This window comes from Paenibacillus glacialis (assembly GCF_001637205.1).
In the GTDB taxonomy this organism is placed as follows: domain Bacteria; phylum Bacillota; class Bacilli; order Paenibacillales; family Paenibacillaceae; genus Paenibacillus_AQ; species Paenibacillus_AQ glacialis.
This window is the reverse complement of the sequence record NZ_LVJH01000016.1, coordinates 1-57,671: the sequence shown is the minus strand read 5'-3', so window position 1 is coordinate 57,671 and position 57,671 is coordinate 1. Positions and strand designations below refer to the sequence as shown.

Sequence of the window (57,671 nt, the reverse complement as noted above, 5' to 3'; positions counted from 1 at the left end):
CAGCACTGTTAAGAGCTGAGAACTTGTTATCTGCTGTTGGAATAACGGTACTGATATATTCTTTAACAATTTCCGGATGCTCTCTAAGTGCCGTATCCATATCCATGAAGATAACACCTTGATCTTCAAGGTCCTTCTGCATGCTATGATAGACAACTTCCGATTCATACTGTGCAGATACTCCAGCTAGGAATTTCTGCTCAGCTTCAGGAATCCCAAGCTTATCAAAAGTTTCTTTGATTTCAGAAGGAACTTCCTCCCATGTTTTCCCTTGTTTGTCGGAAGCTCTAACGAAATATTGAATTTCATTGAAATCCAAATCATCCATATTCCCGCCGAAATTAGGCATAGGCATTTTCTCGAATGTTTCTAATGCCTTCAGACGGAAATCAAGCATCCATTCTGGTTCGTCCTTAATACGAGAAATTTCTCTAACGATCTCAGGAGTTAAACCTTTTCCTGTCTTAAAAATGGACTCATGTTCATCACGAAACCCATATTTATATTCTTCTATTTCTGGTGATTTCTTAGCCACGTTATTTCAACTCCCTATCATTATTTATTGAACTGTTCCTCATCAATCACTTTGCGTAGTGCATTCCAAGAGAGCGTTGCGCATTTAATGCGTGCAGGGAACTTATTCACTCCAGATAAGGCTTCAATATCTTCATAATCATCAAATTGAACGTCTTCACCCAACATCAGCTGTGAGAAGCGTGCAATCATATCTCTAGCTTCTTCCAAAGTCTTACCTTTAACCGCAGCTGTCATCATCGAAGCGGAGGACATACTTATAGAACATCCATCGCCGGTATATTTGGCATCTTCTACAACGCCATTATTCACCTTAAGCTGCAGTGTGATCTTATCGCCACATGTAGGGTTATTTAAATCGACCGTTATAGCGCCATCTTCAAACTTACCTTTGTTACGTGGGTTTTTGTAATGATCCATGATTACTTGCCGGTATAAATCATCAAGTTGCATCGCCGAAATACTCCTTTGTCTGGATTAAGGCACTTATAAGACGATCAACATCATCTTTGGTATTGTATAAATAAAAGCTAGCACGCACCGTCGAATTCACATTCAACCAACGCATAAGAGGCTGGCAACAATGATGTCCTGCTCGAACGGCTATACCACTTGCATCAAGAACTGTAGCTACATCATGAGGGTGAACATCACCCAGATTAAAGGTTACCAGTCCAACTTTACGTGTGCGAGGACCATACACTGTAATCCCTTTAAGCTCTGACAAGCGATTCATCGCATACGATGCTATTTCACTCTCGTGGCGTTCAATGTTATCCATACCGATGTCAGTAAGGAAATCAATAGCAGCACCTAGTCCCACAGCACCCGCAATGATAGGTGTTCCGCCTTCAAACTTCCACGGTAGCTCTTTCCATGTAGAATCGTAGAGACCTACTTCATCAATCATTTCTCCGCCGAATTCAATCGGCTCCATAGACTCCAGCAAGGCCTTTTTGCCGTAAAGTACACCAATTCCGGTTGGACCACACATTTTGTGAGAAGAGAAAGCATAGAAATCACTATCTAAATCTTGAACATCTACTTTCATATGTGGCGCGCTTTGAGCCCCATCTACCACAATAATAGCACCGTTACGATGAGCAATTTCAGCAATTTGTTTAACGGGATTCACGACTCCCATAACGTTGGATACATGTGCAATTGCCACGATTTTAGTCTGTGCTGTTACAACTTTTTCAACTTCAGCCAGATCTACCGATCCATCTGGTTGCAGAGTAATATATTTAAGCGTAGCACCGGTAGCTTTCGCTACCTGTTGCCACGGGATGAGATTACTGTGATGTTCCATGGGTGTTAATACAATTTCGTCACCTTCTCCACATACCGCACGTGCATATGATGAAGCAACCAAATTTAAAGCCGTTGTTGTCCCTCGAGTGAAGATAATCTCTTGTGTACTTTTGGCATTAATGAAACGAGCCACCTTTTCGCGAGCACCTTCATATGCATCTGTAGCACGGCTACCAAGAGTATGCACTCCACGATGCACGTTCGCATTGTCCCATTGATAATAATGCTGCAGTGCATCAATAACCACACGTGGCTTCTGAGAAGTAGCTGCGCTGTCCAAATATACTAATGGATGTCCATTGATCTCCTGCTGCAAAATAGGGAATTGCTCCCGCACGTCAAGATTCATCGTCCCAACTTCCTTTCAACTAGAGCCTGAAGTTGCGTACGCAAGCCTTCAAGTGGAATTTGAGATACCACTGGAGCCAAGAAACCGTAAATAATCAATGCTTCTGCCTCTGTACGGGAAATACCACGTGACATAAGGTAATAGACTTGTTCTGGATTCACTTGTCCAACAGATGCAGCATGTCCTGCAGTTACATCATCCTCATCAATAAGAAGAATTGGATTCGCGTCTCCACGTGCTTTCGGACTAAGCATTAACACTTTTTCCGTCTGCTGTCCGTCTGCTTTGGAAGCACCATGTTCAATCTTCGTAATACCATTGATAATCGCTGTAGATTGTTCACGTAATACAGCACGTGTAATCATTTGGCTAGGTGTGTTCTTGCCGAAATGCTGCGCTCTGGTTGTGTAATTAAGTTTCTGAGCGCCCGATCCAACAGCAATAACCTTAGCATCCGTAGATGAACCATTACCTTTGAGAATAGAACTTGTGTCGCTCATTGCATTCCCGTCGTTCATTTCACCAACGATCCACTCAATAGCACCATCGTTCTCCACGACAGCACGACGGTAACTTAAATCAGTTACTTCATTGCCAAATTGATGAACTGTAGCATAACGAACCTTAGCTCCAGCTTTTACAAATACTTCAACGGACCCATTATGGACCACGTTACCCTCAATCTCACCGGAAACATAATTATCAACATAAGTTACGGAGCTATTGGTATCCGCAATAATCAATATATGTGGAGCAAATGTCGCTGTCTCTTTATCAGTCAAGAAAATAGCTTGAAGAGGTAAAGTAACTTCCACGTTCTTAGGTACATATAGGAAAACTCCGCCATTCCATAGTGCAGCATGTAATGCAGTAATGGCGTTCTCGCCTTTCTCAATAGCTTTATGCAAGTAGCTCTTCACTAAATCTCCGTGTTCAGTAGCTGCTGTATGAAGATCCATGAAAATAACACCTTGTTTAGCTAATTCAGAAGAAAGATGAGTATAAACCACACCAGAATTGTGCTGAACAATTAGACTACCTTCTAAGTTTTCATCCTTAACCAGTCCTTGGACAGACATTGGAAGGTTCTCTAAAGAATCAATCACATTCGTTGCTTGATAAGCGCCGTAAGATTGCGTATTCCAGCGATCTAATCTTGTCTTTTCAAGACGAGGAAGTTCCAATTGGCCCGCCAATTCCAATGCTTCAAGGCGAAGTTCCGTTAACCAGGCTGGTTCATTATTTTGTAGCGATATTTCTTTTAAACTTTCGGTATTCACCGGAAGAATGGTTTGTGTTGTCATTTCTTTGTCCTCCTCCCGTTATATTTATTGACCTACTGTTTCGTCTTCAATACCCAATTCTTCTTTAACCCAGTCGTAACCTTCAGCTTCTAGACGATGAGCCAACTCAGGGCCACCGGATTTCACAATTCTACCTTGCATCATAACGTGAACAAAATCAGGCTTAATGTAGTCTAATAGACGTTGATAGTGAGTAATAATGAGGAATCCACGATCTTCACTTCTCATTGCATTGACGCCATTTGCTACAATTTTAAGTGCATCAATATCTAGTCCGGAATCTATTTCATCTAAAATAACAATTTTAGGATCTAACATCATCATTTGTAGAATTTCATTACGTTTCTTTTCTCCACCGGAGAAACCTTCATTTAGGTAACGGTGTAGAAACTCAGGGTTCATATCAAGATCTTTCATCTTAGCTTCCATTTGACGAATGAATCTAATCAGTGAAATTTCGCTTCCTTCTTCACGGCGTGCGTTAATTGCAGAACGAAGGAAATCTGAATTGGTAACCCCACTTATTTCACTTGGATACTGCATACCCAAGAATAGTCCTGCACGAGCACGTTCATCAACAGCCATTTCCAGTACTTCTTCATTATCCAACAATACTGAACCTGCAGTTACTTCATATTTAGGATGTCCCATCAAAGCAGAAGCCAAAGTACTCTTACCAGTTCCGTTTGGACCCATGATCGCGTGGATTTCTCCACCTTTCATCTCCAAGTTAATGCCTTTCAGTATTTCTTTTCCTTCGATTGATGCTTTAAGTCCTTCAATGACGAAATTTGTAGTCATGTTTATTATTCCCTCCGCTATTTTGATTATTTGCTTTAAACTCTATTTGAAATGGAGTCTCTCTCCAATTTCAAGCATGTGTAATGTTGTTTATACTTATTCTAAACTAATTCCGTTTGATTCTCAATGATTCTCACTAATTTTATACTAAAGTTTTTTTTAATCAAGCTTATTCACATTTTTAGCTGTGATTTTTATCACTGTATTTTTAAAAAAATAGATATAAGAAAAATAAGCTTGGCTAAGTATTTCAGCCAAGCCCATTTTTCTTTACGTTAAACCTGTCCGATTAACCCAGTAAAGAACGAAGCATCCACATATGTTTCTCGAAGTCACCTTTAATCGTAATCAAGATGTCTCCTGTAACATGGTCATGAGCATTTTCTGCTAGATCAATGCCTTCTTCAAGTTCTTCTGCCACTGTGGCCAAATCTTCGATCAGATTTTGTACCATCTTACTTGCATCCTCTTTACCATCTGCCTCTTGAATCGTTGTAATATCCAGAAATTCTTTCATTGTTGCAACTGGACTTCCCTTTAGTGTCAATAAGCGTTCAGCAACCTCGTCCATTTTCAACGTAATATCATTATATATTTCTTCAAATTTCTCATGTAATGTAAAGAACTTCTCTCCTCGTACATACCAATGATAATTATGTAGCTTCACATATAATACATTCAAATTCGCAACTTGTTGATTTAGTACCTGTTCTAATGTTGTGTTTTGAGTCGTTGAAGTTGTTTTTGCCATGATAAATCCCTTCCTTTTCTATTAATATGTGATATAAGACTTCTTGTATAAACGACAAGTGAGTGCCCTACATAAGGATGTTATTTGACATGTGAATCTTTTAGCATTTGTTACCCTCTTGCCTATTTATATTTTAACCATAATACCTATATGATGAAACATCAAAGGTCACGTTTCACTTAAAAAAGTGTACAAAATATGTCTAGTTTCCGTTATACTGAAATATACCCAGTTAAAGAGTAGGGATAACATTCTTTATATTTTACCGGAGGTGAACCCTTTGTCCACATATCATCCTTTTAATAATGAAGAAGCTATCGCTTATGTCAAAGAAATCCCTAACTTCTTCTCTCAAGAATCTAACCTCGTATGCCGTGAAATAGGGGACGGAAATCTCAATTTAGTGTTTCATATCTCAGACAGTAACACTTGTACGAGTATCATTGTCAAACAAGCCCTTCCTTATGCAAAAGTCGTAGGTGAATCTTGGCCCCTTTCCTTGGATAGAGCAAGAATAGAACGAGAAGCGCTTCAAATACAGTATCACCTCTCTCAAGGACTTGTCCCTAAAGTCTATGCTTATGATGAAGAGCTCGCACTCACCGTCATGGAAGACCTTAGTGATCATGTCATCATGCGACAAGGCTTAATCGCTGGAGAGAAATATCCATTGTTTGCTGAGCATATTGGGGATTTCTTAGCCAATACACTCTTCTATACATCCGATCTCGCTCTCAATCCACTGGACAAAAAGGCACAATCCAAAAAATTCATTAACCCCGATTTATGTAAAATTACAGAGGACCTTATCTTTGAGGATCCCTACCATATTTCAGACAATAACAACTATCCTGCTAGCATTGAGGATGAGGCGCAGAGTTTACGTGAGAATCTAGACCTCCATTTAGAAGTAGCTTTATTAAGAGAAAAGTTTCTAACCCAGTCTCAAGCACTGTTACATGGCGATTTACATACGGGGAGTATCTTTGTCACTCAGGCATCTACTAAAGTGATTGACCCTGAATTCGCATATTATGGCCCGATGGGGTTCGATATTGGAGCTATTATTGCTAACCTTATACTCAATTATGTAGCCCAGCCTGGTTGGAATGATACCGAATTCGCAGTCCAAGAGAAAGAGGCACACCTTCTACTCACGGTGGAGAATCTTTGGAAGCAATTTGAGTCTAGCTTCCGCACATTGTGGAACACAGATGTACAAGACCTGATGGCGCGTACACCTGGATATCAAGATCTGTACGTTGCACGTATCCTTCAAGATACTGTAGGATTTGCCGGTTGCAAAATCATCCGCCGCATTGTAGGCTTAGCTCACGTTGCCGACATTGATACGATCGTAAATGACGAATTGAAAGAGGCAGCACAGCGAAAGGCATTGGCAATCGGGAAACAACTTATTCTAAATCACCGTCAAATATCTTCTATTGAAGATTTGCTTCGTATCGTACAAAAGACAAATCCAACTTCTAGACAAGGAGCTACTTCATGACGACTACACAATCTATGAACGAACCATTATCCTCCCTTACATGGGGAGAAGACAGACTTATTCTTCTTGACCAACGATTGCTACCTGAATCTATTATTTTGCTAGATCTATATACCGCGGAAGAAGTCTGGGATGCCATTCATACCATGAAGGTTCGTGGTGCTCCGGCAATCGGGATCGCAGCTGCATATGGTGTGGTTCTCGGTGCTCGTCGTATTTCACACGATCAACTTGATAAAGATCACACCGACAACCAACAATGGTTGAATCAAGTCCTTGAAATCTGCAAATATCTAGCGACTTCAAGACCAACAGCTGTGAACCTCTTCTGGGCGTTAGATCGTATGAAGGATACGGCAACGTCACTTACCCAAGTAGGACATAACATTCTTGAACTTAATCAAGCGCTTCTTGCTGAAGCACAGGCTATTCAATTAGAAGATGAAGAAGTATGTCGTCTGATTGGTGAACATGCACTCCCATTATTCCATGATGGAATGGGCGTCCTTACACATTGTAATGCAGGTGGTCTTGCCACTGCGAAATATGGTACAGCTCTTGCTCCCATGTATCTCGCCCATGAACGGGGTATTCAACTAAAGGTTTTTGCTGATGAGACGCGACCGGTACTACAAGGTGCACGATTAACAGCATTTGAGCTCCAACAGGCTGGCATCGATGTTACTCTGATTTGTGATAATATGGCCGGTATGGTGATGTCCAAAGGATGGATCCAGGCTGTCATCGTCGGTACAGACCGAGTTGCTGCTAACGGAGATGTATGTAATAAGATTGGTACCTACAGTGTAGCTGTACTTGCCAAAGCGCATGGAATACCATTCTATGTTGCCTGCCCTCTCTCCACGATTGATTTAAACACCGAGACAGGTCAAGAAATTCCTATTGAAGAAAGACCAGCAGAAGAAATAACCGAAGGGTTCGGTAAACGAACTGCACCTCAGGATATCAAAGTATTTAACCCTGCCTTCGATGTCACTCCTAATGAATATGTAACGGCTATCATTACAGAAAAAGGAATCATTCAAGCTCCATTCAAGGAGAATTTAGCTGCTATTTTCTCAAAATAACTCATCTAAATGGATTGAACTAAGGTTTGGGCTCCAGGTTTAATTATTACTAAAGAAAGCCGGGGTTCGTCTTTAGTTCAATCCATTTAGTTACAACTAAAGTAAGAAGACCAATTCAACTACTACTCGAATTGGTCTTTTTGAATATCGCTTCGCTACAACATCTTTATCAACGCGTCTTTTCCTGTTATCCCTGGCGTTATACCGAGCTTCTCCGCCTCATAGGTAACGGATTCAAGCGGTGCATCCAGTAATTCTTGCAGCGTTCTGACACCCACTGCTCTTCCAGCAATGATCTGGCGATCCGACAGCCGTTCATTTAATAGACCAATATCCAGAGCACCACACATAATATAACCTTTAGAAGTATTAATGGTCAGGAGAGTCGTTTTGGGGAGTTTCACTTCGACCCCGGTGACGGATATACCCTCGATAACAATAGGCACAATATTAATCATGGCAGGACACCTCCTCACATCTGTCTCAACATTATGTGTATTCAATCTGAGGTTATTGGGTGTCTATAACAACAATGAAAATTTTGTCGAATATACAAAATAATCCGCTTGAGTCCTACGACATAAGGACTATTTTTCTTCCAATTATAATGGTATAGTTTATAACATAGCTAAGATTTTACTGACAAGCTGGGGGAATTATGAATAATAAACAAGACAAAGAGGACCGAGGATATTTATTCAAAGTCGATATATTAATCAAAAATGAGTCCAATGCTCGTGCACTTCAATCACTATTTGAAATGATGAACAATAATAAGCAGGTTATGGATTTTCGTGTTCAATCTGGAATAGAGTTAGGCGAAATGATAGATCATCTTCTTCAATCGAAGAAAATATCCACATTTGAATCAACTCCCCCTCATCTTTCCAAAACCACTATAGGTGGTAAAACTGGAAAGGAAATCGTGCAATCTAGATTAAAGAATTCACTTACGCAAGAACCAGTCTTACTCCCGAAAACCAATACTCCAGCATTAAATCATATTGAAGATCCTAGGACGTGGATTAAATCCTGTATTAAAGACAACCGTCTAGTACGCTTGACAGCAAATCGGAAGGGTCAATACATGGACATACCTTGCCGGATATTGAATTTTGATGAAGATCAACAATTTGTTAACGTTTACCATGTGGATGAGAAACAAGTATACTCATTTATGCTGAACGAAATCGATTCTTTTACAGATTAAAAAAAAGAGGACTCCCGAGTCCTCTTTTAATTCGTTATGAGACTTTTTTCGATCGTAAGAAAGCCGAAAGATAACATAACCATCCTGCAATGAACGCGACGCCACCAAGAGGTGTAATTGCGCCTAGTACTTTAACTCCCGTGATACTGAGCACATAAAGACTACCAGAGAACAATATAATTCCCGATACTAATAACCACCCTGCCCATTTAAGGCTTCTAGATACACCAATCTGACCTGCGGTTAAACCAATCAGTATAAGACCAAGTGCATGAATCATATGGTAATGAACTCCCGTTTCATATACGCCTAAAGCATCTGCACCTATTCTTGGCTCTAATAAGTGCGCTCCAAAAGCCCCGATTCCCACCGATAAGGCCATCAGGATCGTTCCCCATTTTGCAAATGTCCGTTGCAATTTGTCCACTCCTTTATCATAAATCTGATACTCTTACGTTATAATAACGCATAGCCTAATTCTTTACCACTTGCTCTTCGATCGAAGACGTTATAACAATCCTTGATTTTTCCATTCAAATATGGAAGAGTTATATTATCGTTAAATATTGTTAAGGAGAGATCAAGTATGGATTCAAATGAACCACAGCACCCCATCGTTGAAGAGGGCCCATTCATTAACTCCACCGCTTCAGCCAAACCCATTATTGTAAAGCATTCGGGACCCGGAATTGCATCTTTTGTTCTGTGTATGATCAGTTTATTAGGTTATATTGCATCTGTCGCCTTTATCGGTTCCCTGTTTACTTCTAGTCTTAATGAAAATCTTTCTTCACTTAGCGAAGAAACGATTGAAAAATTGGGAGTTGCAGGCTCTATCGTCATCTTATTTTTATTAATGAACTTGATTGGCGTAATTCTAGGAATTGTTGGGGTATCACTGAGAAACAGAAAGAAAATATTCGCAATCTTAGGTTTGATTATGAATGCCGCTATTTTGATAAGCTTGGCTATATTTTTTGTTATTGCCGTTGTATCCGCTACCACATAATTAAATCGAAATAAGGGAGATTACTACCACATGCCTACTATTAAAATATTTGCGGACAGTACTAGTGATCTGCCTAACTCATGGATTGAAGAATACGACATCGGCATTGTACCTTTATACGTAATATTCGGAGAGCAATCATTGCGAGATGGATTAGATATTACCCCAATTGATCTCTATCAGAGAGTCACTCAGGATGGAGATTTACCCAAGACAGCGGCACCCTCGCCTGCTGATTTCATGAGGGCCTTCACCCCATACATTGAACGAGGAGACCAGATTCTCTTTATTAGCCTTTCTTCAGAACTATCTTCTACTTATCAGAACGCTCTTATTGCAGCTGACGAATACCCAACAGATCAGATCGCAGTGTTTGATTCATTGAACTTATCGTCTGCCATTGGGCTCTTAGTTATGAAAGCCATCAAAGCTGCTAAAGCCGGCCGTTCCTTGAAAGAGATAGTTACCCTTTTGGAGGCTGTGCGGCCTGAGGTTGAAACCGAGTTTGTTGTGGATACATTGGAATATCTCTACAAAGGTGGACGCTGCTCCGGCATGCAGAACCTCATCGGAAGCCTCCTTAAGATTCGCCCAATTATTAAAGTAGCTGAGGGGAAGATGATACCGGCTACTCGTGTTCGCGGAAAACGTGAAAAAGCTGTAGAACAGTTATTACAAAATGTCCTTGATAAGAAAGATCTCATGGATCATGACCATATTATGGTCGTTCACTCTCTTGCAGAAGAAGATGCCCTACTCATGCAGGCTCGTCTACAAGAGCTCACCCAGGCTGAGGTAACCTTATCCAACGCAGGCTGTGTCATTTGCAGTCACTGCGGTCCACATACCATCGGCATTATGTATTCCAAAAAAACGAGTATAAGTTAATTTGAATACATAGCTTAAACAGATAAATCCATGACGAGAAGATATCGTCATGGATTTATCGATTCTTCGTTCATTTCCCCCAATGAAAATCTTCTTATTACTTATATCTCCTTCAAGGCCGCAATAATATTAGAATATATTAATCCGTTTCGGCTGTAGGGGATGTTAATATAAAATTTTTGAAGCCTCATGTGTAAACGGTATCAACTCCTCTACGCACCCATTGCGTATCTTATCTACCCAAGCTGGATCTACAAGTAAAGCGCGTCCCACCGCTACCAAATCGAATTCTTCCCGTTCGAGCCTCTCGATCAACCCATCGATATTAACATTTCGGGCTCCTTTTCCTTCTGCAAAAAAACGAATAAACTCTTCATCAAGACCGACAGACCCGACTGTTATCGTCGGTTTACCCGTCAATTTCTTTGTCCAACCTGCAAGATTGAGAGAGGAACCTTCGAATTCTGGTTCCCAAAAACGCCGAGTTGAGCAATGAAATACATCGACTCCAGCCTCTACTAATGGTAATAGAAATTGAGCTAACTGTTCCGGAGTTTCGACCAATTTTGCCGTGAATGGTCTTCTTTTCCATTGAGAAAAACGAAATACTATAGGAAAGTCAGGCCCTACGGCAAGCCGGCAAGCTTTGATGATTTCTACCGCAAAACGTGTACGGGCGATAAAATCTCCACCGTAATGGTCAGTCCGCCGATTCGTTTGCTCCCAGAAGAATTGATCTATTAAATAACCGTGCGCCCCATGCAGTTCTATGCCGTCAAAACCAAGTCGCTTAGCATCCGCTGCCGCTTGGGCATACGCCCCAACCACTACTTCAATTTCTTGTTCGGTCATAGGCTCGTTTACTTTAATGCCTTCTGCATTTACTCCCGATGGACCGATGGGTAAAGATTCGCGATTTGGAAGCTGACCGACAATGCGCTGAGTACCAACATGCCAAAGCTGCGGAATAATCCTACCTCCTGCTTCATGCACCGCATCAACAATCTTTGCCCAACCATTTAATGCTTTGTCTCCATGAAAATAGGGAACATTCGGATTTGCCGCTGCCGCTAGGTGATTAATCACAGTTCCCTCGGTCACGATCAATCCGACGCCTTTCTCCGCTCTACGCTTGTAGTATTCTAAGACATCCTTCCCTGGCACACCATCTGGTGAAAACGCTCGGGTCATCGGCGCCATAACAATACGGTTAGATAGTGTAATACTGCCTAATGTAAAAGGTTGAAATAATGATTGAACCGAATAATTCTTTTTCATACGACACCTCTTATTGGATTCATTATTGTCACATCCACATTGACAATATATTTAATTTAGTAAATAATTTATTATTACAGTAAAAGTTAATGGGGGTCTTATGTTTGATGAGCTCAGACAATAACAACTTGGATTTGAATAAAGATAACTTAACGAAAGAACTTGCTTTAATATTCGGACAATTGAAACGTGTAGGAAATGTATTCAGCCCCTCTAAAGATCTAAGACAAAGTGAATCGAACTTACTTGTTTATCTGACCTATCTATGTCCTCCGGGTTCAAATGGCATCAAAGTTTCAGAACTCAGTAAACAATTAAAAATTACCTCATCCGCTGTGACACACGTTATTCAATCGCTTGAACAAACCGGGTATATTACACGCACGATGGACCCCGGTGATCGACGCTCTATTCTCGTATCAGCCACAGATGAAGGACACCACTTTGTTGAAGAACGAGAGAAAGAACTGTTTGCACGTTTTCAGCAATTGCGTGAACATCTAGGTACTGATGATACGAAACAATTCATACGAATTTTAAATAAATCCGTAAGCTTTCTTAGCTCTTCTTACTAAATTATTGATGAGGCCGATCATGAACTACGCATTGGCCTCATACTTCAACCTTATAAGATCCTTTTTCAATCTCTTTGAGAATCGATCGCGCAGAGGTGCTCCATTGTAGTTGCTGCTCAGCTCTTAATCCAGATATCCTTTGATTAATACTGGCTCCCCAAGCCGCAGGTCCAATAGCTTTAACCGCGTCTTCATAGCTCCACGATTCAATTTTATCTATCCCTGCTATTTTCCCAACAGCTGTCATGAGCTCTTTCATCGTAATCATTTCCCTTGATGTTGCATTAAATAGCGAACCAGGTTGTGCCTGCGAATAAGCTCGGAGGTACAGGTGCGCCAAGTCATCAACATCAATGGTTGACCACGCGTTGTGCCCATCGTTTATATAGTAAGCAGATTGAGATAGCATCGCTCTTCTAATCGTTGCTTGAACTAATCCTCCCCCACGTCCATACACTAGCGTCGGACGAATTACGATCGTACGGATAAAGCGTTGAGAAGCTGCCAATACTTCTTTTTCCTGATTAACTTTCCATTTCAGAAATGGTAAGGGATTGGGATCCGAGTCTTCGTCAACGATATACTGAAAGGTATCGTTGTAGAGTAAGGTTCCACTTGTATAAATGAATGGTTTCCCACTACCTTCTAACCCATCTAACATTGATTTAACTGCCGATACGTCCAGCTCCTCCATGTCCGGAGTATGTGATATTGCCGTATGAATGACACCATCGACTTTCTTTACACTTTCCTCTAACAATGATAAATCCGCTAGATCACCTATGATCGGGACTATCCTCATCTTAAGTAATTGCTCAGCTTTCTCTTGTGACCTTACGAGTCCAGAAACCTGATACCCTTGGGTTAAGAAATATTGAGCTATTACTGATCCGACATACCCTGTAATTCCTGTAATGAATACTTTCATTACAATCCCCCTTTTTTTCATAATTAATTAATTTAGTAACTAATGTATTAATTACATTATTTAGTAACCTTTTTATTTTGTCAATCAGAATAATCTCAATTAGGGAAGAAGTGAACAACTCCTAAGCTTTCAGACTCGATATTATTTAGCATTCAACAAAAAACGCGACAAAGGTCGAAATCCTTTTGTCGCGTTCGTTTGAGAACATTTCCGTTATTCATTTGTATTGTTTATTTATGATTACTACTTTAATTCTTAAATTCGTTCCATGAAGTTACATCTTCGAGCGGTAAACGTACGCTTGGACGTGCCTCTGTTGCTGCTTTTCCCAATGCGATTAGCATCACCGTCGTATAACGCTCCGAAATATTGAACAATTCTTTGAACTGAACAGCATTATAGCCACCCATAGCTACCGTGTCATATCCTTTAGCTTTTGCAGCGAGCATAAGTTGCATCGAGACCAAACCACCATCAACCAGTGCAATCTCTTTACGTTTCTCAGCACCAACGTTTGGATACACCTTCATCGTGTTTGTCACCATCATATCTTTGATTTCAGGTGTCATCACGCCAGCATCTACTGCAATTCCGTGAATCTTCTCCACATTCTCATAAGCATCTAAATCACCAATCACTGCAATTACAGCGGAAGCATCAATGATCTGCTGTTGATTATTAGCAATAGGAAGCAATTGTTCCTTTAAACTTTGATCTTGAATAACGATAAATCTCCATGGCTGAAGGTTAGAGGAAGAAGGTGCCAGAATCGCATCAGACAAAATCTCATTGATTTCCTCTTGTGAAATCTTCCAAGATGGATCATACTTTCTTACTGAATGTCGTTCTCTAATCACCGCATTGAAATCCTTCTCTACTTGCAATACTGTATTTGTCATTATATTTCCTCCATATCCAATTGTAAGTTCTTTTTTTATAATTCTGTGTAATTATACACACAGTTAAATCCAAAAAAAAAATCTCCGCTGATCTGTATTGCCACAAGGTTCATCAGGTTCAATTTTGACCAACTGTTACTTTATATTGCACAGTATAAAACATAAAAATAACTCTTGTCAATACCCTTCTTTTTGCGCTAAATCTGCGATAGTATATTTCTCCAATGCATCTAGTATGCTTTGATCCACTTCACCCAATATTTTTGTGAAATCGGCTCTTATCTGCATACCAAGTTTATTCTCACAAGTCGTATGTAACATCGTCTTGAATTGCGCTTCTCCGACCTCAAGTGCTCTATAGACCTCTGCCAATGTAAGTAAGGCGGGATCTTTCTTCAGTATATAACCACCTTCTCTGCCCTCACGTGTCTCTAAAATATTCTCACGTACCAGATTAGCTAATATACGTCTTAGCAACGTTGCTTCTGAATGCAACGTCTCTGCAATATAACAACTAGGACAAGTATCTCCTTGATTATTCGCTAGTACTACTAATGCCTGTACAGCAAGACCAAATGATTTATACTCGGGCGATCCCGTCATGCGTTCTTTTACCATTGTTGATCTCACCTTTCAATTTCAGTCTTTGATGTATCATCATTCTAACAAATAGACTTACAGTTCGTCCACTTTGGTTCCTTGGGCTATAACCTTTCTATCTCTTAATGGAATCTCCGCTTAAGCTGTCCCTATTCAATAGTAGAGGCTCCTGTCTATTCTCCTTCAGCAATGAACCGCTGAAGCTGTTCATATATACCAATGATCTCATTCATCGGCATGCGGACAAGACCACTCGATGAAGGTGCAACAAACTCATAGATTTCATCCACAACGGATTCAGGTTGAAATCCCCAATCTACTTTAGATGTACAACTATACTCCGTGTAGACCCCTTTTCCTACAAAACAAGCGACTTTCGGCTGGTACTTGCACAATTTAGCATGAAGAATCTTTCGTCCCTCTGCATATTCTTCCCGTGTTATATCATCCATACCTCGTGTAGGCCGAGACACAATATTGGTGAATCCATACCCTAACTTGAGCAGATCCTGATCCTCATAAGCCTCATACAGACGTGGAGTTAACTCTGATCGTTGAAGAATTCTCCAGAAGTTATTACGAGGATTAGCATAATGATGACCGACTTCCCCAGAGCGTATGCTTGGGTTAAATCCGATAAATACGATGGATAGACCATAGTCTAGATGATCGGGTATCTCTAACATAAGCCTACCTCCAATTAGAATTTAATTGACTTTAATATCTATCGTATCAAATCGATTAGCTCCTGAACAGTAATTACAAGGCTTCTTCCGCTCATAGAGGAGTTGGGTATTCATTCATTACCAGCAACAACAAAACCACCGGCCTAAAGACAATGATGTCATTAGGTAGGTGGTTCTATTATTTCCAATTTTCAATTATATTACTTTCCGCTTCACGACAATAAATGGCGCTCGCTCATGACCTATTAACGTTCTCTCAGCTTTGATAATAACATCTTTGTCGATAATAGCATGTTCAATTGCGGCATTTTCATGGATCACACCATTTTGCATGATAATACTATTTTTCACAGATGCACCTTTACATATATGTACCCCGCGAAAAAGAATGGAGTTCGTAACGACCCCTTCAATCACACATCCATTTGCCACCATAGAGTTACTTGTATGACCGCCATCATGATGTCGAGTTGGAGGCTCATCCTTTATCTTCGTATATATAAGACCCGGCCTAAAGAATAACTCTCTCCAGACATTTGGATTCAGAAGATTCATACTGTGCCTGTAATAGCTATTCAGCGTATTAATAACGCCTAGATATCCTTGATACGCATATCCATATATGTTTAATCGACCCATATTTGTTCGGATCGCATCTTTCATGAGGCTATGATGACCTTTGGCCAACGAGGTTTCTATCAAATCTAGCAGTAGACTTTTCTTCAGAAAGAACATTTCCATCGACACTTTATCACCATGCGGTGACGCATTCGGTTCCCACATGGAGATCACTTTACCTTTATCATCCATTCCAATTCGTGTGGAGAATGAATCGATGTCATTTGTCTCTTTATATACCACAGTGATATCCGCTTTATTGCTATTATGAAATTCCTGTAATCCATTGAAGTCGATGTTACATACCATGTAGCTGCGTGTAATTAACACATACTCCTCACTACTTCGATGTAAATAATCCCTATGTGCATTTAAAGTGTGTAAATCTCCGTTGGTTGGATCCAATCCTTCTTTCATAGGAGGGAGGATAAATAGTCCGGACCTCTTACGATCTAAATCCCATTCTTTCCCCGATCCTAAATGATCCATTAATGAACGATATTTCGTGTGTGTGAATATACCGACATTTGTTATACCAGAATTAACCATACTAGATAATATAAAATCAATTAGACGGTACCGCCCTGCAAAAGGAACAGATCCGATATTTCGGTGATACGTAAGTTCTTCCAACTGATTGGGCTCATTTACCATGTTTATAATGCCCATCACATTCTTCATATCCCCATCTGCTCCTTTACCGACAAGAATTCGGAAGGAATAGATTCATGGTTACCTACTAGAGTTACTTCTTCACTGTCAGGTGAGCCAACGACACTTCCATCCCCAATGATGGAACCTTCACCAACGATTGCTTTGTAAATCGTAACATGATTTCCAATCTTAGCATTGGGCATAATAACAGAATCGATAATGACACTCCCTTTTCCAATCTCTACGCCATAAAATAATACCGAATGCTTCACTTCACCAAATACAATACACCCTTCATTTACAAGGGAATTAGAAATGACTGCGGAAGCTGCGATATACTGGGGCGGTTGATTCGGATTGAGCGTATAAATACGCCATTTGCGATCTTTGAGCTTCAATGTCGTCTCATCATCTAATAGGTCCATATTCGCTTCCCACAGACTATCAATGGTCCCAACATCCTTCCAGTACCCTTCGAAAGGGTACGCCGATAACTGTATACCATCATTCAACATCGCAGGTATAATATCTTTACCGAAGTCATGACTGGATTTCGATTGGGATGCATCATTCTCCAAATATTGTTTAAGCGTCTTCCACGTGTAAATATACACCCCCATGGAAGCAAGATTACTCGTCGTAATTTCTGGTTTTTCTATAAAATCAGTCACGCTATGGTTGTCATCAACACTTAGAATTCCGAAACGATTCACTTCTTTCCAACTCACTTCAATGACCGCAATCGTTGCATCTGCCTTCTGTTCTTTATGAAAATGTAACATGCGCTCGTAATCCATTTTATAAATGTGGTCTCCGGATATGATGAGGACATATTCAGGATTGTATTGTTCAATATAATCCATGTTCTGATAGATGGCATCCGCTGTCCCCTTGTACCAGTCACCACCCTTTCGCTTGATAAATGGAGGTAGAATCGACACGCCGCCTTCCTTCCGATCTAAATCCCATGGTTTTCCAATACCAATATAATGATTCAATACTTGAGGATGATATTGTGTGAGTACACCAACGGTATCTATACCAGAATTCGTGCAATTACTAAGTGTGAAATCGATAATCCGATACTTACCACCAAAAAACACGGCAGGTTTAGCTATCTTCTTGGTAAGCTTTCCTAAGCGTTTACCCTCGCCTCCAGCTAATAGCATGGCTATACATTCTTTATTCTTCAAGACATGTCCCTCCCTCTCAAGAAATGGATCCCTTCTTAATAGATTGAACTGAAGTTACTCGGCTTTAGTTCAATATATATATGAAAAATTGGACAAGAATATGTCTGGCAGCATTGTTCTCCTGCCAGACATTATTTATTGTTACATCTTATTTTGAAAAGTCTAAGAATATCGATCTATGATTCACTTTGGGGATGATTGACTTGTCGTTTCAACATTTTTGATCTCACAAGCATCGCTGATCCAATCAATGCCAATCCATTTATAATGAATATCCACCGAATAGGTAACCAAGCCCCTAACAATCCACCAATAATTGGCCCTGCCATCGTAGCCATCTGAGATACCGATTGATTTAGACTAAAGGCCCTGCCACGAAAGCTCGAATCTGTTACATTTACTATCATTGCATTGATCGTGGGGTAGACAGCAGCAAAGAATAAACCATATCCAAATCGAAGCACACCAAACCCAATATAACCTGTCACAAAAAATTGTAGTACATTCCCCAATCCTCCGCCGATTAGGCCAAGAAATAACACTTTACCATATCCAATCCGTCTACCAATTTTCGCCCACTGTGGAGCCATAATAATCGTTGCAATCCCAACCGCTGAGAAAATAATGCCTGAGGTAATTGAAGCATTGGCCTTCGTAACCCCCATCTCCATGACATAGACCGTAATGAGAGGTTCTAAGATCATGATCGAGAACGTTGTGATGAACACGAGCCCCATCAATGTCATAAATGGGCTATTCTTTGCAGCCATCTTAAGATCATCCCTTACATGTGAACGGACTGCAGTACGATTGAAATTATGTTCTTTGGCAAAAAAGGTTGCAATGAGTGCAGAGACTAACACAATGATACTTGAGAATAGAAAGGCATTCCTGTTCCCGTAATAATGACTTACAAAGCCGCCAATAAGGGGACCAATAATACTACCGGTCGCTCCAGAAGTAGACATAATCCCAAGTGCATATCCTGTCTTATCTTCTGGCGTATTCGTTGCTACCAAAGCAATAGCAGCAGGGACGAATCCAGCTAGTAATCCTTGTAGAATTCTCACGACTAAGAACCAATAAGGATCCGTAACGAAATAATTCAATAAGTATAAGGCTGCTAGACTAAACCCCGAGCGAATTAACATTGGCTTACGACCATATTTATCTGCTAGCGACCCCCAGAATGGAGAAATTAAAGCACTAGCTAGAAATGTAATGCCGAAAGCTAATCCCGACCAAATCTCTATATTGGTATCCACACCAAGCTCTGTATTCAGAAATATGGGAAGAAAGGGGATCGAGATCGAATACGCTGTACTACAAAAAAAGACACCTATCCAGAGTACAACTAAATTCCGTTTCCAAGAATATTGCACGCTCACACTTCCTTTCATATCATCCTTATGTACCTTGCTGCTCTTAAGTTATATGAAAGAGTCTCTTCACGGTTGGTAACATTAGGTACTATTCTACTCCTATTCCGATACAATCTCTATCCTATTGCTACCCCTTCGATTTCAGTGTTGTCTCCAGATAATTTAAATGAAGTAAGAATCCCATAAAGATTCCGACACTCTTCATACACATGTATTAATTTTCCAATAAAAATAAACTAACTATTAGGAAAATTTTGTCCGATATTATTTGAGTAGCTAGATAAATAGACCTATATAGGGAGAGCAAATTATGCAAACACTTGTCAAGAAGCTAAAGACTTATCAACAGAGTCTAAAAATCACCCAACAACTCATCATAATGTTAGTCTTAATCATGTTAGTAAGTGCTGGAGCAGCAGTCACCATTATTACTCAAAACCATGGAGTTGCCAGGGAAATCAAGTCTTTAGAAGCCGCATCTAAACAAGAAAAAGACTATCTAGTCATATCTGATAAGCTACAACGAGATTTATTATGGATGATCGATGCATTAGAGACAGGAAATAAAGATCTTCTAAAACGTCTGAACGATGATGTTCTAGCCCTTCCGAACGATTTGGCGACACTAAATGTACAATTTAAAGCTTTCGACGAATCTTTGAATCTGGAAGATGTTAAGTTTCTAAATTATATTAAAATTCTGGATATGGTCTATGCCACATTGGCAGAGGTTCATCCTCAGATCACATTAGACCAACCCGATGTGATGAAGAGTATATTGAAGCAAAAATTGTTGAATACTTACTCTTCGGTGCTCTTAGAGAGCAGATCCATGTTGAATACTAAATTCGAAGATGTAATACAAGCGAACCAAAAAGCTCTAACCAAAAATGTATCCAAAGCCAATACAGCCATGTATATTAGCAGCATCCTCTTACTCGTTCTCCCCTTCTTAATCATTATGAACTTTATTACTAAAGTCCGTACGGGATTAGCAGGGATTATGAAGCGAATTACTTCCTATCAGAGCAATGACTTCACCTATGATGGCTCTTTAAATCGTGGGGATGAGTTCGGTATGATTGACCAGACACTATCCATCATGGGAGATAACCTTCGCAATACCATTCAATCCACGATCGATGTGAGCAAGAATGTATTGGAACTATCCCAACGCATGGAGAATATTGCCCAGGATAATAAAAATGCTTCCCTTTCAGTGAAGAAAGAGATTGAAAGCAGTATGCCAGTACTTTCTTCTCAACTTGACGAGACAACATCGATATCCGCCGTCACGGAGCAAGTATCTGCTAGTACGCAGCAAATCACGGCATCCAGTGAGTATATTAATAGCAACATGCAAACCATGAAGGTTTCTTCGCAAATTGGATTAGGACGTATGACGGAAGTAGTGAAGTTAGTGGATCGGACAGGAAAAGAGTTCGAACAATTAATGACAGTATTTGATACGATGACTGAGAGATACAAACATATTGAACATACCCTTACCGGTATTCAAGATATGAATACACAGACGAGTCTATTGTCCCTGAATGCTTCTATTGAAGCAGCTAGAGCTGGTGAGCATGGTAGAGGTTTTGCCGTCGTCGCTGATGAAATTCGTAAGCTATCGGAGAATACTAAATCACTATCTGAGGAAATTAATAAAGACTTAGTACTTATACATTCGAATATGAAATCATGTGGTCAAAGTCTAGAAACCTTCTCAAGTGTCATTCAGGAGACGAAGGACATTTCCGAAGAATCTAGCACCACATTCCACGAACTGGAGTCCCAAAGTTCCACTTTAGCTGGTCAAGTTAGTGAAATTACCGTAGCGATTGTTGAGATATCTAGCAGCATGAGTCATATCGTCACTTCAGTAGAGTTATTATCTACTTCTTCCTCTGAAGTCAACACGCGTATGGAACATGTAAGTGACATTTCTCAAGATCAGAATCGAATTTCTGAGCAGTTGGTTGAAGTAACTCAGACATTAAAAGATGCCTCAACTCATTTAAAAGAAAATACAGCCGCTTTTACGGTGTAACTAAATAAGAAACCGGCCTCAAACGCAAGTTAGCTGCGTGTGAGGCCGGTTCTTATTATACTTACTTCTGTTATTATGCTTCTACTTTCCGGTCAATAAGTTTCACCATAATGTACAAGAAAGCTACAGAGCATACCAACTCAAAGATGAACGAACCTATCATTTCTCCTGTATGAGATGACGGTATGAAATTCACATTTGAAACTATACCATTCATTGTAGAATTAGAGCTTCCTTCTGAGATTACTCCGAAGGATCCCCAATCAGACCCTCCAAAAAGTAAATTTTCTATCCAAGATAGCCCATTCACGATAATGAAAAAGATCACAATCCCGATCCAAAAGCTACCTTTTATTCGAATACTAGCTGCAATTGTGATCGCTAAAAAGATTATAATTAGAATATGAATGATCAGCCAAATCACATTAATTAGAGCAATAATAGTATCTACAGGATACATTTTAATGATATCTAATATTCGTGAATTTTCATAAACCGTAAGGTATACATAGCCGTGAATGAGCGCAATAAGGCCCAATATCAACAAACATATACAACCCATCGCAATAGGTGAAAAAATAGACTTCAACGTATGCAAAGGTAATAGTTTTCGGTGATAGGCTTTGAGATTATAACTATAGGTGCGGATCGGCGTTATAAACAGAATCACTCCAGCGATCATATAAGCAAGCATTGTGAGCACTACTAATAACGTATTGTTACTAATGAACAGCATCATCGATATCTGGGCAAGAATGAGTACAACAGCAACTCCTAATATCTTCGCACTATTTCGTTTAAAGTCATATTTCAATAATTTCATCATTCTGCATACACCTCTTTAAACATGTCATCTACGCTTTTTCCATATTTAATCCGTATATTCTCTACTTCTTCTTGCATGACAATCTCTCCTTCGCGGATGAAGATCACTTCATCAAAGATCCGCTCAATATCACGAACAAGGTGAGTCGAGATAATAATGCTACTATCTTCATTGTAGTACTCTACAATCGCATCTAATATTTTGCCTCGGGCGACCGGATCTACTCCACCAATCGGCTCATCAAGTAAATATAACTTCGCATCACGTGATAATGCCAACGTGAGCTGTAAGCGTTCATTCATCCCCTTCGACAATACGTTAACACGATCACTTTCATTTAACTTCATGAATTGAAGCATTTCACGAGCCTTTGCAATATCGAAATCATCATAGAAATCTTGAAAAAAGACAATGGCATCTCGCACCTTCATCCATGATTCTGTCAAAGGTCGATCAGGCATGAAAGATACTAGCCCTTTACTCTTCAATCCTACGGGTATCCCCGCAACAGTTAGTGTTCCTCTGGTTGGTTGTACCAACCCAGAGACCATCTTCATGAGCGTACTCTTCCCGCTTCCATTACTCCCAAGTAGCCCTACGATCTTCCCCGGTCCAATCTCAAGAGATACGTCATTTAATGCATGCTTGGAACCGTAAGATTTAGTTATGTCATTCATTTGCAATAGGCTACTCACGATGATTCACTCCTCTGTCTTGATCTGGTTCAGGGACTTCCGTTACCGCCTCAGCAACAATAGATACGATGTCTTGCTCTGCAAATCCAAGTTCCTGCATACCGTTTATAAATCGATCTAACAACTCGCCTGCCATTTCCTTCTTAATCCCCATAATTTTAGATTCCTCACTTGTCACGTATCTTCCGAGACCACGTCTCGTCTCAACAATCTCTTCTCGCTCTAGTTCCTGAAAGGTGCGCTGAATCGTATTCGGATTAATCTGTAATTCAGCTGCCAATTCACGAACCGACAATATTTTGTCTCCAGACTTCAGTGTGCCTGTTACGATCTGTCTCTTGATGTAATTCATGATCTGTAAATAGATCGGCAGATTATTATCAAATTCAATACTCACAATTGGCATATCTCCTTCCACAGTGTTACTGTCATAGCTAAATAGTACACTATGATTGTGGTGTTGTAAAGTGATTTTTGCCCATTATCCAAAAAAAAATTTTTAAAACAAATTTTTACTTGCACAATAGCCCATCCAAGTTACAAGTTAATGAACTACACATGAACTGAATGATCACCTACGTGCTATGTATTCCGTTTTATATTTCTCTCATGATATAATGTCTCTGTATTTAGGGAAAAATGTTCCATATTATCCGACATGATATCATCCTAGGGGAGAAGATACGACTTGGAAATAAAGCTTGAACAACCGACTTACGAAGTCATTGGTGTATGCCTCTTAGCTGGTAAAATTATGCTTAGAAGTGGCGCAGAAACATATCGAGTAGAGGATACTATGGCACGTATTGCATCCTCATTTGGATTTACCAATTCAAACAGCTACGTGACACCTACAGGTATTATTTTCCAACTAGATAAGGCTGGATCTGCCCAATTGATCCAAATTGTGACACGAACAACGGATCTTCGAAAGGTGGTAGCTGTAAATAGCATTTCAAGGCAGCTAAGTACTGGAGAAATATCTGTTCAAGAAGCATACACCCTACTCCATCAGGTGGATATTGAGGCTCATGCGTTCTCCATATGGCTTCAAATTATTGCGGCTTCAATTGCAAGTGGTTGTTTTACGATTATGTTTCAAGGCAAATGGCTTGATTTCATACCGGGTATGATCTGTGGAGGATTAGGTTATTGCGCATTAATTTACTTTCATCATTTAGTAAGGGTCAAATTTTTCGCCGAGTTGATGGCTTCCTTTCTCATTGGAATCGTCTCATTCTTACTCACCTCTGCAGGAATTGGACAATCATTAGATAAAATTATCATTGGTTCCGTCATGCCACTAGTGCCTGGTTTACTCATCACGAATGCAGTACGTGATTTAATGGCGGGGCATCTCGTATCTGGGTTATCCAGGGGAGCTGAGGCATTCCTAACAGCTTTTGCAATTGGAACTGGAATTGCGGTTGTATTTATCATTTTTTAAATTGAAAGAGGTCAACCAATCATGATTGCACAATTAGTCACGTGTTTCATTGCTACCGCAGCCTTTGCTATACTCTTTAACGCGCCCAAGAGATCCCTTATCCAGTGCGGCCTAGTAGGTATGATCAGTTGGATGGCTTATATTCTGCTTCTTGAATACGACGTTGACTCTATACTAGCTACGCTTGCGGCCACTTTCCTCGTTGGGGTGATCAGCCAAACATTTGCGAAATATTATAAGATGCCGGTTATTATCTTTAGCGTGTCTGGTATCATTCCATTGGTTCCTGGTGGACTAGCGTATAATGCGATGCGTAGATTCGTACAGAATGATTACAACGAAGCCGTTCACTTCGCCGTTCAAGCCTTTATGCTTTCTGGATCCATTGCCTTAGGACTCATCCTATCAGAGGTATTAAATCAAACCATACGTAAGAAGAATCCTCTCCCTTAACATAAAACAAGCTGACGTCTACTCTAGATGTCTGCTTGTTTGTTATGATTGTTCGTTTGGCCAAAATCCAAATAAGACGTATAATAGGAGAGAAGTTCAATTCTAAGGAGGAACACGAATATGTCATTAAGCAAAGCAAAGAAACAAAGACAAAAACTCGAACAACAAGGTAAGGTTAATCCAGAGTTACTACGAGGATCATGGCTAGGTATTAATCCCATCATGAAAACAACGCCAACACTACAACAGAAACGTACACAACTCCATAATAAATATAAAAGGAATCCAGCCCACGACAGCAGCGATTCCTTTTTCTATGTTCATTTTATTTAAATCTGACTAATCTCTTCGTAAGCATCCACGATATAATGCGGGACATGTTCCGATTCCGGTTCGATATATGGCCAACCAACGTGTTCTCTTATTCGCCTAACCTGAATTATTGTTGTCCCTCTTCTGTATTTCATGCACACCCATGACAACGGCTACTAGTTCATAACTATCTAATTTCTTAGAATCATTCAGCAAACGAAAGGCACCTGTTTGTAACCAACTACTTGTTCTTGCAAAAGACGCTATAGTCTCACCGTTACTACTCTGTATACTATATTCTTTCGAAAATACGGGCGATGTAATCTCATAGACTCCCCTATTTCCTGCATCATATTCGTACTTTTTCGTAAGAAAACTCATTCGTCTTCGTAACTCACCAAGCTGCTTATCTCTTCCATCGGAAATGATCCATCTGTTTAAGAGTAATCGGAACTTTCCCGTACACACGATCTGCCCTTGATGACCAAATACGTCTAGAGAAGAACCAAAGGCGGATTTCAAGTCCATACTGCCTACTACTTCTCCATCATGATTCATAATATCTGAGATTCCTGAATTGAAGAATTTATCTTTAAAATATAATTCCATGGTTATCTCTCCCTTTTTGATAAACCAACCAAAGAACCTACACAACAATATATGTAGGCTCTTTCCATGTGTAATGAAATTAAGGGTTCTTGCCTACTTCGATGAGTCAACAAGTTTGAAATCATCATAGTGAAAAGCTGGAGCAACAACGCAAGTAACAAAACCAGGCTCGTCTCCTACTGCTACCGAAGTCTGCCATACATTTGCAGGTACTAACGCCTGTGGAACTTGGCCATTCTCAATATCCATCCCAAGAATGATCTTCTCACCTGCTTCAGGATTCTCAGCTGTTCCACCTAAGGTCAGTTCGATCGGACCTCCAGAATGGTACAACCACAATTCATCAGATAGTACGACATGCCATGCAGAGACTTCACCTGGATGTAGCAAGAAATAGATCGAGCTAGCGGCAGCACGAGCACCAGAATATTCTGGACCTAATACGGCTTTAGGTATTTCATACGATGCTTTCCATATTTCCTTGCACCAACCACCTTCAACATGTGGTTCTAAGTTCAATAATTCAACTAATGGAGACTGCTGTTGTGTCATAAGTTTCTCTCCCATTTCAATTGTATTATGATTGGATGAGTGCCTTGCCTTATCGTATGTAGATATATTGAACTAAAGTTTACACTTACTAGTTCAATCTATGTAGATGTGGCAATTCGTCATATATACACCATGGTATTCATTTTACTACAGAGTCTCCCACCTTGCCCATAATTCCTTCGGATTTAATTCATAAATCTCATTATCCCTATACATCAATTGATGCATAATAAATTCTCTGCGAATCGTTGCGAAGTCTTCGTGAATGGGTTTAATGAAGTTATTAATTTCTTTCTCCGTGTACTTTCTCCCGTTCTCCAACTGACTGACTAGATGTTGCAAAACAATCAACTTCTTCTTAAGTTGAGCAGGTATCTGCTTTAATTTCCCTTCTGCTGTAAAGAAATTATTAATTACGGATACTTGTAATTTCTTATGAGACTCTTCCATAACGTCTTCCTCTCCCTTTGTTCTAACATTTCTATAAATCAGCTCTACGATAGCCGTCGCATTATTGTGGATGAAATAATCATTTAAAGAAAAATAAATCGTATTCTTATCTCTACGCTCGTTAATCAGACTAGCTTCACGTAACTTTGTAGCATGGTGAGTAATGGTAGCTGGCGTAACATGAAGCTTCTCAGCTAATACTTGACCATTACGCTCTCCCTCGGCCAGAATGATCAGAATCTTTATTCTTGTCGGATCTGCAAGTGCTTTATGATAGTTGACGATCTTATCTAGCTGCATGAATTAAACACCTCTCCCTCTAATTTAATGATTATCTAATTATATACTCGTTAAATTACATAATAGTGACATCGTTTAAGATTGTCAACAGAAATAACCATAAGACATATTTTGTCATCTGGTTATTTAAAGTTCTACATTTCTCAATTCAAACAATGATCGTCCGATAGCCGTATGCTCTATCTAACTTCGCCGTCAATGCTGTATAACAAATTCGTCCAACTTCTCGCCAGACACATCATATGCCTGAAAGGTCAAGGTGTCCGCTTCAATCTTCACGCCAGCAAACATCTGCTTCTCATTTTGAAAATGTACCTGATGATAGAATTGATCAACTTTCTTCTCATTGAATTTCTGCCCTGCTGTATTTGTAACCACATATACAGTGCCTTCACGATTGTTCACAATGTTTCCCCTATCACCGACAACCTTGCCAGCTCGTAGAGGATAAGAACGCGAATATTCATGATTATGGCCTTGTAATACAAGATCTACGCTGAATTTGTCAAAGACAGAAACCCAAGCATCTACTTTATTGTTTTTTTTACCGCCATATGCTCCTCTATGCATGGCAACAATTTTCCATGGCTTATCCGTTCCTGCAAGATCTTTCTCTAACCATTCGGTCTGCTCTTTAATGTTAGACTCTGTGTTTAACATGACAATGTGGGCAGAACCGTAATCGAACGAATAGGTTGTTCCATCTATAGAATTTTCCGCGCCATTATCCGGTAAGTTGAAATGTGATATATACCGATCTGCCACACCATCCACTTCATCATGATTACCAGTGACAGGCATGAATGGCACTTGCGTGAGCCACTTTGTCGCTTTACCAAAGAAATGATCCCAAGCGACTTCATCCTCTGGCTCCTCTGTTAGATCACCATTATGGACGATAAATTGAGCCGTTGGAAATTGTTCGAACGCTTTATTCAACGTATTACCCCAAAGGTCAAAATCGGCTTCTACTACGCCCTGCGAATCCGTCACATTAATGAACGTGAAGTCATCCACCTCCTTGGATTCTGTCATGAATGCTCCTGGTATACTCCACTCCTTGTCCTTCCCACTCCCCACACGATACGAATACGTAGTTCCAGGTTCAAGTCCAGTTGCTTCGGCTTTGTGGGCACCTTGTTCATGATTGTTTCCTACATCCACCGAGGACGTAGATCCCGTAATCGTAATCACATCTTGTCCATAGAAGTTCATATCCGCGCCCTTAACCAACTGTAATATTGAAGCAGCATTAGGACTTTCCGTATACCATGTAAAAGCCCGACTTGTTTGTGCAGAGTGCTTCAGCGTAGTCACCAAAGACTTCGGCTTCTCAGATTGACCTACCTTCAACCATTCTATCCCGACTACGATCATTAAGATGACTGAGACAATCAATGTTAACCATATGAACTCTTTTCGCAAAACCATCTTCACTCCCTCCGAACTTCTCTAATACGATACCGTCCAATGGCACTGATAGTCAATTTCTCCTATTATCATATCCGGTTGACCTCCGTCATGTTACGCCACACCGCGTGCAAGGAGCTACGTGCGATGCGAAACAGCTTTGTTAACGCAGTGTAAAAATTTTCAGCTCGCATTCAGTTTACGCTCAGAGAAAAATCAGATTAGCAAGCTACAATGAGTTCAAACGCAACGAAGAAATGAGGTGGAATTAATACGATGAATCTTAAATATCGTCATGAACTCAAGTATTTCATTAATCAACACCAGTACCAAATCATTCGTCAGAGATTGAAAAACCTAGTTAAACAAGATAAGCATGTTGGACCTACTGGAGAATACGCTATTCGGAGCTTGTACTTTGATGATATTAATAACAAGGCCCTTCATGAGAAATTAGGTGGAATCAGGGACCGCGCCAAGTACCGAATCCGAATTTACAATAATGATGACAGGATTATTCACTTCGAGAAGAAAATCAAATTTAGAGATTATATCGCTAAATTGAAAGAACCACTGACTAGGGAAATAGCAGAGAAACTCATATCAGGAAATTATGAAGTGTTACGACACTCAGACAAGCCCTTACTCATTGAACTGCATGAAGAGATGAAGAACAACTTACTACGAGCTAAGGTTATTGTGGACTATGTACGGGAGCCTTTTGTTTGTGAGAATGGAAATGTTCGCATTACGTTTGACAAAGACCTTCGAACGGGGCTTAACGAAGTGGATATGTTCGACGCAAATTTACATTGTGTACGTGCGATTGATGACAATCTCATTATTCTTGAAGTGAAATACGACGAATACATTCCCGAATATATCAGACTTGCACTACAACTTGAAGGATTAAATAGACAATCCGCTTCTAAATACGTGATGTGTCGTAAGTTTCTAAAAACCAACTCTTGGGAGGATTATTAATAATGAGCGCAACAGCAACTGATACTACAACTAATTTTACAGATATCCTAAAAAAATCGGTAACAGAGAACTTTGTATCTGATATTAGTATTTCCAAAATAATCATTACTATGGCAATTTCATTTATTATCGGGTTCTTTATCTACCTTCTTTATAAACGTGTATTTAGTGGTATTTTATATTCTAAAAGCTTCAACGTCTCTCTTATCGGAATGACGATGGTAACCTCGATGGTCATCATTGCTATAAATTCTAACCTAGTACTATCACTAGGTATGGTCGGCGCACTCTCTATTGTACGTTTCAGAACCCCTATTAAAGATCCTACAGATCTAATTTTCTTGTTCTGGGCTGCAGCAGCTGGTATCGTATCTGGTGCTGGATTCTTCACCCTAGCAGCTATTGGTTCAATTATAGTTGGTCTAGTTATGTTCTTCTTTATCAAAAGAACTTCTATTGAAGCCCCTTATCTACTTGTCGTGAGCTGTGACGGAGATACAAGCGAAATAGCTGTTCACAAACAACTTAACACATCCGTTAAACGATTTAATGTGAAACAAAAGACCGTGACAAATGGCAACATTGAAATCACTTTGGAAATCCGCCTTAACGACAAAGAAGGAAGCTTTATTAATCAGCTTTCTGGCATTAGCGGAGTCAAGAATGCCGTGCTTATTAGCTACAGCGGCGACTATGTATCTTAAGATGGGATGGTGTTGAAAAGATGAAAGCACAAATGATGAAGCATCTTCTATGCATCTGTTCCATCATCACCGTAATAGCCATGGTAGGATGTGAGACAACTAAATCTACCACTAGCATAGAAAACTCCAAAGTCTCAAGCACAATCGATACCGCTAAGGCTGATGACAATATATCTACGAAAGTATTCCCTAAGGACAAAGTCGTAGATGTTAAAATCACAATTGATAAAGATGATTTTCAGAGTATGAAGGACAACGCTTCTGCAGAAGAGATTAAAACCGCCTCTGTCGATTACAATGGTATGCATTACGATAATGTAGGCGTTCGTACGAAAGGAAATCTAAGCTTGCGAAGTGTAGTCAGTATGGATGATTCAGATCGATATAGTCTGAAGCTTTCATTTGATGAGTATTTATCCAGTCAGACGCTCTTTGGTATCAGTAAAATAAATCTGAACAACGGCTACAGTGACGCCAGTTATATGAGAGAGTATCTGACCTACGAACTTGCGGAACAAATGGGACTCCCTACACCTGGATATTCATTTGTGAATGTTTATGTGAATGATGAGTTATATGGATTCTATTTAGCTGTACAGCAAGTAGATGAACAGTATCTTGAATCGAACTTCGGGAACTCATATGGAGCGTTATACAAAGGACAAATGACCGGAACAGGGAGCGACCTTCTCTGGATTGATGATAAGATCTCATCTTATACCGGACTTGCTCAGAAATCCAAGTCTTCCAATGATGATATTCTTATTGATATGTTGGACGAATTGAATAACGGTACAGATTATGCGAAGTATTTAGATGTTGAAGAAGCCCTGAAATACATTGCTCTTAACGTATTAACGAACAACACAGACAGTTACATCGGAGGAAACAAGCAGAACTATTATTTATACGAAGATGACGGTGTCTTCTCCGTTCTTCCATGGGACTATAACATGGCATTTGGAGGATTGGGGAGCTCAAATCTTCTGATCGACGAACCTACTCAAGGTAACTTGGCTGATAGACCTCTCGTAGCCAAACTTCTTGCTGTTGATGAGTACAAAGAAATGTATCATAACATCATTAAAGACGTTACTGAGGGTTACTTGTCTTCCGCTACATTTAAGGAACGAGTCGAGGAAGTCTCTGCCATGATCTCGTCCTACGTGAAGGAAGATCCAAGTTCCTTCTACACTTACGAAGAGTATCAAAGTGCAGTACCCAAGCTCATATCCATTAATGACACGCAAGTCAGTAATATTGATCAACAACTTGCTGGAACGATTGCGTCCTCAGGGGATGGATCAGGAAGTGGCGGTGGTATGGGTGGAGGAGGCATGAGAGGTGGCGGCGGACGTGATATGCCAGCCATGGCAGGTAACAATGCACAATCCACTCCAGCTGAAGTAAATACCCAAGCTGGACAATCGACTCCTGTTAATGGACAAAATACTCAGGGAATGCCACCTTCCCCTCCCGATGGACAGCAGGCTCAAGGCAACCAGACCATTCCTACCGAGGGACGGAATTTCCAAAATGGTGGCTTTCCTGGAGGCGGTATGGGCGGTGGTCGAGATGGAATGGGTGGAGGCATGGGCGGTTTTGGAGAGCAAAGCGCTCAACCACAAGGTTCTATGAAAGAAGCCATCACCGTCGGTATCACACTCATTCTCCTTCTCCTTTCTGGTATATTCATTACCTTCTATAAACGTAAGAGACTCTAAGTTATACACATAACAAAAAATAAGCACACCCGCTTCTTCTTTCCAAGAATCGGGTGTGCTTATTTTTTGTTACTTCCCATCCCACCAAACTAACCTTCTTCATTCATCCATGTATCCATAATATGGTTAAACAGCGAAGGATTTGCTAATGAGATTCCATGTCCAATATTGGGAATAACCTGTCTTTCACAATATTCACTGCTACTAACAATAACATCAGAAGACTTCAATATCGGTTTCTTTTCCTTAGCTCCTACGAGAACTAAGACCTTTGCTTTACCTTGATTGAACCCCTTGGGTATGTAATACGACATATTTTCATCAAGAACATTAAGGAGAGCATTCATGCTTATCAGCGAGGAATCCTGATAATATAATTCCAGATATTCTTCTCCTACATATAATACCTTAGCTTGTAACTTAGAAAACAACCTATTCTTCGTTAAAGGCATGGATATGCGAACTAACGGTTTCGTGATCGAACGAGTGAACTTCATAGGTGTAACAAGTCCGCTTATAATGATAGCACGATCAATACGGACGCCACTTATACTTAACACCTCTAGAGCAATTTGCGCACCTAAAGAAAACCCAATAATTGTAATGTGCTGTCCATGATCTCTTTCAAGTATTAATTCAACGATATCTTGGGCTGCATCATGGATCGTTGTAAATTCCTTGGCTCGACTTTTACCGTGACTGGGTAGATCAGGCACTACTATATAGTATTGTTCTTGAAAACACTCCACCTGCTTATCCCACATCCAACCACTCACTCCGCCACCATGTATAAATACAAGCATTGGACCGCTCTTGTCCCCAAATTCACTCACAAATAGGGTCATCCCTAACTCCTATCCTTAAATGTATGGTTAATGAGCTGAACAAAATTTACATCACTAAGACTATTCGCTCTATGAAACACAGAATCGAATTCCATGAAGCTAGTCATTTCGTTCGGAGTGACCACACAATGCATTCCGGCAGCAGCGGCGGCCCTTGCTCCATGCAGTGAATCCTCTATCGCAATCGCTTCATCCGCGTTCACTTGAAGACATTCTAAGGTCTGTAAATACAATTCAGGATCAGGCTTTACATGTGTTACATGCTCAGACGTCCGAATACACTCGAAATAATGCCGAATATTCAATTGATCTAAATATTTCCCTACCCACTTCATGGGAGAGCTTGATGCCAATCCGATTCTAAGTCCAGCATCCTTAGCTGCTTCAAGATACTCTATTACACCCGGACGAATATTCTCAAGGTCCATAAGCTCCTTATGACGGAGATGAATAGAACTTCTAAAAACCTCTCGGTCAATGGGAAGTTTCTTCTCTGTTATCAAATACTCATATGGATCGAACCTATTTAAATCTGTTCCAACACACTGGGAATACAATTCCTGTGTCAGCTCAACGCCATATTCATTGTATGCTTCTCGAAAAGCTACGTACCACGGTGTTTCTGTATCAATAATAGTACCGTCAAAATCAAAGATTAGTGCTTTGATCATAGATAGAATCTCTCCTTCTTGATTTCACTTCGAATATCCACATCTTAACATATCACACCTATAGAGAGCCCTACTATTCAAAAAGAGACCATCCTATGAATGGTCCCACGTGTAATCGATAGACTATTTATATTCTTACTGTCATTCTTGATAGATATTTGTTCGGTTCCTTCCTTCTTTCTTCGATTGATATAGAGCTTGATCTGCGAACTCTATCACCTTTTCAGGTCCACCTGACAAGGTATCAGATAAAGCTACTCCAATCGATATCGTAATTCCCTGGCCTTCGATAGGACATTCCGATTCAGCTATCTTTTTGCGTAAAAGTTCTGCCATATCAAGCACGGAATGTCTTTCAGCGAATTTGACTAAGATTCCGAATTCCTCTCCTCCATAACGAAAACATACATCGCCCGGAGTAGCCACAAGTCGTAGTTCAGAAGCAACAAACTTTAAAACCTCATCCCCTCTAGCATGACCATAAGTATCATTAATTTGTTTGAAATGGTCCATATCCACCAAAATCAGAGCAAACGGTATTTTCTCTTCATACCATTCTTGTATGTTTAAGTCGAATGTTTTCCGATTGGCTAGACCCGTCAAACCATCCATTTGAATTTCTTCGTTTAATAAATTTAAATATTTCCCCATGCTTTTGTGGAGCTGATTCACATCATAAATAATTGAGGATATCTTCGGTAACGAAGGTGGATTCGCTTTTTTAGAGTCAAACGCCTCTTCTGAGAACTGTGCCAGTCTGTATAGTGGTGTGGAGATATAATAAGAAACGCGCACTGCAATAATTAATATAATAAGAAAAAGGGGAATGTCCTTCATTAATAAGCTGAATAACATATCTCGTAATGGTTTATCCAAGATAGCAGTAGGTGTTTGTGACACGATTACCCATTCACTAATAGGCTCATACGCAAATCCGGCAAAAAATGATTTCTCCTCTGAGTTAACGACCCTTTGAGAACCACTTTGTCCCGACAATCCTCTTTCAATCACTTTATTATTCTTTACAATCTCATTAACACGTTCAATTACAGGATGATATATGAGCCGTCCTTGCTGATCTGCCACATACACATAGGATCCATTCCCGTAGAAATGTTCCATTAACAACTTGCTTAGTGCGTTATCCTCTTGCAGGTATAATGTCCCCCCAGCAAACCCTATGTAGGTTCCACTATCATTAAATATAGGAGCAGAGACCATGAGGATAAGACGTCCCGATACGGCTATATAGGGCTCGGAAATCATCGGTTTTCTAAGTAAAGAGGCTTGAAGAGATGCATCCGATGTTAAAAGCGTTCCAACATTAACTCCCGTATCTCCCGGATTCACAAACCGTACCTCACGATTTGAATTCGATATAACGATAGAATTGAAATACTGATCATTACCCCTATATACAATATCTAGATCCTTCTGTGAGAAAGACTCTTGTCCTGCAATCTCAGCAATAAATGATATATTTTTCTGCATCTTGTCCAATAAGTCGCTAGTATTGGAAGATAACTTCTGAGCGTAGTGATAGTTGTTATCTAAATAACTCGAAGATAAGGATTTCATGTTATTTATATATGCCAAATAACCTCCCGCAATAGCGGTTATTAATACAGATCCTATCACTAACATGCCAAGAATAGTACGAAGCTTAATCCCTTTATGTTTGCTCACGGTGTGACCTCTTTCATTGACTTAAGTAGAACTTATATACTATATGATATCTTTGTTAAAACAAGTAGACTTTACTCCTAATCGAGTTAGCCCTTTAATTGCGCATCATAAAGGCTGTTATAGAAGCCGTCTCTTACAAGGAGTTCCTCATGCGTCCCTTTTTCAAGAAGATTCCCATCCTTTAATACGAGTATTTGATCAGCCTTACGAATCGTGTTTAATCGATGTGCAATAACAAAGCTAGTTCTCCCCTTCATTAACCGCTGAAGACCCTCTTGTATCTTAATCTCCGTCACCGTATCAATACTACTCGTTGCTTCATCCAGAATTAGAATCGAAGGATTCGCGAGAATAGCTCTAGCAATAGCAAGAAGTTGCTTCTGCCCTTGGCTAATACCAGCGCCGCCCTGCTTAAGCAACTTATCATAACCACCACGCATCCGTTCGATAAATGAATGTGCATTAGCCATTCTTGCAGCCTTCTCGACCTCTTCATCCGTTACATCAAGCTTACCATAGCGGATATTATCACGTATCGTCCCTTCGAATAAGAAGGAATCCTGTAGCACAAACGCCATATGAGAACGCAAATTCCCGCGCTGAATTGTTCGAATATCATGGCCGTCAATCATGATAGTCCCACGGTCCAACTCATAGAATCGCGAAAGTAATTGAATTAGAGACGTCTTACCTGCTCCTGTAGGCCCAACTAGAGCGATCATCTCTCCCGGTGCAGCCTCAAAGCTAATATCAGTCAACGTCTCTCTTCCTTGATCGTAAGCAAACGACACGTGTGAAAAAGTTACTGTTCCGTTTACAACCTCTAGTGTGATGGCCTCTTTCTCGTCGTTAGCCTCTACTTCTTCGTCAAGAATTTCGAACACGCGCTCTGCCCCCGCAATCGCAGACAACATCGTGTTCCATTGGTTCGCCAAGTCATTCAGAGGTCTTGTGAACTGTCTTGCATACTCCACAAATATAACGATAACTCCGATAGATATCTTCCCACGGATGGCTAGTAATCCCCCCACGCCAGCTATGAGAGCAAAGCTCAAGTTATTGAGTGCATTCATCAACTTCGGAATAAAGCCTGATATCGTTTGAGCCCAGAACCCCGAATGCCTAATCATTTCATTACGTGTTCTGAATTCGTTAATAACTCTTTGTTCTTGAGAGAAAGCTTTAATAATACGTTGACCTGATAAGGTCTCTTCAACGAATCCATTTAATTCACCCATATTACGCTGTTGCTGCTTAAATAATGGACCCGTACGCCATGTAATCCAACGCATCCCTAATACCATTAATGGAACAACTAGAAATGTCAGTAAAGTCAGTAAGGGACTGAGCCATAACATAACGATGATCGTTCCTACAAGCGTAAGCACACTGGAGAACACTTGAATAACTGAGCTATTTAAAGTGGAACTAACGTTATCTATATCATTAGTAACCCTGCTCATCAACTCTCCTTGTTGACGTTTCCCGAAGAATGGGATCGATAATCGGTGTAAATGTTGGAACAGGTCTACCCTCATACGATATACCGTCTCCTGTGCAATTCCGATCATCCAAATATTTTGCAACCATAACGTAAGCGAGTGTAATCCATAGACAAGCCCAAGTCCGCCCAGAAAATAGAGCCATGTTCGGTCTGCTGGACCTTCTATAAATGAATCTATAGCTGTCCCAATCATAAATGGTCCAAGTAAAGCCAAAGTTGAACTTAGGAATACCATAACTAGCACAAGTAAGAGTCGACTTTTACGATGAGATAAATAAATCCATAATTTTCTCAGTGTTCCCGACAAATCCTTTGCTTTGCGTTTAGCTCGCTTTCCCGAAGCGGAAGAGTCCATTCCATTAGATTTCTTGATCGCCTGTGGTCGCGGATAGTGGAACGGTTCACTTAACTCCTTCCACATGACGTATACCCCCTACTCTCGAATTGAGATTCGTAGATTCGCTGATAAAGAACACAATCTTCTAGCAGTTCATCGTGACTTCCCTGAGCAAGCATGGAACCCTCGTCCAATAACAGAATTAGATCTGCCCGAAGCGTAGAACTGATCTTCTGTGTAATAAGAAATGTGGTACATGAGACGTTCCTCAATGCCTCTAGTAATGAGGCTTCCGTTCGTACATCTAGTGCGCTAGTGCTATCGTCAAGCAACAATATCCCCGGTTTTCGAACCAACGCTCTGGCAATCGTCACTCGCTGTTTCTGTCCACCTGAGAGATTGACTCCCTTTTGCCCTAAGATCGTGTCATACCCCTGCGGGAAATTTAGGATCGTATCATGAATTTGTGCTAACTTCGCAGCTTCAATGATCTCATCGAGAGTCGCATCGTGTTTACCCCAAGCGATATTCTCGCGAATGGTACCTGTAAAGAGGATAATCTCCTGAGGCACATAACCGATTGCATCACGTAAATACGCTGTGTTCAGGGTACGAATATCCTTCCCATCGATCCTAATTACTCCTGCATTCTGCTCATACAGTCTTGGAATAAGGCCTACAAGCGAAGATTTCCCTGCTCCCGTTGCTCCCATGATAGCAACAGTAACTCCAGGTTTTGCCTCAAATGAAATATCATTCAGTACAACCACTTCCGTATCTGGATACTGGAATGTCACATGTTCAAACGTTACAACTCCGTTAGAAGCATAAGTAGTATCGCTACCGTCCGTCACACCTGTAAGGTTACTCTGTGTCTCGAGTGCATCAGCAATACGTTGGCCTGAGGCCCGAGCTCTTGAGAAGTTAACAACAATCATGGAAAAGACGGATAAAGCACCTGTAGTTCGGAGCGAATAGTTAACAACCGCTACCACCTCTCCCATTGTAGCGTCTCCAGTATTGATCTTTAATTGTCCAAACCATAACACTGCCAAAATTCCAGCATTCATAATCACTAGAATGATCGGCATCGTTAGTTCTGTTAATCGTAGCGCGGAAATTGTACGTTCCATAAGATCCTTACTAGCACGCGCGAAACGTTCCGTTTCATATTTCATACGTCCAAAAACTCGAATCAATCTCATACCGATTAGATTTTCTTGAATAACTCCATTAACTGCGTCCAGTTTTACCTGAACCATTCGAAATAAATTCCCGGCGCTCTTAACGACCCCGAACAAGAAAATAAGTAATACCGGAACCGTTAACGTCAACAATAAAGCGAGTTCTGTATGTACAACAAATGCCATCACTACGCTACCTATGACAAGCAAAGGTGCTCTCATCATAATTCGGAGCCCCATAAATACGGTATTCTGTAGTTGCGTAACATCATTAGTCAATCGGGTAATTAAAGATGAGGCAGCGAAGCGGTCAAATACAGCTAATGAATAAGATTGTACTTTGTCATATAACTGTTCCCTCAGATCATATGCAAATCCTTGGCTTACGTGTGAAGCAAAAAAAGAACTAAAAATTCCAGATACAAAAGCTATTAAAGAACAAACAGCCAAGAAACCACCCCACTGTAGCACAATGGAAAGATCACCATTTCTAATTCCACCATCAATCATTTTGGAAATAATTAAAGGTTGAATTAATTCAACTGACAGCTCAATTAACATCATTAATATGGCTGCAAAGGTAGAAATTCGATATTTTTTCAAAAAAAATAAACACGCAACCATCAAAAAACCTCCGAATTTCTAACTTATGTACTCAACTAATCCAACTCAAATATGACTTATTATAACAAACTAAACACTTTAGTGCTTGGGTATGCTATTCGAATGAAGGACGGAATAGAGCCATAAATGTAAGTAACTAGCGTATTCTCCGTAAAACAACGGTTGTCAAATGTGTCGATTAGAGTAACTTTTGTGAATTGATGAACATTCTATGAACACGCCCTAAATAGCGTCATTACAGTGATCTAAGTCATATCAACCTCCCCTTGTAACAATTTCATCACAATTTGTTAAACATTTCGACATTATTTAACAATAAATTGGCAAAATTGCAACGTTTTGGCTTTTGCTTTATCTGCAAGGTATTCCTAATATAGAACTATATGATTGTTTATCAAGTTCATCCGTATTCAGTTTAAATGCAGTTTATAAAGGAAGGAGTTCATCATGAAAAAAAGAGGATCATTATTAGTATTATTCATGAGCCTTGTCTTGCTCTTATCTGGATGTAGTTCAATCGCGGTATTGGATCCTAAAGGTCCTGCTGCTAGAACATTGTCCGATACGATTCTTTTCTCTATTGCCATGATGGCAGGCGTATTACTTGTTGTTTACGTATTATTTGTTGTTTTCCTGGTGAAGTACAGAGGATCGAAGACGAAAGATGACTACATGCCTCCACATGAGGAAGGTAATAAATGGCTTGAAGCCCTTTGGATTGCTGTTCCTATTGTTATTGTAACTGTTCTTTCCGTAGTAACAGTAGAATCAACAGTCGCAGTGGAGAAGGTTCCTGCAGGTTATGAGGATCAAAAACCTCTGGTTGTTTATGCAGCTTCATCTGACTGGAAATGGCATTTCAGCTATCCTGAGGAAGGAATTGAGACGGTAAATTACCTGAACATTCCTACGCATCGTCCAATTGAATTGCGATTGTATTCATTTGGTCCGATCACAAGTCTTTGGATACCTCAGTTAGCCGGACAGAAATATGCCATGAGTGACATGGTTAATACCTTGAATCTAGTTGCCGATGAACAAGGCTCTTACTTAGGTAGAAACTCTAACTTCAGTGGTAAGGGTACGGCACATATGGAATTTGAGACACTTGCCATGAGTCCCAAAGCATATACCGAATGGGTAGAAGAAGTTAAGACGACAGCCACTAAATTAGAGGAAGCGGAATTTAAGAGCTTACTTGCCACCTCTTACGTAGGACGTAAAACATTCTCAAGTACACATCTATCATTTAGTCCAGCACCAGGAGATCACTCTGATCATATGAAACACAAAGATATGGAGAATGGAAATAAGGAACATCAAGATAACAAAGAAGAACATCCTGTTCCTGCTACTCCAGAACAATCCAAGTTCGATATTGTGCCTAATATAGATCCGAACGAACCGCTACCTCAATCACCAGCAGAGGACAGCACCTCAGATATTGATCATACAAGTCACGAAGGGAAATAAGACCTTTTATTTTCATTCATTATACAACCTGAAAGGAGTCAATTCCTAATGAAATGGGACGAATTTTTCGTTACCGGTGAACCGATGATTTACGGCGCTATGGCTAGTATTGTTCTTGCTACTATTGCGATTATCGTCGGTCTGACCTACTTTAAAAAATGGGGTTACCTATGGCGTGAATGGCTAACCACTGTAGACCACAAACGCATCGGGGTTATGTACATCCTTTCCGCTCTAATCATGTTGTTCCGTGGTGGAGTCGATGCCATTATGATGCGGCTTCAGACAGCCGTTCCAGAGAATAAATTTCTGGATTCACAACATTACAATGAGATCTTTACAACTCATGGTCTGATTATGATTCTATTTATGGCTATGCCATTTATCATTGGAATTATGAACGTCGTTGTACCGCTCCAAATTGGTGCAAGAGACGTTGCATTCCCACGATTGAATGCCATTAGTTTCTGGTTATTCTTCGCAGGAGCCATGTTGTTAAATCTTTCGTTTGTTATCGGAGGATCTCCAGATGCAGGTTGGTCAGCTTACTTCCCACTTGCAAGTATAGAGTTCAGTCCTACGGTAGGAAATAACTATTATTCTCTAGCACTGCAGATTTCAGGTATTGGTACATTGTTGACAGGGATTAACTTCATTGTAACCATTCTTAAGATGCGTGCACCTGGCATGAAGCTTATGCGTATGCCAATGTTTACATGGTCTTCTCTGATCACAAGTGTTATCATTGCGTTTGCTTTCCCAGTACTTACTGTAGCACTTGCTCTTATGATGTTTGATCGACTCTTCGGATCTCAATTCTTCACGATGGCCAATGGTGGGATGGATATGCTATGGGCCAACCTATTCTGGGTATGGGGACATCCTGAAGTATATATCGTAGTCCTTCCTGCATTCGGGATATTCAGTGAAATTATCTCAACATTCTCGAAGAAGAACTTGTATGGTTACACGTCCATGGTTGTAAGTATGGTCGTTATATCACTCTTGTCCTTCTTAGTATGGGCGCATCACTTCTACACGATGGGTCAAGGCGCGATGGTTAATGGATTCTTCTCCATTACAACAATGGCGATATCCGTTCCTACGGGAGTCAAGATCTTTAACTGGCTGTTCACTATGCGAAAGGGTAAGATTACCTTTACGACGCCTATGTTGTACTCACTAGCTTTTATACCAATCTTTACAATCGGTGGTGTTACGGGTGTCATGTTGGCTATGGCCAGTGCCGATTATCAGTATCATAATACAATGTTCTTAGTTGCCCATTTCCATTACGTTCTAATTCCGGGTACCGTCTTTGCTGTTATTGCGGGCTTCCATTATTGGTTCCCGAAAGTATTCGGCTTCAAGCTTAATGAACGTCTTGGGAAACACGCCTTCTGGTGGATCGCTGTTTCGTTTAACGTAACATTCTTCCCACTATTCTTCTTAGGTTTACAAGGTATGACACGTCGGATGTATACCTATTCGGAAGAAACAGGCTTTGGTCCACTCAACTTACTATCATTTGCCGGTGCATTAGGCCTTGCATTCGGATTTGTCATTCTGGTATATAATATTTATTACAGTATTCGTTATAGCCCACGTGAAACCAATGGAGATCCATGGGATGCACGTACGCTCGAATGGGCAACAAGCAGCCCGATTCCTGCATACAACTTCGCTATAACACCAAATGTTAAAGCTAGAGATGCATTATGGTCTGCTAAGTATGATAACCTTCCGATTTTTGAAGGTAAAATTGAACCAATCCACTTACCAAGTAATAGTGGGAAACCAGTTATTCTTGGTGCTATATTCTTTGCCTTTGGATTCGCATTGGTATTTAGCTGGTGGATTCCAGCGATTATATCTGGAATTGGTATTCTGATCATTTTAGCTTCGATGTCATTCGATAGAGATCATGGAATTACCGTATCAGTCAAAGAAATTATGGAAACAGAAAAGAAATTGCGGGGTGAAACGCTATGAAAATAGATGCCACTAAACCGCTTGAATATGGGTCAGAAGAAAACAGTAATAAAATCTTCGGATTTTGGATCTTTTTAGGAGCAGAAATTGCTTTATTCTCCACCCTATTCACCGTTTATTTCGTTTTAGTGAATCGTTATGCAACGGGTCCAAATGGTTCAGAAATTTTTGAACTAACAGGCGTTTTGGTTGAAACTTTCTTGTTACTTACAAGTAGCTTCACCATAGGTCTTGCAATTCACAGTATGCGACTTGGTTTGAAGAAACCGATGATGATTTTCTTCACTCTTACGTTACTCATGGGTCTAGGCTTCCTTGGAATAGAAATCATGGAGTTCTTCACCTATGTACATGAAGGTGCGTCATTATCAACAAGTGCCTTTACATCCAGCTTGTTCATATTACTGGGAACGCATGGTGCTCACGTAGCCTTTGGTCTATTGTGGGGAACGTCGATCTTAATTCAAGTTAAGAGACAGGGATTTACACTGGCTACTGCCAATAAATCCTTTATATTCTCTCTTTACTGGCATTTCCTTGATGTTGTATGGATATTTATCTTTAGCTTCGTTTACCTGAAAGGACTGATGTGACATGATGAAACAGTTATTTCCAATTCGCCATGTAATGGGCTATCTATCCTCCCTCATCCTTTCGGCCCTTGCAGTAACTGCTTTACTTGATATTCCCTTTGCTGCTAAGATGGCGATCTTAACAGTCACGGCCATCATTCAGGCTTCCTTACAGCTGTTTGTATTCATGCACATTAGTGAAACGGCCGATACCAAAAAAGAACTTTATCTCAATATTGCTTATGCACTATTCGTTGGTCTGGTTACAATCTTCGGATCGATGTACATCTTCGTGTGGGGCTGGTATAGTTAATTAAATAAGTATTATAATGAAAAATGCAGCTTCTCCTACAATGTAGGCAAGCTGCATTTTTCATTACATATTAGAATTGTGAGGATGGATACAAATGGAATTTACAACAGATCAAGTCGCTGAATGGATGCTTAAGCAATTAAAAGACTCCGGCAGATTAGTACAACCAGATGCTGTTAAGCATATTTTAGAGCACTTTGGAGAACCCTTTATTTATGTTAATGACAATGGGAATCAATCGATATCAAAAGAAGTAAAAAAAGCTTTTAAAAAGTTACATGCTGGACGAGCAGCTTGGGATCGTGATGGCTTCTTCTGGTATTGGACTTAATAAACGTAAACTTTATATAGCTTAAGACAAGGGTCTATAATAAGTCCAGCACCCATTCTTAAGCAATCGCTACAAATAACGCTTATGCTGAGCCCACGTCAATAGCTGCCAAGATCATCTCGGCAGCTATTTTAGCTGTTCATCTTTTCTTGTACATCAGGGAATGTTTGATTAATTTACTGCAATAGCCATAATGCCGGTACATTTGCCGGCTCCCACCCTTGAAGTGAGGTATGGCCTTGTCTGCAAGAATAAGTTGCGCCCCCATAAGTTACTAATTTGCCTACTGTATAGCTCACATTTGCTGCCCAAGGCACAGGGCCATTGGGATTATTATCTGTCGTTGATTGGATGGATGTACCCGCAGATACATTTCCAGCCGCGTCTTTAGACGTTACGGTAAATGTGTATGCTGTACCCGCGGATAGGCCTGTAATGGTAGCTGTTGGCGTTGTGACATTCACACTGCTTGAACCCCAAGTTACTGTATATCCAGCAACACTAACGTTGTCCGTTGACGCTGTCCAGCTTAAGCTTACACTAGAGTTAGTCTTACCAGTCACCTGTAGGTTACTTGGAACCGTAGGGGCCGTTGTATCGCCACTCGAAGCATTCGTTACCGTAACCGCGTTACTTAGCGCAGATTGGTTCCCTGCTGCGTCTTTCGCTTTCACGGTAAACGTATAGGCCGTATTAGCGGATAGGCCATTTATAGTTATGCTTGTTCCTGCTACGTTCACACTGGTTGTTCCATACATTACTGTATAGCCCGTAACACCTACATTGTCTGAAGAGGCGTTCCACGCCAAGCTCACGCTGCTGGATGTTTTACCTGTAGACGTGAGGTTACCTGGTATGGACGGAGGAATAGTATCCTGACCCCCTCCTGTTTCGAATTGGTTCAAATAAGTGCGGTGATTGCTAGAAAACTCGAAATTATTAAATTTATCCCAGTTGATCGACCAAGTCATCAGACCTCTCATACCGGGATGTGCTCCATTACGAAGTTGGTAGCCTCCTCCGTACGAAACACCCTTCATTAGATAGTTCAACCCTTTATGCACTTCCGCTACAGACGTGAATCCTCCTCCAGAATTTACGTTAGCCGGAAGTCCTATGACGATCTGGTCGGGACGTAATGCTGGGAATGGATGGTTAACATTTTTTCCTACTGGGAAGCCCGTTAGCATCATATCCGCCATAGCAACATGGAAATCAGCACTGCCCATGGAATAGTATTGACCATCAAGCGCAGTGATTGGACCAGAATTGTAATGCTGTACCTGTAGCCAATCGAGAATATCCCGCAGTCCATAGATGACAGGCAGATATGAACCAGCCCTATTGTCGCATGAAATGCAGCTTCCTCCATAGAAGGAATACCCTAACTGTACGAAGAACGTTTCTGGTGCCATCGTGAGCATAAAGCTTTCACCATAGAAATCATGTAGCTCCCTTACCGCAGAGATCAGATTAGTAATGACCGGTGTAGTAGGATTACGGAAATCACTATCGCCAGCATTGAAATACAGTGAATGCCCTTCGAAATCAATATCAAAGCCGTTAAATCCGTATTTTGTAATGATCCCTTTCATCGTAGAAACGAAATTGTTACGAGCCTGCGTATTGATTAGCTGTACCTGCCCGTTGGCTCCTCCAATTGAGATAATGACCTTCTTCCCTTGACTTTGTAAATATTGAACATCTGCAATGAAATCAGCTTCCGTTGTGTTATAAGGAACGAAGCCAATCGATCCGCCCTGCACCCCATTGCTAGGCTCAGCAAACGAAACGTTGATAACGTCAAAGTTAGGCGATACGTCCCGAAGTCTTATATAGCCTGAACCGTTATCGAAGTTGTGCCAATATCCAACGATCAACTTCTTGTTTGCTGGAATGGAAGCATACGCTTGTGGTGCATACCATTGGTACCCTGTGAACAGAAAAGCAATTATTAAAGTGAACAGAATTGCACGTGGAAATGGACGAGTCATTCTTAGGTTTTCCTTCATTGCTATTTGTCCCCCCTTTTTATTGAACTTTCCATAATGCTGGCACATTGCTAGGCTCCCAGCCTCCAAGAGAGGTATGTGGCTGGATACAACTATAGGTCTTGCCTCCATGCGTCACGATATCATTGACTTTGTAGCTGACATTCGTCGCCCATGCGTTCGGGCCACCCGTCGTATCCGTTGTCACATTGATGGATGTCCCAGCTGAAATATTACCCGCTGCATCACGTGCTGTTACTGTGAACGTATAGTTCGTGCTTGCCGATAGACCGCTTACTGCAGCCGTTGTTCCTGTCATATTCACGCTCGTTGTTCCGTACGATACCGTATACCCCGCTACACCCACATTATCCGTGGAAGCATTCCATGACAGACTAACGCTGGATGAAGATTTCCCTGTCGTTTGTAGATTTTCTGGAGCTGTTGGTGGTGTCGTATCTACGACGATAGCTTCTGTCGTCACTTGAAGTGGCATGCTTTCTTCCGAGCTATTCCCTGCCGCATCCCTTGCTTTTACAGTAAATGTATAAGCTGTGCTTGCGGACAATCCACTAATCGTTGTCGATGTACCTGCTACGTTTACTGAGTTACTACCATATGACACCGTGTATCCTGTCACTCCAACATTGTCAGTAGATGCATCCCATGCTAGGTTCACAGTATTTGATGTTTTGGATGGAGAACTCAAATTTCCCGGCACAGTAGGGGCTTGATTATCAACGACGATTGATCCTTGTAAATCACTAACTAACTTATTCAGCAATAATTTATTACGATCACTGCTGAGATCCCAGATCATTGCTCCGCCCAACCCATTAGACTTAATGAAATTTGTCTTATGACCAAAAGATTCTACATCATCATAACTGATGAAGTTACCAATAGTTGGATTAAATAAGTACGGTACTTTTGCAACATCATTCCAATAACGTGTATATCCATTTTTATTGATGTAATTATTTTGGAGATCCGTGAAATCATACCTACCTATCTCCCATGTTCCGGTGTTTGGGGCACTACAATTCTGATATTGCCCATTACTTACATTTTTGCATTTACTCCAACCAATTCCATAGAATGGGGTACCCAAAACAATTTTGTTTGCCGGTACACCTGCATTTATATAATTTTGAACACTTGCTTGAATATTAAATGCTGCAGCATTCTCTACACCTGCTGCTACTGCAGCTGGATCCTTATATAAAGGCGCATTATGAGCGCTGAGCGTTTGCCAATCACCGTTATAGTCATATGTCATGATATTTATCCAATCCACAGTATTAGCAATATTAGCCATCTGATTATTCGATACATAATTAGGACCTGCCCCTGAAGCGATCGTTAGCAAATATTTTTTCCCGTCTACAATTTCCGCAGCGTTCAGTTTAGCCCTAACCGCTTGCAGCAGTAGTACATGGTTTTGTTTGTCTGCTGGACGATAGCTATTACCATCTAGACCGCCACTAACCGGATATTCCCAGTCCAGATCTATCCCATCAAATTGATATTTACGTAGAAAATCAACAGCAGAGTTCGCGAAAACTTCACGAGTCGCTGCGGTGGCTGCCACGTCGGAGAAACGATTAGACCAAGTCCATCCACCAACCGAAATAATCGTTTTAAGATTCGGATTCGCTTGCTTCTGATTGATCAACTGCCCAAAGTTCCCCTTAATGAGTTTATCCGGAGTATCACCCGTCATGCTCGTCAGAACATCAATCTCCGGATCACCAATGACGATCGTTCCATTAGGTACATTGATCGTTCCACTTTCATCCTGACAAGTCCATGTTACTGGATTCGGACCTGTTGGATCTGGGTTACCATGCCTACCGTTCCAACATATATCTGCAAACGCAAAATTTATATGAGTTACTTTTGATGCATCTATATCACTAACAAAATAATTTTGATCATATGGAGCCCAAGACGGGAAATACCCCACAACTTTATATCCTTCTGCAGCTTGAACTTTCTCAATACTCACAAATTGAAAAAAAGATAAAATCAATGCAGAAATTAAAATCATAATCGTAGATTTTCGAAATAACTTCACTTGCTTGTTCATTTCTCAAAGCCTCCTTGTTTTCAAATAATAGAATGATAGCGTTTACAATAATAAAAACAACTTTCTCCTTTCATGAATTTTTATTTCATCCTTGCATGACAGAAATATAGACTCCATTCACAACAAGAAAAGAAATCGCAAATTAATAGTAAATCTAACTTTATATTGCATTTTATATAAACTATACGCAGATCAATCAAAACAATATGACAGTATTTGGATATAATTAATTCCATTCCTTAAAAAGATACGGAAGACTTCTACTTGTAATCACAACAGACAAGACCCATGTTGTTTGGATACACAAAAAAGCCGTTAGCATATCGCTAACGGCTACTATAACGTGATTCAGAATATATCACATCTAATCATCAAATATCATTCTAGACAAATCTCAATCTTAACCCTGACTCAAAAGTTTGATCGTAATATTTGAAGGATCCTTCACAAACCATCCACCATCTATATACCTTACACTTATCCCTGCATCCTTCAACTGAACGATCACATGGTCTAGTTCCTCATGATTAGGAAGGACCAATGTAAAGTAATCCAATCCTACGGCATCATGAGGTGCAGGCGGTGCACCCACTCCTGCCCAGGTGTTTAATCCAATATGGTGATGATATCCTCCTGCAGAAATGAATAATGCCATAGAACCATAGTGAGCAGTTACATCAAAACCCAGAATGCCACAATAGAATGCCTCTGTCTTTTGTAGATCAGATACATGGAAATGAACGTGTCCCACAATCGTATCTTCAGATAACCCGCTCCAAGTCTTGCCTTCAGAGATCGCAAGTAAACCATCTACGTCAACTGGATCAGTTGTCATAACGTACTCTCCATTTACATCACGTTTCCAAGACTCCTTTGGTCGATCAGCATAAATCTCAATACCATTGTTGTCGGGATCATTAATATACAATGCTTCGCTTACTAGATGATCGCCTTGACCTACACCCACATTGAACTTAATCAAATTACGCAATGACAGCCCTAATGAAATTCGATCTGGCACAAGAATCGCAAAATGATACAGCCCAGCAACCGATCTTTCCGGGAGTATCACCGCGTTCTCGATCTGTTCTAATATTAATAATGGTTGATTACCATCCACTGTAAGTTCAGCAATATTCTCTGTCTGACTTAGAATGCGTAATCCAACTACCTCCTTATAAAAAGCTACTGAACGTTTAAGATCGCTGATCTTGAGTTTCACAAGTCCAATCTGAGTACTTGGATGTATTTGCTTTGTCATAAGTATCTTCCTTTCAATAGTAACTATGATGATATATTGATATAATATTAGTAATAGGAATATATATTTTATATTATGAATTTATCACGATTGTTTTGCCAAGTCAATATATATTTGATATTATAAATAAAAGTACCCATTAGGAGAGATTATTATGGATATTGGCTCCAATATTCGGTCCATTCGCAAAAGAAAAAATTGGTCTATACAACAAATATGTGAGCGAACTGGATTATCACAAGGATTTATGAGTCAAGTGGAGAACAATAAAACCTCCCCTTCCATCGCCACATTAGATAGCATCGCACAGGCTCTAAACGTACCGCTTGCATTTCTTCTCTTAAAGAACGAAGAACGAATGCATATTATACGTAAAGATGAACGCCGTAAGACGATACATGGTAAGGAAAACTTCCATGTTGAGCATCTAAGTGATCGTGGCAATGTGCGCATGATGCTTGTAGAAATGCCCGCAGGTGAGTCTACAGAAGATGCTCATGCCCATGCAGGTGAAGAAATTCATTTCATCATACAAGGTACCATATTTATCGAACAAGGTGAGGATTCTGCTACTCTGAGCACGGGTGACTCCTTTAGCTGGAAAGCCTGTGTACCCCATTACGTCAAAAATGTAGGTGACGAACCTGCTATTGTATTGATCTCCATCAGTATCGATTCAGAGAGCAACGCATATTAGGATTAGGATTACCTATCTGATTCTTATTTACTTATTTGTAAATTGTGTTATATTTGATGAGTTATGAATTGAATAAGACCTTGTATTTCACTAGGGGAGTCTAACGACTGAGATGGAACTTAACGTTCCGGACCCTTGGAACCTGATCTGGATTATACCAGCGGAGGGAAGTGGAACGAAATCTTCAACTCGTGCATATTCTTGCTGATTGAACTTTTTGACCCACTTATTTCCTTTCCGGAAATGGTTGGGTCTTTTATTTATTTACTGAAAGTGAGGCGATCATAGCCATCTTATCCCTGCATAATTTAACATACTCTTATTCTCAACCACACGAATCACCCATTATTCAAGGACTCTCTATGAATGTTCATGCTGGTGAATTCATTTCTATTATTGGCGTTAGCGGATCAGGAAAAAGCACTCTTTTTAGGCTCATTGCTGGACTTTTAGAACCAATAAGCGGTGAAATACGGATACATGGCAAATTAGCGACACAATCTCGATTAGGCAAAGTGGCATACATGCCTCAAAAGGACCTGCTACTACCTTGGAGAACTGTTCTAGATAATTGCCTACTACCCTTGGGAGCTTAATCGGGAACCTACCAAAGTAGGCAAAGAGGAAGTCATAGCTGACATTCAGATTAACCTAGAACGGTTCGGTCTAGGGAAATACGGTCAATCCTATCCCAATGAATTATCAGGTGGTATGCGGCATCGTGTCGCTTTTCTAAGAACACTCATAACAGGTCAAGATCTCTTACTATTAGATGAACCTTTCGGCGCCCTTGACGCTATGACCAAAAGAGAGATGCATCGTTGGTTACTCGATCTGTGGGATGATCTTCATAAGACCGTTCTCTTCATTACGCATGATTTGGAAGAAGCCATTCTATTAAGTGACCGAATCTACCTCTTGCCCGCTGAGTGTAATCAAGAGGTTCAAGAGATCCACGTTAATTTACCTAGGCCGCGGCATTACGCGATGAACTACGACCCTGACTTTATTCAGTTGAGGCAAGATTTGGAGCAAAGACTATATGAGAAGACTTCTTTTTAAACGGTGGGCTCACGATTATGGATGGTTTGTACTTCTTTTACTACTACTTCTAGTCTCTTGGGAAGCAGTTATCGCTTTAGGATGGATCCCTTCGTTTATTATTCCTGCCCCCACCTCGATTATACGTGCGTTATTTGAAGACAGCCATTTGTTAATCGGTCAGCATTTAATTGCGACTTTAGAGGAAGTTTCCTTAGGATTTATACTATCTGTCATAGGGGGCGTTATTCTAGCGGTAGGTATGCATATATTCCGTCCACTTGAGAAAGCTCTCTATCCTTTCCTCATTATTAGTCAGACCATCCCTTTAATCGCGCTCTCTCCCATCTTCATCATGTGGTTCGGATACAGCATTTGGAGTAAGGTGGCCGTAGTATTCCTGACTGCATTCTTTCCGATTGTAGTGAGTACATACGATGGTCTCAAGAAAGGCAATCGCGATTATACCGAGTTACTCATGACCATGGGGGCCAACCGCTTTGATATTTTTCGAACCATTGAAATTCCTATGGCCTTGCCTTCCTTCTTCTCAGGATTAAAACTATCCATCGTATATTGTGTCGTTGGCGCTACGATTGGCGAATGGTTAGGCGGTACGAAAGGTCTAGGTTACTTCAGCCGAAGGATGTCGAGTAATATGCATACAGATGCCATGTTCGCATCCATATTGTTACTTTCTTTACTTGGCATTTCCCTTTTTATGACGATTGTAATCATAGAGAAACAAATTCTTAAGAGAAGAGGAACAACGAAATGACAGGAACAAGGAACTCAATGATCTCAATACTACTTATATGCATACTACTATCACTTACCGGTTGTGGAAACGGAGCTATTTCAAATCAAGGCACTGCACAGCCCTCTACTTCTTCTGAAAAAGAAGTTCAAGAACTCTCGATCATGCTCGATTGGTATCCAAATGCTGTTCACTCTTTCTTATATACAGCACAAAAGAATGGGTATTTCACAGAACAAGGATTACAAGTAAACATTCAAATGCCCGCAGAAACCAATGACGCTTTGAAACTAGTGGCTACTGGCAAAATCGATCTAGCCCTTAGCTATCAACCTCAAGTCCTTATGGCCCGAGGTGAGAATATTCCCGTTAAATCGATAGCCGCTATCGTTAGACATCCTCTCAATCATCTTATGGTGCCTGCTGGTGGAAAGGTTAAATCGCCCAAAGATCTAGTCGGCGCAAACGTCGGATACTCTTCCATCCCTTTATATGAAGCTATGGTACATACGATGATTAAGAACGATGGAGGCGACTCTCAGAACGTCAATATGATCGATGTAGGATATGATCTGATTCCTTCCATTGCAACATCCAAGGTTGATGCGATCATGGGTGGATTCATTAATCATGAGCAACTCATACTGGCTAAGCAAGGTCACCCTATGGTCTCTCTAAATCCTACGGAATATGGTGTACCAGATTATTATGAGCTTGTACTCGTCGCTAGCGACCAAGGCTTGAAAGAGAAGCCAGAGTTACTTGCCAAGTTTGTTACAGCCATTCGAGAAGGACAACAAAATGTACACCAGCACCCTGACCAAGCTCTATCCGTTCTTTTCGAACATGAAGATCAAACATCACCTCTAGATAAAGAAATAGAAACGAAGAGTTTACAGATGCTATTACCCCTTATGGATGCTAAGGATCAACCTTTCGGATATCAAGCACCAGAATCATGGGAGAACGTTAATCAATGGCTCATGAATAATAAGCTATTACCTAATGCGGTCAACGCTAATGATGCATTTATCAATTTATAATTCATTCCAAGGAGGAATTTAATCATGACATTTCTACAAAAAGTACGTCAAAAGAGACCACTAGTACACAACATCACCAATACGGTAGTTACCAATTTCACTGCCAATGGGCTCCTAGCTTTAGGTGCCTCTCCTTTTATGGCTGATGGTATCGAAGAGGTAGCTGACGTTGCTAAGATCGCTGATGCAGCACTATTCAACATGGGGACTCTGAATGAAAGTATTGTGAACTCCATCCTCATTGCAGGTAAATCATCAAATGAGCGCAACGTGCCCATCGTATTTGATCCAGTCGGTGCAGGCGCTACTTCCTATCGTACAGCTATAGCACAGCTAATAACCCAAGAAATCAAGCTTACCGTACTACGTGGGAATGTTGCTGAGGTAGCCCATGTTATTGGTGAGAGTTGGTCCATTAAAGGCGTTGATGCTGGTGCTGGTGAAGGAAACGTGATCCTACTCGCGCAAAAGGCAGCTCAAAAGTTAGGTTGTATTGTTGTAATTACGGGAGCGGATGATGTCATTACGGACGGACAAACGACATATCTCGTGAGTAATGGTCACCCCATTTTGACAAAGGTGACGGGTTGCGGATGTTTACTTGGCTCTGTCATCGCTGCCTTTTTAAGTGTTGCGGAGCAACAATCGATTGAATCGGTTACCGAGGCCGTTGCCTTCTATGGTATTGCCGCAGAAATCGCTGCTGAGAAGACAGAAGCACAAGGACCTGGCAGCTTTCAGATTGAATTCCTGAATCATTTAGCGTTGGTGACCCCAGAAATTGTCCAATTAAGAGCAAACATTCAAAAGATTCAATAGATTCAATAGATGAGACGAATATAATCGGTGATATTTCAAGTACTGAAAAGAACATGAATAGGCGAGTCATCTAATACGAGATATTTCGAGAACTTGAAAAGAACTTTGAAGGAGGTTACATCATGACTATATATAAAGCTTTCACTATAGCAGGTTCTGACAGTGGTGGTGGTGCTGGCATCCAGGCTGATTTGAAGACATTTCAAGAACTAGGTGTGTATGGAATGTCTGCAATCACTGCGATCACAGCACAGAACACATTAGGTGTTCAGGGGGTCTTCCCCACAAGCACTGAAGCCATTGCAATGCAATTAGACTCCATCGGTAGTGATTTAGCTCCTGATGCAGTGAAGACGGGGATGTTATTTAGTGAAGAGATTATCCGTATCGTAGCTGACAAAGTACGGCGGTATAATTGGCGCAACTTAGTTATTGATCCTGTCATGGTCGCCAAAGGTGGCTCCCCTCTTTTGCAACAAGAAGCCGTTCAATCCGTCATTACACATCTGCTCCCCCTTGCTCTAGTCTCTACGCCCAATTTACCCGAAGCAGAGATCCTAACCCGAATGTCTATTCGAACTTTGAGCGATCGGGAAGAAGCAGCCAAAATCATCGTTCAGATGGGTAGTCAATATGTTGTCATGAAAGGCGGACACGATACTTCAACGGATCAAGTGGTAGACCTACTTTATGATGGAGAGAATTACATATATATGGAGAACATACGGATTGAGACGAGACATACTCATGGTACAGGATGCACTTACTCAGCGGCGATAACAGCAGAATTAGCAAAAGGAAAAAATGTCCTCGAAGCTGTTCAAATCGCTAAAGCATTCATTCAATCGTCGATTGAGGATCAACTAGGAATGGGATCCGGTCATGGACCTACGAACCATTTTGCTTATCAGAGAAGACAGCGTGGTGAAATACGTGTCTAGTATTCATTCTGAGACCATGCGAAAGCATCTTAAGCTTTACTTCATCATGGGGAGTATCAACTGTCAGAGGCACCCTGTGAATGTATTGTCTGAGGCCATTGCAGGAGGAATTACTTTATTTCAATATCGTGAAAAAGGGCCTGGTGCTCTCATGGGTCAAGCAAACCTTGATTTAGCCAAACAACTACAGAAGCTGTGCCGGGAACATCATATCCCTTTCATCGTGAACGACGATATCAGTCTAGCTATGGCTATTGGAGCGGATGGTGTCCATGTTGGACAGGATGATGAATCTGCAAGCGTTATACGTAAAAAATTAGGCGCACACACCATAGTTGGCGTCTCAGCTCATACATTTGCAGAAGCTCAACAAGCGATACAAGATGGTGCCAACTATTTGGGTATAGGTCCTATTTATCCAACACAATCTAAACCTGATGCTAAGGAAGTTCAGGGTACAGGCCTTATTCAAGAATTACGCACAAAGGGTATTGATATTCCCCTAGTAGGTATAGGTGGAATCACGGTAGACAATGCTGCAGCAGTTATCAAAGCTGGCGCAGATGGTATATCTGTCATATCAGCGATAGCTAATGCAGCTTCAGTTCGTGATGCAGCAGCAAGCTTCATATAAATGATTCACTAAACCATCACAGCAAAAAAAGGGTACTCTATATGTTAAAGTACCCTTTCATCAAGACAAGGGTCGATAGACTTCGACGAATACACAATCATTCAATTAACTAAATCCATTCTATTCATTATCCGACACATCAGGCACTATTCTACCATCCCAATAACAGTCTCTATTCTCTCTATCCTTCATAGTTGTTCATCTCGTCATCAGTTGTACGTCTTCAAAAAAGTCCTTTACTCGTTCTTCACTTCACTCTCGTAATCGATCTGCGGGATACTGAATTCCTATCTGTCGTCTAGCTTCCTCCATTACTCTCGCAACGGCTAACGAATTAGCTAAGGTGTTTACTGAACTTTCTCGTTGACCCATCTGAAGTAATTCTATAAATTCTTGAATCTCATAATACATCGGTTTATGTATATCTGGTCGGTTTAGATCTTCAATCGTACCATCCCTATAATGTATCTTAACATCTTGTGGCGAGCTGATCTTATCAATAACCATCGTACCGTTCTCTCCCTGAATTTCTACGGGTAAAAAGGAATCAGCTATTTTGGAATGCATGATAACCGCATCCATCTTTCCATATTGCATGACCATACTTCCTTCTCCGTCAGCCCCAGTCGATAGTAATACACCCGTAGCCTCAATAGATTGTGGTTTACCAAAAAGAGTCACCATTGGATAGATGCAATATACACCCAGATCCATTAAAGAACCATTGGAATAAGACAAATTGAAGACATTTGGAATATTGCCCTTTTGTAGTTCCTCATAACTTGAAGTATAACGACAAAAACTTGCAAAATAGCGACGTATGCGACCGATTTTATACAAGTTGTCCTTCATAATAGTAAAGGATGGCATGAGTGTCGATTTCATAGCCTCCATCAAGAGGACATCATTCGTCCTTGCTGTATCAATCATTTCTTGCATTTCTCTCACATTCGATGCCATAGGCTTCTCACATAAGACATGTTTACCATGATTCATACATACTATAGCTTGTTCAGCATGGGATGAATTCGGACTCGCAATGTAGACAGCATCTAGTTCATTACTCGAGACCATTTCCTTCAAGTCAGTATAGACCATTGGGATATCATATTTAGTAGCAAATGCTCTACCCTTCTCTTCTGTTCGAGAGTAGACTGCACTTAAGACAAATTCCCCTGACTCCATTCCAGCTTGAATGAAGCGTTCCGTTATCCAGCTGGTTCCAATGATTCCAAATCGTATCATAGTGATCCATTCCCTTCCTTGTCCTCTATTAGATCATGCTCATATATAATTGCTTGTATAAGGATAATACTCTTCATTTCTATCCGCATCATAATTAGCAAAAAAAAGGATCCCAACTAAGGCATCCTCCTACTATTCAAGTATGATAATTGTAACAATATTATGGCGAAATAGGAACCGTCATTTCGATCTTTATCAGATAGAATTGCTATTCAAATAAACAAAAAGAGCTACGATAACTCGCAGCTCTTTTTGTTTATTGCTAATTCAATTACTTGTTAACCTTTAAGCGGGTGATGGGAATCGAACCCACGCTATCAGCTTGGAAGGCTGAAGTTCTACCATTGAACTACACCCGCGTACATAAAATATCGGGACGACACGATTTGAACATGCGACCCCCTGGACCCAAACCAGGTGCTCTACCAAGCTGAGCTACGTCCCGATGTTTTGAAATAGATACTCGGTAATTTATATACCTATAGGCTATTTCGATAAAAATGGTGCGCGTGGAGGGACTTGAACCCCCACGTCGTGAAACGCTAGATCCTAAGTCTAGTGCGTCTGCCAATTCCGCCACACGCGCACAATGAAAATATATGGTGGGACATGAAGGGCTTGAACCTTCGACACCCTGATTAAGAGTCAGGTGCTCTACCAACTGAGCTAATGTCCCTTAGTAAAAATGGCGGAACCGACGGGATTCGAACCCGCGATCTCCTGCGTGACAGGCAGGCATGTTAGGCCAACTACACCACGGTTCCACAGTAATCAATTCCTTTAAGGAATATAATTGGTTGCGGGGGCAGGATTTGAACCTGCGGCCTTCGGGTTATGAGCCCGACGAGCTACCGGGCTGCTCCACCCCGCGTCATTAAGCAATATGATATTGGTGACCCGTAGGGGAATCGAACCCCTGTTACCTCCGTGAAAGGGAGGTGTCTTAACCGCTTGACCAACGGGCCACATATGTAGAATCTTTCTGGCGGAGAGAGAGGGATTCGAACCCTCGAGACGCTTTTGGCGCCTACACGATTTCCAATCGTGCTCCTTCGGCCAGCTCGGACACCTCTCCATATGGCTCCCCGAACAGGACTCGAACCTGTGACAACTCGATTAACAGTCGAGTGCTCTACCAACTGAGCTATCAGGGAATATAAGCGTTTGTGTTACAAACGCAACCTGTAAGATATCAGTGACATATGCATGTACAATATCTTTCAGAAAAGCTGCTTGGCGACGTCCTACTCTCCCAGGACCCTGCGGTCCAAGTACCATCGGCGCTGGAGGGCTTAACGGTCGTGTTCGGGATGGGTACGTGTGGAACCCCTCCGCTATCGCCACCAAACAGGATTTTTGTGCTGCTTATCTACTTTGTTAATACTTCAACAAAATATCCAACCCTATAAAGGGCATGCAACATAAAATCAGTACAAGGTTTAATCCTTGAAAACTAGATACGAATGAATTTGCAGTTCGAAACTTACATTTGCTTCTGAAGCCTAAACTTCATAATAAGCATATGCTTACGAAG

Annotated in this window: 58 protein-coding genes, 9 tRNA genes, 1 rRNA gene and 1 riboswitch (1 of these 69 running past the window's edge); of the genes, 26 read left to right on the top strand and 42 right to left on the bottom strand. The window is 40.7% G+C overall.

Annotated elements, in window-relative coordinates:
* From sufB to PGLA_RS09480, 6 genes are all read right to left on the bottom strand, one after another.
* A protein-coding gene (gene sufB / locus PGLA_RS09505) for a Fe-S cluster assembly protein SufB (RefSeq protein WP_068531962.1) crosses the window boundary here: on the bottom strand, positions 1-535 show its 5' end (the start). Its footprint begins 863 nt before the window's first position; the window shows 535 of its 1,398 coding nt (coding positions 1-535); it begins with the start codon at positions 533-535; its stop codon lies beyond the left edge, outside the window.
* Between the two features lie 20 nt (positions 536-555).
* Complete coding sequence (sufU, locus tag PGLA_RS09500; RefSeq protein ID WP_068531960.1) at positions 556-987, bottom strand: Fe-S cluster assembly sulfur transfer protein SufU; 432 nt, start codon at positions 985-987, stop codon at positions 556-558.
* Positions 977-2,197 carry a cysteine desulfurase gene (locus PGLA_RS09495; RefSeq protein ID WP_068531956.1) on the bottom strand — a complete coding sequence of 407 codons (1,221 nt, stop codon included), beginning with the start codon at positions 2,195-2,197 and terminating at the stop codon, positions 977-979. The genes sufU and PGLA_RS09495 overlap by 11 nt, the downstream gene beginning before the upstream one ends.
* Positions 2,194-3,501, bottom strand: a complete 1,308-nt coding sequence (sufD, locus tag PGLA_RS09490) for a Fe-S cluster assembly protein SufD (protein ID WP_068531954.1) — start codon at positions 3,499-3,501, stop codon at positions 2,194-2,196. The genes PGLA_RS09495 and sufD overlap by 4 nt, the downstream gene beginning before the upstream one ends.
* Before the next feature lie 24 nt (positions 3,502-3,525).
* Positions 3,526-4,302, bottom strand: coding sequence for a Fe-S cluster assembly ATPase SufC (gene sufC, locus PGLA_RS09485; RefSeq protein WP_068531952.1), 777 nt, complete (start codon positions 4,300-4,302; stop codon positions 3,526-3,528).
* Between the two features lie 289 nt (positions 4,303-4,591).
* Positions 4,592-5,053 carry a Dps family protein gene (locus PGLA_RS09480; RefSeq protein ID WP_068531948.1) on the bottom strand — a complete coding sequence of 154 codons (462 nt, stop codon included), beginning with the start codon at positions 5,051-5,053 and terminating at the stop codon, positions 4,592-4,594.
* 280 nt (positions 5,054-5,333) lie between these two features.
* Here PGLA_RS09480 and mtnK point away from each other — a divergent pair, with 280 nt between their 5' ends.
* Together mtnK and mtnA are read left to right on the top strand one after the other, a co-directional pair.
* Positions 5,334-6,563, top strand: a complete 1,230-nt coding sequence (gene mtnK / locus PGLA_RS09475; protein ID WP_068531944.1) for an S-methyl-5-thioribose kinase — start codon at positions 5,334-5,336, stop codon at positions 6,561-6,563.
* On the top strand, positions 6,560-7,651 hold the full coding sequence (gene mtnA / locus PGLA_RS09470; protein ID WP_068531942.1) for an S-methyl-5-thioribose-1-phosphate isomerase: 1,092 nt from the start codon (positions 6,560-6,562) through the stop codon (positions 7,649-7,651). Before mtnK ends, mtnA begins: the two co-directional genes overlap by 4 nt.
* Before the next feature lie 155 nt (positions 7,652-7,806).
* On the opposite strand, the gene PGLA_RS09465 is transcribed toward mtnA, so the two are convergent.
* Positions 7,807-8,109, bottom strand: coding sequence for a YunC family protein (locus PGLA_RS09465; RefSeq protein ID WP_068531940.1), 303 nt, complete (start codon positions 8,107-8,109; stop codon positions 7,807-7,809).
* A gap of 200 nt (positions 8,110-8,309) precedes the next feature.
* On the opposite strand from PGLA_RS09465, the gene PGLA_RS09460 reads away from it, so the two are divergent.
* Positions 8,310-8,861, top strand: a complete 552-nt coding sequence (locus PGLA_RS09460) for a hypothetical protein (protein WP_068531938.1) — start codon at positions 8,310-8,312, stop codon at positions 8,859-8,861.
* Positions 8,862-8,895: 34 nt separating this feature from the next.
* Here PGLA_RS09460 and PGLA_RS09455 read toward each other — a convergent pair whose 3' ends face one another.
* A complete protein-coding gene (locus tag PGLA_RS09455) occupies positions 8,896-9,279 on the bottom strand; it encodes a DUF423 domain-containing protein (RefSeq protein ID WP_068531936.1) in 384 nt (127 codons plus the stop codon).
* Positions 9,280-9,447: 168 nt separating this feature from the next.
* Between PGLA_RS09455 and PGLA_RS09450 the strand changes: the two genes are divergently transcribed.
* Positions 9,448-9,870 carry a hypothetical protein gene (locus PGLA_RS09450; RefSeq protein WP_068531935.1) on the top strand — a complete coding sequence of 141 codons (423 nt, stop codon included), beginning with the start codon at positions 9,448-9,450 and terminating at the stop codon, positions 9,868-9,870.
* 30 nt (positions 9,871-9,900) lie between these two features.
* Positions 9,901-10,758 (top strand): DegV family protein, encoded by an 858-nt coding sequence (locus tag PGLA_RS09445; RefSeq protein WP_068531933.1) that lies wholly within the window; start codon positions 9,901-9,903, stop codon positions 10,756-10,758.
* A 165-nt stretch (positions 10,759-10,923) separates the two neighbouring features.
* Here the strand turns inward: PGLA_RS09445 and PGLA_RS09440 are convergent, their stop codons facing one another.
* Entirely contained in the window at positions 10,924-12,036 is a 1,113-nt protein-coding gene (locus tag PGLA_RS09440) for an NADH:flavin oxidoreductase (RefSeq protein WP_068531931.1), read from the bottom strand.
* 107 nt (positions 12,037-12,143) lie between these two features.
* On the opposite strand from PGLA_RS09440, the gene PGLA_RS09435 reads away from it, so the two are divergent.
* Positions 12,144-12,611 carry a MarR family winged helix-turn-helix transcriptional regulator gene (locus PGLA_RS09435; protein WP_068531929.1) on the top strand — a complete coding sequence of 156 codons (468 nt, stop codon included), beginning with the start codon at positions 12,144-12,146 and terminating at the stop codon, positions 12,609-12,611.
* Positions 12,612-12,648: 37 nt separating this feature from the next.
* Here PGLA_RS09435 and PGLA_RS09430 read toward each other — a convergent pair whose 3' ends face one another.
* The 7 genes from PGLA_RS09430 to PGLA_RS09400 form a co-directional block, all read right to left on the bottom strand.
* Positions 12,649-13,539, bottom strand: coding sequence for an NAD-dependent epimerase/dehydratase family protein (locus PGLA_RS09430; protein WP_068531927.1), 891 nt, complete (start codon positions 13,537-13,539; stop codon positions 12,649-12,651).
* A gap of 248 nt (positions 13,540-13,787) precedes the next feature.
* Positions 13,788-14,438 carry a nitroreductase family protein gene (locus tag PGLA_RS09425; protein ID WP_068531925.1) on the bottom strand — a complete coding sequence of 217 codons (651 nt, stop codon included), beginning with the start codon at positions 14,436-14,438 and terminating at the stop codon, positions 13,788-13,790.
* Positions 14,439-14,615: 177 nt separating this feature from the next.
* The gene (locus PGLA_RS09420; protein WP_068531922.1) at positions 14,616-15,056 is read right to left on the bottom strand and encodes an RrF2 family transcriptional regulator; all 441 of its coding nucleotides are present in this window, start codon (positions 15,054-15,056) and stop codon (positions 14,616-14,618) included.
* Between the two features lie 155 nt (positions 15,057-15,211).
* Positions 15,212-15,724: a mismatch-specific DNA-glycosylase gene (locus PGLA_RS09415; RefSeq protein WP_068531920.1), complete on the bottom strand. Its 513-nt coding sequence runs from the start codon at positions 15,722-15,724 to the stop codon at positions 15,212-15,214.
* 195 nt (positions 15,725-15,919) lie between these two features.
* Positions 15,920-17,023: a glucose-1-phosphate adenylyltransferase subunit GlgD gene (gene glgD, locus PGLA_RS09410; RefSeq protein WP_068531918.1), complete on the bottom strand. Its 1,104-nt coding sequence runs from the start codon at positions 17,021-17,023 to the stop codon at positions 15,920-15,922.
* Complete coding sequence (locus PGLA_RS09405) at positions 17,020-18,189, bottom strand: glucose-1-phosphate adenylyltransferase (RefSeq protein ID WP_068531916.1); 1,170 nt, start codon at positions 18,187-18,189, stop codon at positions 17,020-17,022. The genes glgD and PGLA_RS09405 overlap by 4 nt, the downstream gene beginning before the upstream one ends.
* A gap of 176 nt (positions 18,190-18,365) precedes the next feature.
* On the bottom strand, positions 18,366-19,571 hold the full coding sequence (locus tag PGLA_RS09400) for an MFS transporter (RefSeq protein ID WP_068531914.1): 1,206 nt from the start codon (positions 19,569-19,571) through the stop codon (positions 18,366-18,368).
* Positions 19,572-19,881: 310 nt separating this feature from the next.
* On the opposite strand from PGLA_RS09400, the gene PGLA_RS09395 reads away from it, so the two are divergent.
* Complete coding sequence (locus PGLA_RS09395; protein ID WP_068531912.1) at positions 19,882-21,621, top strand: methyl-accepting chemotaxis protein; 1,740 nt, start codon at positions 19,882-19,884, stop codon at positions 21,619-21,621.
* Between the two features lie 73 nt (positions 21,622-21,694).
* On the opposite strand, the gene PGLA_RS09390 is transcribed toward PGLA_RS09395, so the two are convergent.
* From PGLA_RS09390 to PGLA_RS09380, 3 genes are read right to left on the bottom strand one after another with little or no spacing between them, the layout of a single operon-like run.
* A complete protein-coding gene (locus tag PGLA_RS09390) occupies positions 21,695-22,447 on the bottom strand; it encodes a hypothetical protein (RefSeq protein WP_068531910.1) in 753 nt (250 codons plus the stop codon).
* Positions 22,444-23,124 (bottom strand): ABC transporter ATP-binding protein, encoded by a 681-nt coding sequence (locus PGLA_RS09385; protein ID WP_425415369.1) that lies wholly within the window; start codon positions 23,122-23,124, stop codon positions 22,444-22,446. The genes PGLA_RS09390 and PGLA_RS09385 overlap by 4 nt, the downstream gene beginning before the upstream one ends.
* A 10-nt stretch (positions 23,125-23,134) precedes the next feature.
* Positions 23,135-23,539 (bottom strand): GntR family transcriptional regulator, encoded by a 405-nt coding sequence (locus tag PGLA_RS09380; RefSeq protein ID WP_068531906.1) that lies wholly within the window; start codon positions 23,537-23,539, stop codon positions 23,135-23,137.
* Positions 23,540-23,896: 357 nt separating this feature from the next.
* Here PGLA_RS09380 and PGLA_RS09375 point away from each other — a divergent pair, with 357 nt between their 5' ends.
* The 3 genes from PGLA_RS09375 to PGLA_RS09365 all read left to right on the top strand — a co-directional run bounded on the left by PGLA_RS09375 (position 23,897) and on the right by PGLA_RS09365 (position 25,375).
* A complete protein-coding gene (locus PGLA_RS09375) occupies positions 23,897-24,589 on the top strand; it encodes a threonine/serine exporter family protein (RefSeq protein ID WP_425415368.1) in 693 nt (230 codons plus the stop codon).
* Positions 24,590-24,610: 21 nt separating this feature from the next.
* Entirely contained in the window at positions 24,611-25,042 is a 432-nt protein-coding gene (locus PGLA_RS09370; protein WP_068531902.1) for a threonine/serine exporter family protein, read from the top strand.
* 120 nt (positions 25,043-25,162) lie between these two features.
* A complete protein-coding gene (locus tag PGLA_RS09365; RefSeq protein WP_068531900.1) occupies positions 25,163-25,375 on the top strand; it encodes a hypothetical protein in 213 nt (70 codons plus the stop codon).
* Between the two features lie 96 nt (positions 25,376-25,471).
* Here the strand turns inward: PGLA_RS09365 and PGLA_RS09360 are convergent, their stop codons facing one another.
* From PGLA_RS09360 to PGLA_RS09345, 4 genes are all read right to left on the bottom strand, one after another.
* Complete coding sequence (locus PGLA_RS09360; protein WP_068531898.1) at positions 25,472-25,963, bottom strand: LURP-one-related family protein; 492 nt, start codon at positions 25,961-25,963, stop codon at positions 25,472-25,474.
* A 93-nt stretch (positions 25,964-26,056) separates the two neighbouring features.
* Positions 26,057-26,515, bottom strand: coding sequence for a cupin domain-containing protein (locus tag PGLA_RS09355; RefSeq protein ID WP_068531896.1), 459 nt, complete (start codon positions 26,513-26,515; stop codon positions 26,057-26,059).
* A 147-nt stretch (positions 26,516-26,662) separates the two neighbouring features.
* Positions 26,663-27,265 carry a DUF2087 domain-containing protein gene (locus PGLA_RS09350; RefSeq protein WP_068531894.1) on the bottom strand — a complete coding sequence of 201 codons (603 nt, stop codon included), beginning with the start codon at positions 27,263-27,265 and terminating at the stop codon, positions 26,663-26,665.
* Positions 27,266-27,460: 195 nt separating this feature from the next.
* Positions 27,461-28,696, bottom strand: a complete 1,236-nt coding sequence (locus tag PGLA_RS09345; protein ID WP_068531892.1) for a purple acid phosphatase family protein — start codon at positions 28,694-28,696, stop codon at positions 27,461-27,463.
* Positions 28,697-28,951: 255 nt separating this feature from the next.
* Between PGLA_RS09345 and PGLA_RS09340 the strand changes: the two genes are divergently transcribed.
* From PGLA_RS09340 to PGLA_RS09330, 3 genes are read left to right on the top strand one after another with little or no spacing between them, the layout of a single operon-like run.
* A complete protein-coding gene (locus PGLA_RS09340; protein ID WP_068531890.1) occupies positions 28,952-29,659 on the top strand; it encodes a polyphosphate polymerase domain-containing protein in 708 nt (235 codons plus the stop codon).
* A gap of 2 nt (positions 29,660-29,661) precedes the next feature.
* The gene (locus tag PGLA_RS09335; RefSeq protein WP_068531888.1) at positions 29,662-30,363 is read left to right on the top strand and encodes a DUF4956 domain-containing protein; all 702 of its coding nucleotides are present in this window, start codon (positions 29,662-29,664) and stop codon (positions 30,361-30,363) included.
* A 20-nt stretch (positions 30,364-30,383) separates the two neighbouring features.
* On the top strand, positions 30,384-32,087 hold the full coding sequence (locus PGLA_RS09330) for a CotH kinase family protein (protein WP_068531886.1): 1,704 nt from the start codon (positions 30,384-30,386) through the stop codon (positions 32,085-32,087).
* Between the two features lie 89 nt (positions 32,088-32,176).
* Here the strand turns inward: PGLA_RS09330 and PGLA_RS09325 are convergent, their stop codons facing one another.
* The 5 genes from PGLA_RS09325 to PGLA_RS09305 all read right to left on the bottom strand — a co-directional run bounded on the left by PGLA_RS09325 (position 32,177) and on the right by PGLA_RS09305 (position 38,938).
* Positions 32,177-32,920: an alpha/beta fold hydrolase gene (locus PGLA_RS09325; protein WP_245699783.1), complete on the bottom strand. Its 744-nt coding sequence runs from the start codon at positions 32,918-32,920 to the stop codon at positions 32,177-32,179.
* 14 nt (positions 32,921-32,934) lie between these two features.
* Positions 32,935-33,603, bottom strand: coding sequence for an HAD family hydrolase (locus PGLA_RS09320; protein WP_068531881.1), 669 nt, complete (start codon positions 33,601-33,603; stop codon positions 32,935-32,937).
* Between the two features lie 141 nt (positions 33,604-33,744).
* Positions 33,745-35,289, bottom strand: a complete 1,545-nt coding sequence (locus PGLA_RS09315; protein WP_068531877.1) for a sensor domain-containing diguanylate cyclase — start codon at positions 35,287-35,289, stop codon at positions 33,745-33,747.
* 86 nt (positions 35,290-35,375) lie between these two features.
* Positions 35,376-37,214, bottom strand: coding sequence for an ABC transporter ATP-binding protein (locus PGLA_RS09310; protein WP_068531875.1), 1,839 nt, complete (start codon positions 37,212-37,214; stop codon positions 35,376-35,378).
* The gene (locus PGLA_RS09305) at positions 37,199-38,938 is read right to left on the bottom strand and encodes an ABC transporter ATP-binding protein (RefSeq protein WP_068531874.1); all 1,740 of its coding nucleotides are present in this window, start codon (positions 38,936-38,938) and stop codon (positions 37,199-37,201) included. Before PGLA_RS09305 ends, PGLA_RS09310 begins: the two co-directional genes overlap by 16 nt.
* Before the next feature lie 447 nt (positions 38,939-39,385).
* Here PGLA_RS09305 and qoxA point away from each other — a divergent pair, with 447 nt between their 5' ends.
* The 5 genes from qoxA to PGLA_RS09280 all read left to right on the top strand — a co-directional run bounded on the left by qoxA (position 39,386) and on the right by PGLA_RS09280 (position 43,619).
* The gene (gene qoxA, locus PGLA_RS09300; protein WP_068531872.1) at positions 39,386-40,411 is read left to right on the top strand and encodes a cytochrome aa3 quinol oxidase subunit II; all 1,026 of its coding nucleotides are present in this window, start codon (positions 39,386-39,388) and stop codon (positions 40,409-40,411) included.
* Positions 40,412-40,459: 48 nt separating this feature from the next.
* Entirely contained in the window at positions 40,460-42,403 is a 1,944-nt protein-coding gene (gene qoxB / locus PGLA_RS09295) for a cytochrome aa3 quinol oxidase subunit I (protein WP_068531870.1), read from the top strand.
* Complete coding sequence (locus tag PGLA_RS09290) at positions 42,400-42,996, top strand: cytochrome (ubi)quinol oxidase subunit III (RefSeq protein WP_068531868.1); 597 nt, start codon at positions 42,400-42,402, stop codon at positions 42,994-42,996. The genes qoxB and PGLA_RS09290 overlap by 4 nt, the downstream gene beginning before the upstream one ends.
* Before the next feature lies 1 nt (position 42,997).
* A complete protein-coding gene (gene qoxD, locus PGLA_RS09285) occupies positions 42,998-43,288 on the top strand; it encodes a cytochrome aa3 quinol oxidase subunit IV (protein WP_245699782.1) in 291 nt (96 codons plus the stop codon).
* Between the two features lie 94 nt (positions 43,289-43,382).
* Positions 43,383-43,619 carry a DUF6953 family protein gene (locus PGLA_RS09280; RefSeq protein WP_068531866.1) on the top strand — a complete coding sequence of 79 codons (237 nt, stop codon included), beginning with the start codon at positions 43,383-43,385 and terminating at the stop codon, positions 43,617-43,619.
* 176 nt (positions 43,620-43,795) lie between these two features.
* On the opposite strand, the gene PGLA_RS09275 is transcribed toward PGLA_RS09280, so the two are convergent.
* The 3 genes from PGLA_RS09275 to PGLA_RS09265 form a co-directional block, all read right to left on the bottom strand.
* Positions 43,796-45,631, bottom strand: coding sequence for a fibronectin type III domain-containing protein (locus PGLA_RS09275; RefSeq protein ID WP_068531864.1), 1,836 nt, complete (start codon positions 45,629-45,631; stop codon positions 43,796-43,798).
* A gap of 19 nt (positions 45,632-45,650) precedes the next feature.
* Positions 45,651-47,699, bottom strand: a complete 2,049-nt coding sequence (locus tag PGLA_RS09270; protein ID WP_068531862.1) for a glycosyl hydrolase family 18 protein — start codon at positions 47,697-47,699, stop codon at positions 45,651-45,653.
* A gap of 400 nt (positions 47,700-48,099) precedes the next feature.
* Complete coding sequence (locus tag PGLA_RS09265; protein WP_068531860.1) at positions 48,100-48,960, bottom strand: VOC family protein; 861 nt, start codon at positions 48,958-48,960, stop codon at positions 48,100-48,102.
* A 154-nt stretch (positions 48,961-49,114) separates the two neighbouring features.
* Between PGLA_RS09265 and PGLA_RS09260 the strand changes: the two genes are divergently transcribed.
* The 8 genes from PGLA_RS09260 (at position 49,115) to thiE (ending at position 54,892) form a co-directional block, all read left to right on the top strand.
* Positions 49,115-49,657, top strand: coding sequence for a helix-turn-helix domain-containing protein (locus tag PGLA_RS09260; protein WP_068531858.1), 543 nt, complete (start codon positions 49,115-49,117; stop codon positions 49,655-49,657).
* A gap of 82 nt (positions 49,658-49,739) precedes the next feature.
* A riboswitch (TPP riboswitch) is annotated at positions 49,740-49,843 on the top strand.
* A 176-nt stretch (positions 49,844-50,019) separates the two neighbouring features.
* A complete protein-coding gene (locus PGLA_RS29545) occupies positions 50,020-50,253 on the top strand; it encodes an ATP-binding cassette domain-containing protein (RefSeq protein ID WP_211269520.1) in 234 nt (77 codons plus the stop codon).
* On the top strand, positions 50,225-50,719 hold the full coding sequence (locus tag PGLA_RS29540) for an ABC transporter ATP-binding protein (RefSeq protein ID WP_211269523.1): 495 nt from the start codon (positions 50,225-50,227) through the stop codon (positions 50,717-50,719). The genes PGLA_RS29545 and PGLA_RS29540 overlap by 29 nt, the downstream gene beginning before the upstream one ends.
* The gene (locus PGLA_RS09250; RefSeq protein WP_068531854.1) at positions 50,700-51,476 is read left to right on the top strand and encodes an ABC transporter permease; all 777 of its coding nucleotides are present in this window, start codon (positions 50,700-50,702) and stop codon (positions 51,474-51,476) included. Before PGLA_RS29540 ends, PGLA_RS09250 begins: the two co-directional genes overlap by 20 nt.
* A complete protein-coding gene (locus PGLA_RS09245) occupies positions 51,473-52,498 on the top strand; it encodes an ABC transporter substrate-binding protein (protein WP_145939524.1) in 1,026 nt (341 codons plus the stop codon). Before PGLA_RS09250 ends, PGLA_RS09245 begins: the two co-directional genes overlap by 4 nt.
* Before the next feature lie 24 nt (positions 52,499-52,522).
* Complete coding sequence (gene thiM, locus PGLA_RS09240) at positions 52,523-53,317, top strand: hydroxyethylthiazole kinase (protein WP_068531852.1); 795 nt, start codon at positions 52,523-52,525, stop codon at positions 53,315-53,317.
* Positions 53,318-53,439: 122 nt separating this feature from the next.
* Positions 53,440-54,258, top strand: a complete 819-nt coding sequence (thiD, locus tag PGLA_RS09235) for a bifunctional hydroxymethylpyrimidine kinase/phosphomethylpyrimidine kinase (protein ID WP_068531850.1) — start codon at positions 53,440-53,442, stop codon at positions 54,256-54,258.
* Between the two features lie 16 nt (positions 54,259-54,274).
* Positions 54,275-54,892 (top strand): thiamine phosphate synthase, encoded by a 618-nt coding sequence (gene thiE / locus PGLA_RS09230; protein WP_169810189.1) that lies wholly within the window; start codon positions 54,275-54,277, stop codon positions 54,890-54,892.
* Positions 54,893-55,144: 252 nt separating this feature from the next.
* Here thiE and PGLA_RS09225 read toward each other — a convergent pair whose 3' ends face one another.
* The 11 genes from PGLA_RS09225 to rrf all read right to left on the bottom strand — a co-directional run bounded on the left by PGLA_RS09225 (position 55,145) and on the right by rrf (position 57,485).
* Positions 55,145-56,137, bottom strand: a complete 993-nt coding sequence (locus PGLA_RS09225; RefSeq protein WP_068531848.1) for a Gfo/Idh/MocA family protein — start codon at positions 56,135-56,137, stop codon at positions 55,145-55,147.
* A 288-nt stretch (positions 56,138-56,425) separates the two neighbouring features.
* Positions 56,426-56,496 (bottom strand) — tRNA-Gly (locus PGLA_RS09220).
* Positions 56,497-56,508: 12 nt separating this feature from the next.
* Positions 56,509-56,582: transfer RNA gene (locus PGLA_RS09215), tRNA-Pro, on the bottom strand.
* A 56-nt stretch (positions 56,583-56,638) separates the two neighbouring features.
* Positions 56,639-56,723, bottom strand: a tRNA-Leu gene (locus PGLA_RS09210).
* A gap of 14 nt (positions 56,724-56,737) precedes the next feature.
* Positions 56,738-56,813, bottom strand: a tRNA-Lys gene (locus PGLA_RS09205).
* A 10-nt stretch (positions 56,814-56,823) separates the two neighbouring features.
* Positions 56,824-56,901 (bottom strand) — tRNA-Asp (locus tag PGLA_RS09200).
* Between the two features lie 30 nt (positions 56,902-56,931).
* Positions 56,932-57,008, bottom strand: a tRNA-Met gene (locus PGLA_RS09195).
* Between the two features lie 19 nt (positions 57,009-57,027).
* Positions 57,028-57,102, bottom strand: a tRNA-Glu gene (locus tag PGLA_RS09190).
* An 18-nt stretch (positions 57,103-57,120) separates the two neighbouring features.
* Positions 57,121-57,212: transfer RNA gene (locus PGLA_RS09185), tRNA-Ser, on the bottom strand.
* A 3-nt stretch (positions 57,213-57,215) separates the two neighbouring features.
* Positions 57,216-57,291, bottom strand: a tRNA-Asn gene (locus PGLA_RS09180).
* A gap of 77 nt (positions 57,292-57,368) precedes the next feature.
* Positions 57,369-57,485 (bottom strand): 5S ribosomal RNA (gene rrf, locus PGLA_RS09175).
* Positions 57,486-57,671 lie beyond the last annotated feature (186 nt).

What these genes read in the sequence shown, in the direction of transcription:
- PGLA_RS09465 (WP_068531940.1), bottom strand. Translation starts at nt 8,109, where the DNA reads ATGATTAATATTGTGCCTATTGTTATCGAGGGTATATCCGTCACCGGG.
- PGLA_RS09245 (WP_145939524.1), top strand. Translation starts at nt 51,473, where the DNA reads ATGACAGGAACAAGGAACTCAATGATCTCAATACTACTTATATGCATA.
- PGLA_RS29545 (WP_211269520.1), top strand. Translation starts at nt 50,020, where the DNA reads ATGAATGTTCATGCTGGTGAATTCATTTCTATTATTGGCGTTAGCGGA.
- sufU (WP_068531960.1), bottom strand. Translation starts at nt 987, where the DNA reads ATGCAACTTGATGATTTATACCGGCAAGTAATCATGGATCATTACAAA.
- PGLA_RS09425 (WP_068531925.1), bottom strand. Translation starts at nt 14,438, where the DNA reads ATGACAAATACAGTATTGCAAGTAGAGAAGGATTTCAATGCGGTGATT.
- thiE (WP_169810189.1), top strand. Translation starts at nt 54,275, where the DNA reads ATGCGAAAGCATCTTAAGCTTTACTTCATCATGGGGAGTATCAACTGT.
- thiM (WP_068531852.1), top strand. Translation starts at nt 52,523, where the DNA reads ATGACATTTCTACAAAAAGTACGTCAAAAGAGACCACTAGTACACAAC.
- PGLA_RS09385 (WP_425415369.1), bottom strand. Translation starts at nt 23,124, where the DNA reads ATGAATGACATAACTAAATCTTACGGTTCCAAGCATGCATTAAATGAC.
- PGLA_RS09320 (WP_068531881.1), bottom strand. Translation starts at nt 33,603, where the DNA reads ATGATCAAAGCACTAATCTTTGATTTTGACGGTACTATTATTGATACA.
- mtnA (WP_068531942.1), top strand. Translation starts at nt 6,560, where the DNA reads ATGACGACTACACAATCTATGAACGAACCATTATCCTCCCTTACATGG.
- PGLA_RS09290 (WP_068531868.1), top strand. Translation starts at nt 42,400, where the DNA reads ATGAAAATAGATGCCACTAAACCGCTTGAATATGGGTCAGAAGAAAAC.
- qoxD (WP_245699782.1), top strand. Translation starts at nt 42,998, where the DNA reads ATGATGAAACAGTTATTTCCAATTCGCCATGTAATGGGCTATCTATCC.
- PGLA_RS09495 (WP_068531956.1), bottom strand. Translation starts at nt 2,197, where the DNA reads ATGAATCTTGACGTGCGGGAGCAATTCCCTATTTTGCAGCAGGAGATC.
- PGLA_RS09225 (WP_068531848.1), bottom strand. Translation starts at nt 56,137, where the DNA reads ATGATACGATTTGGAATCATTGGAACCAGCTGGATAACGGAACGCTTC.
- PGLA_RS09480 (WP_068531948.1), bottom strand. Translation starts at nt 5,053, where the DNA reads ATGGCAAAAACAACTTCAACGACTCAAAACACAACATTAGAACAGGTA.
- PGLA_RS09305 (WP_068531874.1), bottom strand. Translation starts at nt 38,938, where the DNA reads ATGGTTGCGTGTTTATTTTTTTTGAAAAAATATCGAATTTCTACCTTT.
- PGLA_RS09355 (WP_068531896.1), bottom strand. Translation starts at nt 26,515, where the DNA reads ATGACACAACAGCAGTCTCCATTAGTTGAATTATTGAACTTAGAACCA.
- thiD (WP_068531850.1), top strand. Translation starts at nt 53,440, where the DNA reads ATGACTATATATAAAGCTTTCACTATAGCAGGTTCTGACAGTGGTGGT.
- PGLA_RS09420 (WP_068531922.1), bottom strand. Translation starts at nt 15,056, where the DNA reads ATGGTAAAAGAACGCATGACGGGATCGCCCGAGTATAAATCATTTGGT.
- PGLA_RS09450 (WP_068531935.1), top strand. Translation starts at nt 9,448, where the DNA reads ATGGATTCAAATGAACCACAGCACCCCATCGTTGAAGAGGGCCCATTC.
- PGLA_RS09350 (WP_068531894.1), bottom strand. Translation starts at nt 27,265, where the DNA reads ATGCAGCTAGATAAGATCGTCAACTATCATAAAGCACTTGCAGATCCG.
- PGLA_RS09260 (WP_068531858.1), top strand. Translation starts at nt 49,115, where the DNA reads ATGGATATTGGCTCCAATATTCGGTCCATTCGCAAAAGAAAAAATTGG.
- PGLA_RS09270 (WP_068531862.1), bottom strand. Translation starts at nt 47,699, where the DNA reads ATGAACAAGCAAGTGAAGTTATTTCGAAAATCTACGATTATGATTTTA.
- PGLA_RS09265 (WP_068531860.1), bottom strand. Translation starts at nt 48,960, where the DNA reads ATGACAAAGCAAATACATCCAAGTACTCAGATTGGACTTGTGAAACTC.
- PGLA_RS09330 (WP_068531886.1), top strand. Translation starts at nt 30,384, where the DNA reads ATGAAAGCACAAATGATGAAGCATCTTCTATGCATCTGTTCCATCATC.
- PGLA_RS09275 (WP_068531864.1), bottom strand. Translation starts at nt 45,631, where the DNA reads ATGAAGGAAAACCTAAGAATGACTCGTCCATTTCCACGTGCAATTCTG.
- PGLA_RS09370 (WP_068531902.1), top strand. Translation starts at nt 24,611, where the DNA reads ATGATTGCACAATTAGTCACGTGTTTCATTGCTACCGCAGCCTTTGCT.
- PGLA_RS09345 (WP_068531892.1), bottom strand. Translation starts at nt 28,696, where the DNA reads ATGGTTTTGCGAAAAGAGTTCATATGGTTAACATTGATTGTCTCAGTC.
- PGLA_RS09310 (WP_068531875.1), bottom strand. Translation starts at nt 37,214, where the DNA reads ATGTGGAAGGAGTTAAGTGAACCGTTCCACTATCCGCGACCACAGGCG.
- PGLA_RS09360 (WP_068531898.1), bottom strand. Translation starts at nt 25,963, where the DNA reads ATGGAATTATATTTTAAAGATAAATTCTTCAATTCAGGAATCTCAGAT.
- PGLA_RS09280 (WP_068531866.1), top strand. Translation starts at nt 43,383, where the DNA reads ATGGAATTTACAACAGATCAAGTCGCTGAATGGATGCTTAAGCAATTA.
- PGLA_RS09440 (WP_068531931.1), bottom strand. Translation starts at nt 12,036, where the DNA reads ATGAAAAAGAATTATTCGGTTCAATCATTATTTCAACCTTTTACATTA.
- PGLA_RS09435 (WP_068531929.1), top strand. Translation starts at nt 12,144, where the DNA reads ATGAGCTCAGACAATAACAACTTGGATTTGAATAAAGATAACTTAACG.
- PGLA_RS09445 (WP_068531933.1), top strand. Translation starts at nt 9,901, where the DNA reads ATGCCTACTATTAAAATATTTGCGGACAGTACTAGTGATCTGCCTAAC.
- sufD (WP_068531954.1), bottom strand. Translation starts at nt 3,501, where the DNA reads ATGACAACACAAACCATTCTTCCGGTGAATACCGAAAGTTTAAAAGAA.
- PGLA_RS09365 (WP_068531900.1), top strand. Translation starts at nt 25,163, where the DNA reads ATGTCATTAAGCAAAGCAAAGAAACAAAGACAAAAACTCGAACAACAA.
- PGLA_RS09340 (WP_068531890.1), top strand. Translation starts at nt 28,952, where the DNA reads ATGAATCTTAAATATCGTCATGAACTCAAGTATTTCATTAATCAACAC.
- qoxB (WP_068531870.1), top strand. Translation starts at nt 40,460, where the DNA reads ATGAAATGGGACGAATTTTTCGTTACCGGTGAACCGATGATTTACGGC.
- sufC (WP_068531952.1), bottom strand. Translation starts at nt 4,302, where the DNA reads ATGACTACAAATTTCGTCATTGAAGGACTTAAAGCATCAATCGAAGGA.
- PGLA_RS09460 (WP_068531938.1), top strand. Translation starts at nt 8,310, where the DNA reads ATGAATAATAAACAAGACAAAGAGGACCGAGGATATTTATTCAAAGTC.
- PGLA_RS09250 (WP_068531854.1), top strand. Translation starts at nt 50,700, where the DNA reads ATGAGAAGACTTCTTTTTAAACGGTGGGCTCACGATTATGGATGGTTT.
- PGLA_RS09430 (WP_068531927.1), bottom strand. Translation starts at nt 13,539, where the DNA reads ATGAAAGTATTCATTACAGGAATTACAGGGTATGTCGGATCAGTAATA.
- PGLA_RS09375 (WP_425415368.1), top strand. Translation starts at nt 23,897, where the DNA reads ATGCTTAGAAGTGGCGCAGAAACATATCGAGTAGAGGATACTATGGCA.
- PGLA_RS09395 (WP_068531912.1), top strand. Translation starts at nt 19,882, where the DNA reads ATGCAAACACTTGTCAAGAAGCTAAAGACTTATCAACAGAGTCTAAAA.
- glgD (WP_068531918.1), bottom strand. Translation starts at nt 17,023, where the DNA reads ATGAAGAATGTGATGGGCATTATAAACATGGTAAATGAGCCCAATCAG.
- qoxA (WP_068531872.1), top strand. Translation starts at nt 39,386, where the DNA reads ATGAAAAAAAGAGGATCATTATTAGTATTATTCATGAGCCTTGTCTTG.
- PGLA_RS09415 (WP_068531920.1), bottom strand. Translation starts at nt 15,724, where the DNA reads ATGTTAGAGATACCCGATCATCTAGACTATGGTCTATCCATCGTATTT.
- PGLA_RS09335 (WP_068531888.1), top strand. Translation starts at nt 29,662, where the DNA reads ATGAGCGCAACAGCAACTGATACTACAACTAATTTTACAGATATCCTA.
- PGLA_RS09390 (WP_068531910.1), bottom strand. Translation starts at nt 22,447, where the DNA reads ATGATGAAATTATTGAAATATGACTTTAAACGAAATAGTGCGAAGATA.